The sequence below is a fragment of the Oscillospiraceae bacterium genome (assembly GCA_035380125.1).
GTDB lineage: Bacteria > Bacillota > Clostridia > Oscillospirales > JAKOTC01 > DAOPZJ01.
Genome location: DAOSWV010000023.1, coordinates 1 through 54,238 on the forward strand (window position 1 = coordinate 1; position 54,238 = coordinate 54,238).

A 54,238-nucleotide genomic window follows, 5' to 3' on the forward strand; every position below is an offset into this window, starting at 1 on the left:
CCGTAATCCTTTTTTCTTTATCCTTTTTGTAACACATCATTGACAAACCTACATTTTATGAAGATTCACGGAAGTAAAGACGATTTACATCATGAAGATACGGGCTTCTTCATAAGCAAAATTTATATCATCGAGAGATAAAGGAATAACATATTCAAAACTAGAATTGAGTAAGCCAAATCTTAATTCACCGTTTTCGATTAAAGCCACGACAAGATAACCATCGCCTGAAAATGCAGTCGAAGATTTCGTAAACTGTTCCGGAATTATGATTTTGCCGGATGTGCCCATAAAGCCGTATAATTGAAAGCCTTCGACAACCGCTGTGCCGTCTGAGAATTTGTAAGCGGTATGGTATTGCGGAGCAATGACAAATTCTTCTGCTGCGTTTATATAACCCCAAGCACCGTTGGCAGTCAACTTAACCGCTGCCAATCCATCGGATGAAAATGATTCCGCATCGTAAAATTGCGGGTCTATTACAAATTCCCAATTGCGATTGACATAACCGTATAACCCGTTAAATTTCACTAAAGCGAGCCCATTATCGGCGAAGTCCGTGATATATTCGAGTTTAGGTTCGAGAATGTAGCCCCCTGTTTCATCAATAATCGCCCATTTCTCGTCAATTCTGACATATGCTTGTCCGTTTTCGCTGAAAGTTTTTGCTTGTTCGAATTTTGCTTCGATTACTAATTTTCCGGTTTTATTAATATAACCCCAATTTTCATTTATTCGCACTGCCGCAAGGCCGTTGGAAGCGAATTCTTCCGCATCTGTAAATTGTGAAGCGATGACTATTTTCCCGCTCGAATCCTTATAACCATAACGATAATATCCTTCGCTGTTTATTTCTGAAAAAACCGATAAGTCACTTAGAAAGGTTGAAGTGGTTTCGGACGATGTTGTTTTTTCATATTTTAGTGTGGAATCTTCCTTTAAAATTTCCCCTGTGGTTGAAATCAGAAACCAGCGGCTACCTTGAGAAAAACGAATTAGCGCTCCATCGTATGTATTGATATATTGATAAATCGGTTCAGCGATATAATTCCCGGTCATATCTATATATCCGTATAAGCCATTCACATATACACGAGCCAAACCACTGGGTGTGAAGGAAAAATCAGAATTATATATCGGTTCAATCACAAAATTGCCTTCGGTATTGATGAATCCCCATTTTCCTCCGGATCTTACGGCAGCGAGACCGCAATCGGAAAATAAATTTGCTTCATCAAATTGCGGTTGTATGATCATATGACCTGTAGTGTCGATATAACCCCACTTCCCGCCGACTTCGATGGCCGCAAGACCGATGGCAGAAAAACCGTCATCACTTACATCAGTAAAAAAGGTTTCAGAGATTAAGTTACCGGAGATATCCATGTAGCTATAACGATCGTCTTTTTCCGCTTTGAATAATCCGTCTGGGAAACATGGATCAGGATATTCGTATAATAATTCGTCGTATTCATAAGAGAGAGGGGTGATATCACTGTATATGGGTTGGACAATGACCGTTCCATCAAGCCTGACGATTCCGTAACAGAGCCAGTTTTTAACGATAAAAACATTTTCCACAAGTTTCATTACGCTGTATTGTGGTTGAATCACATATTCACCCGCAGTATTTATAAATCCCCAACTTCTGTTTTCCTTGACCGCTGCATAGTCGCCGAAAAAGGAGTATACATCGTCAAAACGGGGTTTGATCACTTCTTTTCCATCAAGGTTATAAAATCCCCATTTTCCGTTTTCCTGAACAGCCGCAAGGCCGTTTGAAAAAGAATAGATGTCATCAAAACAAGGAGAGATGATTTCATTTCCGGCCTTATCGATGTACCCGTATTTTTCACCGACCTTAACGGCGGTTAAGCCGTCGGCGTTATAAGTATCAATCCAATCACATTTCACATTAATAATTTGGTTTCCGGAGGTATCGAAAACACACCATTTTTCACCTTGCTGTGCAGTTAAATAACCATTACGCCAGAAATACTGACGACTGACATATCCGATTGTATAAAAATCGAATTCATCGTATTCCAAGGGGATGATATATTCACCGGTTACGTCAATGACGCCCCATTTATCGTTTAATTCGACTACTGCGAGGCCGTTATCGTCAAAGCCGTAAACGGTATCATATTTCGGTTCGACAATGTATTCACCTTTCAAATTGATATAACCGTAAAGGTCTCCTATGGCTACGCAGGCATATCCGATAGGGGTAAATTGAAAGGCATTGTCAAACTGCGGCGGAATGACAAAGTTTCCGGTTTTGTCGATATAGCCCCATTTGCCCTGTTTGGCAACGGCGAGCAGGCTGTGCGAAAATAGGTCGTCAGCTTCTTCGTCGGGGGTCGAAGCCACCGAGAGCGGGACAAAGGAATACGGCTCGGAGGATACCGATGTAGAGGATACCGCTGAGGATTGGAAAGAGAGTTGAGAAGATACGGAAACTGATGACGGAGAAGCGGTTTCGGATAAAATCAGCGTGGAAGAGGCCTGCGATGAGGCAGATGAACAGGAGAGAAGAACGCAGCCGCATAGGAGCAGACCTGCGGTCATCAACACCGAAAAGTGCATGGACGGATTTTCTGGATGATTCATGCCCGATTCCTCCGCTTGATTGATATTGAACTGCAATAATTATACCATAAATTGACACGGAATGCAAGATTTGTATATGTAAGGGCGGCGGCGGGGTATACAAAACTGCCCGCGCAAAATGCGCGGGCAGTTTGGATATAAAATATAATCGTTATTACATTGCCGTTATCAGTCCGAGATTCTTCGACTACGCAATTAGAAATTGCTTCGCTCAGAATGACATTATTTCTTAACCCTCAAGCTGGCGGCCCAGAAATGCCGCTGCCACATTGATCATTTTGACGTCGCTGTCCTTGGGGACGGTGTTGTTATCATCCGACATCATCAGCACTGCGCCGCATACGTCCCCCGCTGCCAAAATCGGGATTGCGATTGAGGAGGTGCGCTCGATGCCCTCGATGGCCGTCAGATGTTTCAGACCCGGTTTGGCGACAAACGGCTTGCGCTGCTCCATAACTTCTTCGAGTAACGGCGAAACCCGCCGTTCCAATACCTCTTTTTTTGATACGCCCGACGCTGCAATCACATGGTCGCGGTCACAGATCACGACCGGGTCGGTGCTGTTTTTAAACATGACCTCCGCATAGATGCTGGACACCTCGGTCAGTTCGCCGATGGGTGAATATTTTTTAAAAATGACTTCGCCGTCGGCGTTCGTAAAAATTTCGAGCGGATCGCCTTCCCGGATGCGCATGGTGCGCCGGATTTCCTTGGGGATGACCACTCGACCCAGATCGTCGATACGCCTGACGATTCCCGTTGCCTTCATATGATAAATTGCCTCCGAATTTACAATTTCTCTGCCGCAATATGCGACATTTCCCAATCATTATCTGCAAATCCGGGGGATTTATTCGAGCGGTGATTTATGTTTTATCTGTGTCGTTTTTAAAATCGGTCAAATGTAGCGGCTGCACTTTTTTATCTTTCACTTCGACGGCACGGCTGCAATAGGTCAACATCGATCTTCTGTGAGTGATGATGAAGCAGGTGTGGATCATACCGCTGGATCGCAAATTTTTTAAAACGCGTTCTTCGGTTTCCGCATCCAGCGCCGAGGTCGCTTCATCTAAAATTAAAATAGGGGCATTTTTTAAAATCGCGCGCGCAATTGCGATTCGCTGGGCCTGTCCCACCGACAAACCGGCTCCGTTTTCACCGATGCGTGTTTCCAGTTTTTCTTCCAGCCGTTCGACGAAAGACAGGCAGTCGGCGGTTTTTAACGCCTGCTGTAAATCGGTATCGGATGCGTTCGGGTTACCGGTGCGCAGGTTTTCGGCAATCGTACCGGATAGGAGTGTATTGCCCTGCGGGACATAGGAGATGAATCGGCGTGCGGCTGCAGTCGCCTCTTCTTCGGCGCCTGAATCATTGTAAAAACAAAGATTTCCGCTGTCGGGACGGAGCAGGGAGAGCAGCAAATAGGCCAATGTGGTCTTGCCCGCGCCGCTCTCGCCGACGACGCCGACGATTTCGTTGGGTGCGATGACACAGCTGACGTGTTCAAGCACTGTTTCTTTATTATAACCGAAAGTGAGGTCGTTGATTTTGATCCCGATATTTTTGCTTGCGTCTGGGATTTTTTGTTCTCTGACGATTTCCGGTTCAATTGCGTCGATTTCCATCACGCGGCCCGCGGAGGCCAGTACGGAGATGAACTGCGGGATCAGGTTTCCGAGGTCCAGAATCGGCCCCTGTACCTGCGAGACGAGCGAAAGAAAAACCGTCATCGTGCCGTATGTGATCGAGTTGTTTGACAGACGAAAGATGCCCCAGGCAAACGCAACGACATAACCCAGGTAAAACACCGTGCGAATGGAGACGTTCATTGCGGCGTTCAGTCGGCTGCGTTTTGTGATGATGCCCAATCGTTTTTTGCGCAGGTCTTCGAGTTTTGCGGCGCAGAGATCCTCCTGTTCAAAGGCCTTCTCCACCGAGATATTTTCCACCGTTTCCTGTAAAAAAGACCGGTATTCCGATTCGGTTTTGTTTAACTCGTCCTGATATTTTTTTAGTTTACCACCGAAGGTCAGACTGATTAATACGCCGACCGGGCCGAGCAGCAACGCCGCAACCGCTAAAAAATGATCGTAATAAAACAGCACGCTGAAAGCGACGATCAGCCGTACGGCCAGAAATAAGGCCGTCGGAAAAATCGAGGAGATGCCGCCTGCAACGCTGTTGATATCACCGGTCAGCCGGGTGATGATGTCTCCGCTGTGAAATGAACTGATTTTCGGCCACACGCCCCGGAGGACGCTGTGATAGACCTTTGAGCGGATGTTGAACGCATACCGTTCGTTGATCAGAGAGGATTTTATACCGGTGAAAGCGCCGACACCGATGCTCAGAGCCGAAAGGAGGATGATCAGCGCAATGCCCGGAATTGTGAAGACGGAACCGCTGCCGGTTGCACCGTCGATGACATACTTCGTAACGACGGTTATCCCGATGCCGGCAAGCGCGAGCAGGACATTCAGAAGAAACAAACACACCAAAGGGCGGACGAACGGTTTTGTTTTTGCGATCATCCACCCGAGATATTTTGTTTGATTGTCTTTGTCGCGAAAGAAGACGGCAAGTTTTTTGAGCTTATCTTTCATGATTGCCGCCTCCGTGGTTTTGTTTTCTCTTTGATATACGAGTTAAAGAGAAAACAAGTTGATTTTTGTTTCGATCAGTTATTGACGGAATACTCTACCGGTGTACCCGAAGTGCAGCCGGTGGGTCCGGAATTCAACCAGATGATGGTGCAGTTCGGCACCGCGTCTCCGGATGCTGCGATGTGTTCGGAAAAACGGAACTCCGTGACCTCCAGACAGGGTTTTTCGTAGTGCTTTTTCATGATCGGTTTTCCTTTCTTATAGCAATTAAATGGTAGTAAGTTTATAATGTTCGAAGACCTTCCAAAGATAGTTTTTTAATGGTGGTGCATATCAAGGGATTTACCCGGTCTTTGCCCGAGGCCAGCCAATGAATGGCGGGACAGGGAATACATGCGCGGCGGTATGCACATTTTGTGCACTCTACGGGTGTTCGGTAAGCCGCAGTTTTTGTGTGGATCTCGTCCCATGCGGCTCTGAATCCGTCCTTGAGAGGATGAGATTCGGCGAAATCAAACACATTGCATGGGGTCATAACGCCGCGCCAATTGATTGAAAATTTAATGGTGCCCGCCGTACAGCTGACCTTTCTTGAAAAGGGCGGTTCATCGGCATTCTCTGCGTGAGTTGCGTTGGCAAGCAGTTCTTCTTCGCAGGACCACGGAATCGCGCTGCCGCCTTCGAATCGTTTTCTGGTTTTAAAAATTTCAACAATCTCATCTGTGGAAGGCGTATAATTACCATAAGCGCGTCCCGTTTCGCTTCTGGCGGGAAAGGGAAAAGGATTGATATAATACGGGACGGGTGCTTTGGATTTGCAATAGCGCAATAACGGCTCAAAATCGGAAAGCATTTGCCTGCATACCGTAATTGCGAGATTTAACGGGATATTCGCCGCTTTTAAAAGATCAATGGCGTGATCCACTTTATCAAAAGCGTCCGCGCTGCCGGTGATGGTTTGATATTGTTCGGCAGAGCTGCCGTAGACCGAAATCTGAACCCGCTGAGGCGGGTGCTTGGAAAGCCACAAAACCGTTTTCTCATCAATAAGCGTTGCGTTGGTGAATACGGATATCAGCACGCCCCGGGACTGCAGGTGCTCGTAGAGTTCAAAGAACCCCGGATACATCAGGCATTCGCCGCCGGTCAATACGGCATACAGCATACCCGCATCACAGGCCTGATCCATCAGCGATTTCCATTGCCCGACAGGAAGCTCCGCTTGATTTGACATTTGCACGGGATTCAAATGGACATAACACATGACGCAGTTCAAAGTGCATCTCGGTGTGAGTTCGAAGTATCCGATGAGAGGGACGCCTTTTTCAAATGCCGATTTGCGCAGGTACTGTTCAAAGGCAATTGATTTTTCAAGTTCCTCTTTTGAAGCAAGTGCCTCTAAAAGCTGCGACATTCCTTGTTTGCCTCCGCTCAGTCTTTCTGTAAAAAGCCCTTTTTGTCGAGCAGGGCGAGAAATTCATCCAAATCGGCTGCGGCGGTGGCTTGGTCGATGTCAAATTCGCACAAAACGGCCGAGAGCAGGTCCTCCCGCGAGATCGGTTGAGACAGTTGCTTCCAGATGAATGCCGAGACCTCGTTGAGCACAACGGCGCCTTCGAACGTTTTGATATGATCGCCTGCGGGCATCGCGATCCACTCGCCCGCAACATTTCTCAGGATGAATCCTTTTACAATTTTCATATCTCTCTGCACCCTCTTTGTTAATGAGTTTTCGGCGGAAAAAAGAACTTTGTTCAGCAGTTCGGCCGCGTCTTCGTTCGGAAGGCAAAACATCCTGTAAAACGGGACCGATTCAATCAATGCGCGAATGGTTTTGACCGCAAGGAACTTGGCTTCGTCGTCCCACATCGGGATAAAACACTGCGTCATCAACAGCCGGAACGCCTGGTCTTTGTCCAATTTTCTGATGCGGTTTTCATTGGCCTGCCGGAGTTCGGCAATCGCTTTGACCGGGAAGTCCTTTTGAAGGAAAATCTGTTCTTTTCCGTCCCATGGGACGCCGTAAGCACGAATTTCTTTGTCCGAGACCCCAACAAGCGGTCTATCACCGCTGAGAATTTCCGCCCCGAAACGGGCTTGCCAGAGGGCGGCCTGTGTGCTTTTTCCGGTTCCTGAAGGCCCTGTGAAGAGAATTGCTGCGCCGTTATGACTGACGCAGGAGGCGTGAATTGAGACAAGGCCGCAATAAATCATACGGCATTCCAGCGCGACTCTGAGGAGTTGGAGAAAACTTTCTTCCCACGTCCGGTCGTTTTTACCGGTCGGGAGGTATGCGCGCAGTTCGGAATAATCGGGTGAGGCCGAAACGGTACAGGGCGCTTGGGGATTGCCGCTTTCAAACATCCATCCGCTGTCTGCGGCATATACGATCAGGTTTTGATCTCGGGTGACGGCTTTCAGATCACCTTTTGCCGGAAGCTGTGTGCGGGTAATTTTCAGAGTGACGGTGCTGCGATAGGGTTTTTCGCATAAAAATCGGGAAAACGGGCCGTTGCGGAGCATGGAACCTTGTTCATGAACGCGTAAAAGACAGTCCCCGAAACAGCAGTTGTAATCGATAAATGTTTCAGCCATGTTACTTTCCGCCATTTCGTTTATCGGATACGGTGGTTATTACCGCGGCTGCAAGCCGTCTTTTAAAGCGATATCCCCTCAGCCGCAATAAGCACTCGAAGTGATAAAACGGGCTTACCGAAATAATTTTTTCACGGTGCTGTATTTTTGTCACTCTTCCGACCACATACCTAATTGGCAGAGGACCTTCTTGGGTATTGAGCGCGTCACCCTGATAATAAAGCGAATCCCCTTTGCGGCGGATCAGACGGTGGAGAATACAACCACCGTTTTGGGTTCGGGTGAGCAGAATGTCGCCCTTTTTTATCTGCCCGTCAAGAGGTGAGATATAGACCTTGTCTTCGAGATGAGTGAGGGTGGGGTACATGCTGTTGCCGGTGACGGTGAGCCAGAAACCCTCACCCCGGGCTAAGAGTTCCCGCATTTTGGGAAGCAGTTCGTATGCGGGGCCGAAACATTCCATAGGTTTTTCTCCCGAAGCTGCTGTTAAAAAGTATGGGGGTTGCCGAGAACGAATAAACCCAAATATGAGAAACGAAAGGCATAATGATTCGATATCCGCTCTGATTTACGGTTTGCTTTTCGCAACTGCAAACAACTCCACATCCATATATGCTATCACGGATTATTCCCTTTGTCAAGCACTTTTTGGGGATTTCGGATAATGGACAGACGGTGAATCCAGGGACACTTTCAATAAAAAGGGTGCGATTTAAAATCGCACCCTTTATCTCATAAATAAGATATTTTAATTTTTTCGCCACACCATCTTATTGACGATTCCGGTGTAGGATTGGATGATTTTGACGACCTTATCGCTGACGTTTTGATCGATATAATCGGGGACCGGGATACCGTTATCGCCGTTTTGATTCATTGCGACCGCTGTGTCAACAGCCTGCAAAACCCGCTCGGCGGTGATTCCGGCGATGACGAAATCGCCTTTGTCAAGCGCTTCGGGCCGTTCGGTGGAGGTGCGGATACAGACGGCGGGGAACGGTGAACCGACCGAGAGGAAGAAGCTGCTCTCCTCGGGCAGGGTTCCGGAATCCGAGACGACTGCAAAGGCGTTCATCTGCAGGTTGTTATAATCGTGAAAGCCGAGGGGTTTGTTCTGCCTGACCCGTTGATCGAATTTGAAATCACGCTGCTCGATGAATTTGGCGCTTCTGGGGTGGCAGGAATACAAGATCGGCAGATCGTATTTTTCCGCCAGTGCGTTCACCGCGTTCATCAGATTGATGAAGTTGGCCTCCGTATCGATGTTTTCTTCGCGGTGGGCCGAGAGCAGAATATATTTTTTCGGTTCAAGTTCGAGGCGAGAGAGTACCTCGGAGGCCTTGATTTTGTCGAGATTGGCCTGCAGTACTTCAGCCATCGGCGAACCGGTGACGAAAGTGCGCTCTTTGGCGGTGCCCTCGGCGTTCAGATACCGGCGTGCATGTTCGCTGTAACACAGGTTGACGTCGGAAATGTGGTCGACGATGCGGCGGTTGGTCTCCTCCGGCAGGCACTCGTCGAAACAGCGGTTGCCCGCTTCCATATGAAAAATCGGAATGTGCAGGCGCTTTGCCGAAATGGCCGACAGGCAGGAGTTGGTGTCACCGAGAATCAGCAGAGCATCCGGTTTTTGCTCGGTCATCAGCGCATAGGATTTGGCGATGATATTGCCGACGGTCTCGCCCAGGTTTTGACCGACCGAGTCCAGATAGAAGTCGGGCGCACGCAGGCCGAGGTCCTCGAAAAAAATTTGATTGAGCTCGTAATCGTAATTCTGTCCGGTGTGTACGAGAATTTGATCGAAATAGACGTCGCATTTTTTGATTGTCGCCGAAAGCCGGATGATTTCGGGCCTTGTGCCGACGATGGTCATCAATTTTAATTTACTCATGTTATACTTCCTCATAAAAAGTGTCCGGTTTTTCGGGGTCAAAACACTCGCTGGCCCACATGAAGGTGACCATATCGGTGTCGCCGAGGTTTTCGATGTTATGGGTGTATCCGGTGGGGATATCGATTATTTCCAACTGCTCGCCGCATACATAATACTCATAAACCTCGGCGGTGTCAATTTTCCGGAAGCGGATTACGCCTTTTCCGCTCACAACCAGGAACTTCTCGTTTTTGGTGTTGTGCCAATGATTGCCCTTGGTGATGCCGGGCTTGGAGACATTGACCGAGAACTGGCCGCGGTCGGCGGTGCGCAGAATTTCGGTGAAGCTGCCGCGGTTGTCGACGTTCATTCTCAGGGGATAGCTGAGTTTATTCGGCGGCAGATAGGAAAGATAAGCCGCATAGAGTTTTTTGGTGAATTCGTCGGACAGGTCGGGGACGCTGCGGTCCGTTCGGCTGTGCTTAAAACTGTAAATCAGGTCGGCGATCTCGCCGAGAGTGATTTTATGCTCAACAGGGACTTTGCAATATTCGCCGACGCGGTTTTCACTGCCGCTCAGGGCACGGATGAGTTCTGCAACAACGTCGTCAATGTAAACCAGCGTCATCATAACGCTGCGGTCGTTGACGGTGATCGGCAGGCCGTGGGCGATATTGTGGCAAAAAGTCGCCACGGCGCTGTTATAATTGGGGCGGCACCATTTCCCGAAGACGTTGGGGAAGCGGTAGACAAGCACTTTGGCGCCGGTCTCTTCGGAATAGGTAAACATCAGCGCTTCACCGGCCTTTTTGCTCTGCCCGTAAGGGTTGTCGAGTTGGGCCTGAATGGAGGAGGAGATCATCACCGGGCAGGTGTTATGATGCTTTTTCAGCGTTTCCAGCAAAACGGAGGTGAAACCGAAATTGCCCTCCATGAATTCAGAGAGTTCTTTCGGACGGTTGACACCGGCGAGGTGAAAGACGAAATCGGCTTTTCTGCAGTAATCATCCAACAGCGACGGGTCGGTTTCGAGATCGTATTCAAATAAAGTGATGTCGGCGCTGAGACCGGTGGTTTTGTCTTTGCCGTCCCTGATGTTTTTCAACGCCGCGCAGAGGTTTTTTCCGATAAAACCTCCGGCACCCGTGATTAAAATGTTCATCAAATCACTCCTCAAAATTAAAATTCAATCCGACATCATGCAGTTCCCGCCGGTATTGATCGATATTGACTGGGGTGAGAGCATTCAGCCGCTTTTTTTGTTTCGCGATTTTATCGCGGTGGAACAAAACCGTATCGACGCCCCGGATCATCCAGAAGACCGGAAGTAAAAAGGGGAATTTGTTCAGCACGGGATAACGGACTGCCATCTGACGGCAGGGTAAAAACAGGAGCCGGGTAATGGCTTTTCGTCTTTTCTTTTTGGCGGAGTCGCCTGTTTTTCCCGACTTGAGCAAGATGGCAAGCGCTTTGAATTCATTCGTGCCGTATGCGCCGCTTTCGAAGATGTGTTTGGTGATCAGATTTGATTTGCTGCCGGGGGTGTGGCCATTGAACCAGACGTCGAGAACATCGGTGATGTTGTCATAAAACGCGGTGAGCTGAAGTTTGGTCAGTTCGGAACGGAGATAGGAGGGCTTCATGGCGGGATTGGCGTTTTTGTATACCCAAAGGTCGACGAGATGCCGAATGCCGATTCCGCCGTCGCGGTAGTGCTTTGCAAAATGGGTGAGAAGGTAGATGAACTGATCCTCTTTGCTCAGTTGATATTGAGGACTTTTCGGTTTCACCGGATGCGCAAGCTGCCATCCGTCGCCGTAATATGAACAATAGTCCTTATTATACGACGGGATCAGGCGTTTGTGCAATTCGACCGTCAGTGCGTCGGATTTTCGCCATACATATTCGTGGTTGCTTTCGACGGTTTGGGTATAGCCGAGAGACTGCATCACGGGAACGATTTCGGCGTATTGTCCGGTGCGGATTAAGAGGTCCGTATCGCTCATGATGCGTATAGAACGATCGGGATACAGCGGCTTTAAATTGATGCCTTTGAGCGGCATATAGTCGATGCCGTTTGTTTCGAAAGCGCGGGAGATGCGCTCAAATTCGGCCGTTTGCATTTGATCCAATACCGCACCGGTGATAACACTCTGTTTGAAAAGCCGCAGTTGGTCTTGGGGCACGGTGCAGTTTGAATTAAGGATTCCATAGTAAAGAAGCGGGAGAATCTGATGCGCGTCTGCGAGTTGATAGGCCGCAGGCCAGTTAAAATTCTCCGGCAGCGCTGCGGGTACTGCGGTTAATGCGCTTCTGATGAGCGCCATCATACCGGATGTAAAATCGTCCGTCATTTTTGAAAAGCTTCCAGCTCGTCCCGTATGTACTGAAGGGAGAGCAGTTTTTCTTTTACTTGCTCAACATTTAAAAGCCGGGTGTTGTTGGAATTGAATTCGCTGAGGGTGTTGCGTTTGACATCGCCGTCTTTAAAGTATTTGTCGTAGTTCAAATCGCGCTTGTCGCACGGGACGCGGTAGAAACTGCCCAAATCGACCGCATGGGCACATTCTTCGTTGGTCAGAAGGGTCTCATACATCTTTTCGCCGTGACGGATGCCGATCACTTTGATCTCGTCTTCGGAGCAGAACAATTCTTTCACAGCTTGTGCAAGTATTTCAATGGTACAGGCCGGAGCCTTTTGCACGAGAATATCGCCGGAGACGCCGTTTTCGAAGGCGAATAAAACAAGATCAACCGCCTCGTCGAGCGACATGATAAAACGCGTCATCTTAGGTTCGGTAACTGTGATTGGCTTGCCTGATTTGATCTGTTCGATCCAGAGCGGAATGACCGAACCGCGGCTGCACATGACGTTGCCGTAACGGGTACAGCAGATTTTGGTCCGGTCGGGCGAAACCGTGCGCGATTTTGCGACAATAACCTTTTCCATCATAGCCTTGCTGGTTCCCATCGCATTGACGGGGTAGGCAGCTTTGTCGGTCGACAGGCAGATGACGGTTTTGACCCCCTCGCCGATGGCTGCCGTCAAAACATTATCGGTACCGAGGACGTTGGTCTTGACGGCTTCAAGCGGAAAAAATTCGCAGGACGGCACCTGCTTGAGCGCCGCCGCGTGAAAGATATAGTCCACCCCGTGCATGGCGTTTTTCACACCGGAGAGGTCCCGGACGTCACCGATGAAAAATTTGATTTTATCCGACACTTCGGGCATTTTGGTTTGGAAGTCGTGCCGCATATCGTCCTGCTTTTTTTCGTCGCGGGATAAAATGCGGATTTCGCCGATATCGGTTTCGAGAAACCGGTTTAAAACGGCGTTGCCGAACGAGCCGGTACCTCCGGTGATTAAGAGCGTTTTGTTTTTTAATTGTAACATTTTTTCATCCTTATGTGTTTTTCAGTTTATTTTGATTCAAGAAGCATCTTCTTTGTCAAATCAAGAATATAAAGCAGTAGTTTCATCGAAAATCATTTTTTATCTTTATCTCTTATTGCATTTGACGCTTTTATTATTTGCGTAGATGACACCCCTTTTGTGTAGGGGAAATAGATGATTTTAATATTTTCTGCTTGGAACTTTTTTTCATATTCAATCCATTTCTCCGTTTCAAACCAATCGTCACCCACAAATAAAAGCGAAGCGCCAAGCTTTTTACACATCAACAGCTTGTCCATGTCATACTGCGGAACTGCCGCATCAACATATTTGATGCTCCGCACGATTTCAATGCGGTCTTCAAACGGGATAATGGCCCGTTTGCCTTTGTATGTAACGAGCTCGTCCACCGTCACGCCGACAATCAACTTGTCACACATGCCTTTGGCATTTTTAAAAAGATTCAAATGTCCGATATGAAATAAATCATATACGCCGGCAGTATATCCGATTACCATGATTCATCCATCCTTTCTTTTAGATAGCATAGTCCGTGAAACGGGGGTCTTTTATTTTCCGGCGGGAGCTTCATATAGTCCCCGTATTTTTTCTTCAGACTCTCGATATAGTCTCCTTGACACCAGAACATAGAATCTCTAAAAGGAACAGCGACTCTTTTTTCCAATGCCGATTTTTTACTGATATCTTTTTCGGCCCACCCCCATATGCTTACAGACACGTATTCTGATTGGGAATAGGCATATCTTTGCGCCTGATTGTTAACGGCATCTCTGAGTTTTTGATAACTCAATATGGAAAACAATGAATAGATGATTTTACGATAAAATTTATGATTTTGGTCTTCTTTCAGGAGTTTATTAATATCCACGATGTTATATACAAGGAATCTTTTTTTGATTTTTACCCTTTTAAAATGTTCTTTTTGCTTTTTTTCTGACGTCGGTAAACCGTCAATGGGAAATATGTCTATAAAAATACTCTCAGTATCCAATGAATCCTTTACTAAGCGCTCTTTCATCACGGTTCTTGTATCCACCATTTTGATAAATGGTTGGGTGTATTGTGTTACCGCGTAATTTTCCCATGGAGAATTCTTCGTCAATTCAATGAATTTTTCGTAATCGGGCCTCGGCATTGAAACATCAACATCATCGTCCCACGGTATAAAATTCTGATGACGCACCGCACCAAGCAGAGTGCCTCCAAAAAGGAAATAGTTCAAATGATTATCGTCGCAAAACGCGGCAAACGCTTTCAGGATCTCATACAAAATGTCCTGAAGTTCTGCTAACGTTAATAATTTGTGTTCATTCATTATGATGGCTCCTTCTTTTATATTTTTACCCATTCGTATTAGCGGCAAGAGTATACAGATTCCGGTGTGTTGTATTAAGGATTTGACCGATTCTTAGATAGTATCCCTCTTAATGCAATCCCCTTAAAGATTAAAATGGAATTTCGTCTGAGGTCTTTCATAAATAACGGAAGGATGATGCTTGTGAAAATCTGTGTCAGTAAAGAAGCGACTGCGGCTCCCGAAGCACCCCAGAAGGGAATAAAGATCAGATTCATGGCAACGTTCATGACCGCAGCGCAGATATAGATGTATTTTAAATATCGCTGCTTGTTCTCACAGACAATCCAGGCGTTTCTGGCAACGCCGAGGTAAGAAAATGCAGTATACCAGGTCACGATTCTGAGAGGCATGATCGACGGCAAATATTCGGCGCCGTATAATATCGATATAATCGGGGATGCAAAAACGGTAAAGAACAGAGAGACAAATATGGATACATAAAACACAATGGCATACAGCTGTACGTTTTTTCGCTCGAATATATTTTTATCTTTGCTGTAAGATTCCATGATGCCGGGAACCATTGATTGGATGATTGCAGAGAGGACAAACGTCCAAACCGCGCAAAGAGCAGTTGCGATCGAATAATAACCGACCGTTGATTCATCGAGCATTTGCTTCAGCATAAATTTATCGGTGTAACCGTAAATTGCAACCATCAAGCCCGAAATGATGAAGTGATAACTGCTTTTGAGCAGCTTCATGCCTTTTTTAAAGGAGAAAGTTAATTTCGGGCCACCGTTCTTTTTATAAGAGATGTAGATAAAAACTACAATGCAGATGTGATCGATCGAGGTCGAGAAGGCGAACCAGGTGACATCTTTTTTCAGAATTAACAGAATAATTTTGTATGCCGACACGATGATATAACCGAATAATACTGCCAAAGAGGTGATTTTCGATTGGAGGCGATTTTGAAACCAGTAATTAATGGTATCGACGGTTTGAAAAATCAATCCCAAACTGCACAGTGCCGTGACCAATATGGTGGTCGTTTCTCCGCGGTCGACAATACTGACGATTCCGATAATCATCAGGGCAGAAAGAGCGCTGGAAATCAGACGGAGACCGATGGCCGAGCCGATGGTTTCACCTTGTTCATCGGGATGATCTACAAAATCCTTGATGATGATCGAGTTGATACCCAAGGTACACAGCGAGGTGAAAAACGCCGTATAGGCGCCCGCATAATTGATCAGTCCGTAATTACCCGGTCCCAAATATCGTGCCGTCAGGATGCCGACAAAAAACGAGATGAGCATCTGGACGATTCGGCAGCCGATAATCCAGGAGGCGTTTTTTGCCACATTGGAACGGAATAGGTTTTTTACGGCTTTTATCATGGCAGCACATCCTTGATTTGATACAAATTGTACTTACTCATGAGTTTTGTACCATCCGTTTTTTAAGATTCCGGCCTTGCTGCACACATCGTATTCAAATAGATCGGGGCGTTTGTTTCCGTTCAGGATTGCCTCCGCGAGTTGAATGAATCGTGCTGCTGCGTTTTCGGCGTTCCATTGCTCGGTGATGCTTTGATAAGCCCGAAGCCCCATTTCCTGTCGTTCCCGGTCGTGATCGAGCATGTACTTAACCTTTTGAAAGAGGTCGTCTGTATTGCCGTTTTCGTAAATCAGCCCGTTATCACGGTCTTTGATCAGCAACGGCACCGAACCCATGGCATGGCTTGCCACGACTGCACAAGCACTATTCAGGGATTCGTTGAGTACGGCACCCCAACCTTCTCTGAAATCGGAGGTCGCGATGAAAATTTCCGATTCTTCCATGTGTTTTCGCACTTGATCGGGCGACATGGGACCCATCAGTTCGACACAGTCGCACAGGTTGTTTTCGGCGATTGCGGAGTCAACAGCGTTTTTCAGCGGGCCTGTTCCGATCATTCGGAGTTTGAACGAATATCCGCTTTTTTTAAGGTGTTTAGCAGTATCTATCGCGGCTTCCGGGTGCTTCCAGTCAATTAGTCGTGCGGCCCACAGGATGGAGACGGGTTCTTTTTGACGGATTAAGTTTTCAATATTGTTATATTGTTTCGCTTCAGGGAAATAACCCCATTTATAGGCTTTATTGATAAAAGCTCCCGTTTTGGCAAAATCCGCGGCGGTATAAGCGCTTGCGCAAAGCAAATATTGATTTTTATAACGGGTGAATTTTAAATAAAAACCGATCATACGCTTTGGGAGCTTATACCACTGAAACCCGTTTTTATAAATACGCTCGGAATATCTGAATATTAATTTTCCGATTTTCAAACGATTTTTGATCAGTTCCTCCGGTGCGTTTCCGATAATTACGACATCTGCGGCATCGATCAGTTCCCGGCAGAGCAGTCGATTTTGTTCATTCTCAAAATATTTTTTGACATATGCGGGATAATGTTGAACAGCCCATCCAAAATTGATGCGTTCTTGGCTCATAACACCGGTTTCGATAAAGGAATATTGGCCGTTTGTCAGGGCGTTCATGGCCTCCGAAAACGGTTTTTGATGGTGATTGAAGAAGTTTGAGACAAAAACAATGTTCATAACGCTTCCTCGCGGCACAGGCGCACATATTCCATGAACTTGTTGTTCATGTCAAAACTGCGCGCTCTTTTCAGACAAGCCTCTTCCGAAAACGGTTTTGTCTCACAGACACGGACAATTTCATCGTATAACGTGTCGATATCATTGCAGGAAACTACCAAACCGCATGTTTCATCGGGGATTTCGGGGCTGCCTCCGGAATTAAAAGTGATAACCGGTGTGCCGCAGGCAAGGGATTCTATATTAACAGTAGGAAAATTATCTTCTCTTGTCGGATTTGCAAATACATCAGCAGCAGTGTAAATTTCGGCGAGTTCTTTTTGATTTTGCGTACGGTGGATAGAAATAATTTCGGGAGGCAGGAGCTTGTCCGTTTTATCGTTTGTACCGACGAGAATGATTTGATATTTCTCTGGATCAAGGCGTTTTGAAAGATCGATGAATATATCCAGCCCTTTTCGCGGCCCCCAACCGTATGCCACCCCGAGAATAAGACGCTTTCCGGTCAATCCGTATCTTTCTCGAAAATCACTCGGTGTCGGTTTGAAGACATGCAGATCAATCCCGTTGTTGATCACACGAACGGGATACTCCCCGAGAAACGATTGTTTCACCAAATCCGCCAACCATTGCGAGGGTGTTACAAGGGTCATATTCGGAATACTGCAAAACCATTTCTTCTTCAATTTATACATCCGCTTGGTTTGATCCATGTAGGACTTTGGGTATTCACGGAACTGCGGGCAATGATGGCATCCCGTTTTCCATTTGTTGCACCCGGCCATTAAAAAATGAGGGCACTGGCCCGTAAAAGTCCAGCAATCATGGAGTGTCCAGACGACGGGTGTGCCGCTGGATTTGAGATAACGGAACAACGACGGGAGATGAAAACAGAATTGATGAAGGTTATGTAGATGGATGGCATCCGGCTTATATTCTTTCAGCTCATCGATCAAGCGTTGGGTCCCGAAGTAGGAAAAACACCCGTTGCAGCCGGTGATTCTTGTGAGTATAAAATGTAAACCGTTTTCGAAATAAGTACCGAAGTATTTGTGTCCGGTGGGGGCGGGAGGGCATTTGGTGTATTTTTTAGAAAACACGTGCGTGGAATAGGTGCGTGCGTCAATTCCGACGCCGCGCGCACATTTTGCGATATTCAGCATGATGTTTCCCGTACTTCCGCTTGAAAGCATATTAATTTCAGCGATACGCATAAGCTTTCCCCCATTCTCCGTTTTTTTCTGAGACGGCAACGGTTTTTCTGCGGTTCAAATAATAGGATAGAGCGCCGTCTATCAGACAAAAAGAGGCAAAAATCCAAGGCATGCCCAGCAAGATGGGCTCGATCAAAAATTCCGCATACAGGACAGTATAGGTGCAGAAGATCAACTGGCGAAGCGAAAAATTGATCGATCGGTCTTTCAGGCATCTCCACAGGTGTTTTAAGGATATAAGCATGTATGAGATAACCGCAAAGAATGCGATGAAACCGGCTTCGTCATAAGTGTCGAGATAGAGGTCGTGGGCATAGGAACCCACTTCATGCCGGATATGTGCGCCCCCGAACGGGTAATCGAACAGCTTGCTTAAAAAGTAACGTTTGTACTGCAACCGCCCGTCACTGGCGACGTTCTGTCCCCACTGGCCGAAAAAGCGTTGATACAGGTTTGAGTTTTTAATCAGGTCTTGAATATTGAAGACATTCCCCTGATAAAGGATAAAAGCGGCTGCAATCAAAAACAGGACGAAAAAAACGGCAGTTGTTTTTTGCTTTCGGTTTTCATCTGTAATCAACAGATGTGCAAATGATAATAAGAGCATCAACACAACCATGATGATGATTGTCCGGCCGGCAAGGATCAGATTGTACAGCAGGATCAATGTCAGCGTTGCCAAAGATAACAATTTGTGAATGAATTTTGTATCGGAAAACAACAAAGCACAGGCCACACCGATTGCCAGACAGCTCAATGCGGTTTGACCCGTTGCACTTAAAACCTCTTTTGACCAAAAGTCAATCGAATTGCGGGAGCTGATATTGATATTGATCACCATGTTTAACAACAGGTGGATAAGCAATCCGATTCCCAGAATACAAATGATGGCTTTCAGGCGAGTCTCGATCTTTTCATCGTTCGGTACATCGTTGGCCGTTTTCAATAAATTATACCCGATAATATAACACAGGGGATAGGTAAACGGTTTTATCATATAAGTTAATTGATTTAAGGAACTCGGTGCGAATAAAAGAATACAGACCGATAAGATGAACAGCGGCACAGCTGCGGCGTCCATTTTAAATTTCCCCCGATAAAAAATACAGAACAACACAAAGGCGAGATAAATAAAATAATAGTATCTCCCCAGAAAATTCATGGCTGCCAAAAACACGCCTGCCAAAATGATCATTTGATTTAATGTAAAGAAATTTTTTGTTTTGTGCATTTTCCCACCGTTTCTCAGAGTGAATTGATAAAATCCAAAATTCGCTGCGATTGAATTACATTGTTTTTGTTTTCCGTAATATATTTTCTTGCCGTCAATCCTTTGTTGCGCATAAAATTACTTGGCTGATTGAAAATTTCTTTTAATTTATTACAAACACCTTCTCCGTTTTCTTCATCTATTGTGTAAACATAATTAAAATATTCTGTGGGGATTCCGGGCAGTTTTGTCATTAAAACCGGCACTCCGCTTGCCATGTATTCAAATGTTTTTGACGGAAATGAATATTTGCAAAAATATTCGTCAGACGGCCTTGGATTTATCAACAAAGCTGCGTAGCTAAGTCTTTGTATCATTTCGGCATTTGTGACACACCCCATATATTTGATTTTGGGATGTTTTTCACTGATTTCCATAATCTTTTCTGTCAGCTCCCCGTTGCCGTAAAAATGTAATTCACAATTCGGAATATTGGCTAATAAAAAACCTTCTATTAAGTATTCGAGGCCGGCGTTTTTCTTCCATAATGACCCGCTGTATATGCAGACGGCAGGGCCATTTTCATTTCTTTGCGGGATGGGCATATTCGTTATACAGGAACCTTCCATAACTATATAAGGTCGCTTTTTCTGATTTACGATTTCGTTCATTTGAGCGGTTAGCAGAATGAAAGCCGAAAATTGTTTCATACATATGGCGTCAAGTCTCATAAATAGGTTCATTTTGCCGCTGCACATAACTTCGGGCACATCCGTAACGATGGCAATAGAGGGAATGCGGTATTTGCGTGAAAGATACAGGGCTGCAAATGCGTGTGAAAAAGATATTGCATCGCAGATTATAACGGCGGGACGTTTGTCTTTTATTATTTTTTCCCCTTCCTGAATTAAGAATTTCGTTTTATTTATTTTATGGAGTTTGCCTTTACAATTCTTTATGCAAATAAACCTTATATTCTTTTCGTTATCCTCTATTCGTTGCGTATCCACATCGAAATAGGGGAGAGCGGACAAAGAGACGACTTCAACTTTTTGAGATAAACCGACGATGATATTATTGTTGAATTTTTGTGCCTGATAACCTACGTCGATCAGCCCGGCATCAAACTGCCTGTTATAAATGTCATATGAGGTTCCGGCACTTATATAGAGGAACATTGATATCACCGCTTTCGTTGGTTTTTCATTTTTATAAATGAATCGTCATTGAAATGCTTGCTGTTTTTCAAGAATATCTGCGATTCTTAAGCACGCTTTGCCGTCTCCATAGGGATTGCTTGCCTTGCTCATTTTCTTGTATAAATCTTCGTTTTCCAAGAGCGCTTTCATATTGTCAAAAATGGTATTTTCCTGTGTTCCAACCAGTTTTAGAGTGCCTGCCGAAATACCTTCGGGCCGCTCGGTGGTGTTGCGCACGACAAGTACAGGCTTTCCGAGAGAAGGCGCTTCTTCTTGAATTCCGCCGCTGTCAGTCAGAACAAAACAACAATTGTTCAGAAAATTATGAAAGTCGATTACGTCAAGCGGTTCAATTATATGAATATTGTCGCAGTCGCCTAATTCTTCTTGAGCGATTTGTCTGACGACCGGATTCATGTGGATGGGGTATATCGCTTTAACATTTGGAAATTCGTTGAGAATCCGATGAATGGCTTTAAAAACATGACGTAAAGGCTCACCGATGTTTTCGCGCCTGTGAGCAGTGATGAGGATGAGTTTACTGTCGGAAGCCCAAGTTAATTCTTGGTGTGTATAATTTTGGTTTACCGTTGTTTTAAGTGCATCAATAGCGGTATTTCCCGTCACAAAAATGCTATCGGGGTTTTTACCTTCTTTTATCAAATTTTCACGGGAAATTTCTGTGGGCGCAAAATTGAAGCGTGAGATAATACTGACTGCTTGACGGTTGAATTCTTCGGGATAAGGTGAATAAATATCATAGGTTCTTAATCCCGCTTCAATATGTCCTACCGGTATTTGCAAATAATAGCATGACAGCGCCGTCAAAAATGTTGTCGATGTATCGCCGTGCACTAAAACCAAATCAGGGCGCTCATCTTCAAGGATTTTTCGTATCATTGATAAAATATTAATCGTTATATCAAAGAGGGTCTGTTTATCCTTCATGATAGAAAGATCATAATCGGGAACAATCTGAAACGTTTTAAGAACTTGGTCCAGCATTTGGCGATGCTGTCCGGTAACGCAAACAACAATATTGAAGACGTTTCTTTTTTTTAGTTCATTTACAAGCGGGCACATTTTTATGGCTTCAGGCCTTGTCCCAAAAACCAACATGATTTTTTTCTTCACAAGAACACTCCTTTAGCCGTTTTTTACCCATTGGGTTAACATCGAATGAAATATTTCGTATTCATCTTTGATATGATCGATGAAATTTTTCCTTCCCGACATATAGTTTTTGGCATCGTAAGAATTGAGCTTTTCTAAAAGATAGGATTTAAATTCTTTGGGCGGTTTGTCTTCAATTACAATGCCTAAATTAAAATCATTTACATATTTGACAATACCGGTATTATGTTCGAATACTAACACCGGAACTCCCGCAAGGACGGCATCATATAATTTGTTCGGTATCGCGTTTTTATTGATTGGGGTATTTGCCCGTAAAATATTGATAAAATCTGCGTTATTTCGATATATCGAATATATTTCTTCTTTTTTATACACACCGTTAAATGTGACGTTTTGAATCTTTGAATTTAAAACATGTTGTTCAAGGGCTATTTTATCTTGTGTCTGAGTACCGGTGTAATTGAGCGTGATGTCGCTGCAATTCGCCAACGTATCAATTAAATTTTTATTTATAGCCCCTTCAATTAAACTCCCTGCGAACATAATTTTATATGGTTTCGTCGAAACCTTTGAGTTATCAATTTGCTCATTTTCACGAATGGAGTTTGTGTCAACATTATGTCCGATTATAAAATCATGCTTTATCCAGCTTTTAAACTCATATGATGAAGAAACGACATAGGAAGCACAGTTTAATAACTTTTTAAATTTCGCCGGAAAGATGGTGATGAGCGGGGAATAATCGCGAATGTCAAGGATATATTTGCCGTTATAGCGTTTTACCAAAAAGTTTAAGAGATACAGCCCGGGGACAATTGTGAATACAATGATTTTATCGTATTTTCGGTTTTTACAGGTTTTCTTTATATAGTCAGCGAATAGGAGATAACCGATAATTTTATCAGATATTTTTCTTGTGGAACTTTTTCTGTGAAACACATAACCAACTTCATCGGATTGCCCGGTTTTATCCCAAATAATGCAATCATATTCAATACCCAGAGACTTAAAATGCTCGGAATAATAGTTTACGTAAGGGGAATATTTTAAATTGCATGGTATAATTAAACCTACCCGCATTACATAACCTCCTGATTTATTATTTACATGGCAGCCTAGGTTACCATGGCCGCCCGGGCGGCGGATTCCAGTGTTTGCACATATCGCATGCTGTTTTTCGAGGGGGAGAATGTTTCGTGAAATATTCTTGCGGCATCTTCGGAAGGCCGATGTCCCGAATGCTTGATTTCGAGAATCGCTTGAGCAAGTCCGTCGGCATCATCGCTGTCCGTGATCTTCCAGCCGAAATGTTCACGGTAAAAATTGGCGTAGTGAGAATCAAAGCCCACCGCCGCAATTGCCGGTTTCATACAGGCGGCACAGTTGGCCGTTTTACTTGGCGTCGCGGTGTGAATCACACCTTTTGCCAACGGAATGAGATTGATGTCTGAAAAAGCATACAGGTGGATGGCATACTGCGCGGGAACCGGATCCAAGAAAACGAGGTTTTCGAGAGACAGTGTTTGCGCATAGCGCCTCAGTTTTTCCCTGTAAACACCGTTTCCGACAATCCAAAACCGGATATCGGAATGGTCTCGCAGTTTCTGGGCGGCTTTCAAAACGATATCCACGTTTTGCATGCGGCCGATGTTTCCGGCATAGACGACGTGAAAACCGCTGGTGTCGCGAAAGCGCAGATAATGTCTGATAAATTCATTTTCATCACGTGGGATTTGTAATGTGCGTTCGGTGTCGCCCCAGTTGGGGATGACAGCGATTTTTTGTTCCGGGACGCCCGAAGAGGCCAGCGTTTTTTTCATATCCTCTGAGATCGTGATGATCTTTGCACATTTTGCATATGCTTTTCGCTGCAGCCGTGAAAAAATGCGGAACAGGGGGGCGTTTTTGCTGAAAATTCCGATGCGTGCTGCGTTTTCGGGGAAAATATCCTGCACATTGAACACGACGGGTTTTTTCAGGCGGCGACAGAGCAGACAGACCGGGAAAATTGCGTTTGCGCATGACTGCAGAAAAACAACGTCGGTATCTTCTTGGCTTTTATAGATTTTACAGCAGCGGAACGCGTATCGGATTTCGATGAGATACCGGATGACGAAGTTGTTTTTTAGGGGTTCTTTTTCGGAAATAACATGATAGGTCAGATTCGGATGGCATTTTAAAACGTCAGGCATTTCGGGGCTTACACCGCCCGTGGTTTTGAGGATGATTCGTACTTTATGCCCTTTTCTCAGCGCTTGTATGAATATGTCTTCGAACAGATGGACAGAGGGACCCGGTCGGTCGAATCCGATATTTAAAACAAACAACATATTCATAAAATCACTCCCTTTGCAAAAACGATGATGGTTTACTTAATCCATACATCATTTTTGGAATTCAACAATGCTTTGAAAATTTCGATGTCCTCGGCCGTTGTAATCTTGATATTTTTCTCCGAACCCTCAGAGAACTGTACGGGTTCGCCAAAATGGATCAGCAAGGCCGAAGTGCTTAAAGCGTCCAACTCTTGATCGTTGGCTTTTTGATATAACTCAACGGCTTTTTGGTATTGGATCGACTCGGGCGTCTGGCCTTTGAATAATCTGCTGCGTTCGAGATTTTGGATGCCCGAATCGCCGTTTTCGGAAAAATACATCGAGTCGACACAGGGCGCAACCGGTAAGGCAAATTGATGGAGTTTGCATTTCTCGATGCTATCATCAATGACGCGGTCTTCCACAAGAGGTCTGTTGGCGTCCATAACGAGAATAATGTCATCTTGGGATGCGATATCCGCCAGAGAACACAGCCCTTTATAGATGGATTCATGTCTGGTGCCGCCGCCCTCGATCACGCGGTTCAGTTTATTGATGCCGAATTGCCGGGCGTACGCTTTAATAAAATCATGCCAGCCGTCGATACAAACGACCGCTATCAAATCAATATTAGCGTTATTTTGGAATTTTTCCATCGTATAGACAACGATGGGCTTATTGTAGACGCACATAAATTGCTTCGGTACATCCTGCCCCGTGCGTTTTCCGCTGCCGCCCGCGATGATTAAGGCGATGTTCATGATTTCACTCCCCGGATTTTTGTCTTTGACTCAATTCCAACAGACGTCTGACGCATTGCTGCGTTGCATTGTCTTGCCGACGGATGAAATGATTTCTGTATTTTTCGGCGATTTCCCGCTCCCGACCGGAATCGAGATTTTTAATTTTTTGCAACAGCTCGTCTTCAGTGAAAAGAACGTCGAAATGGTCTCGCAGATCAAAATATAAACCGCGCTCCCGATCAAATGAAGCATAGTCATAGGCAAAACAAAGCATCGGTTTCGAAAGAATGGAATAATCCGTGAATGCGCTGGAGTAATCGGAAATCAACAGATCTGATGCGAGGTAAAGGTCGTTGATGTCCGGATGGGCGGAGACGTTTCGGATGAAACTGGTATAATTAATTTTCATCAGGTCGGTGACAAGGGAATGCGCCCGGATTAAAACAATATAGTCGTCTTTCAGCTCTTTTTCCCAAAGCTCGGGATGGATCGGAAGATCCAACGGATAACTTTTTCCGCCGTTTTTACTGTCCCGCCAGGTCGGCGCATAGAGAATGACTTTTTTATCCGGAGGGAGGTTCAGTTTTTCCCGGCAAGACCTGACTTTTTCTGGCGTGGCATGATAGAGTTCGTCTTCCCGCGGTCTGCCGCACATCAGGATATTTTCTTCCGAGGCGCCGAAATCTCGGATCATGATCTCCTTGAGATATTCACCGTCACAGCAGAGAATGTCGATATCGGAAAAATTGTAGTCTTTCCGGCCGTTGACCGCGTTACCGCCTTTTTTGGGGCCGGTTCCGTGCCAGGTATTGAGATAGACGGTGGCCTTCTTTTTAAAGTGAAGACCACGCCCGATATTGACGTTGGTGACCCAATATTTCGCCTTTAACGCCGTGATGAAATACTTCCAGGTGTCGGTTTTTACTTTTTCGCAGTCCGGCTTCGGAAATTGATTCGGGTGCTCAAAAGCCCATACAAAACGAAATGAAGCGCACTCCGGCAGCATTTTCATATACTCATAAACGGCCTTGGGGCTGTCGTTGTAATTCTTTCCGTTAAATGCGGAAAATAGGATCAACCGGTCATCGGTGCGAATAAATATACCAATCAGACGGAAGAAAGCGCTGAGCACTGTCTGATAGGCTTTTTGAAGGAAAATATTGTGTTTGAGCAGGTATTCGATCGTATTCCTCATCATCTGGCACCGTTATGATTGAAAACAATCATGATCGTCTTGAGAATGATCTTGAAATCCAGATAAGGCGATCTGATCTTGATGTATTCGATGTCATAGATGATCTTTTCCTCCGGCTCCAACTCATATCCGCCGTTTATCTGTGCCAATCCCGTCAGTCCGGGTTTGACCAGAAGCCGCTGACGGAAGCCTTCGATGTATTTGTCGAATTCATCGTAGAAAACCGCTCGTTCCGGCCTTGGACCCACAATGCTCATTTTGCCGGCAAGGATGCAAAACAACTGCGGAAGTTCGTCCAAGCGGGTGCTACGGAGGATTTTTCCGATTTTTGTGACTCTGGTGTCATGCAGGCAGGCCCACTGCGCCCCGTTTTTTTCGGCATCGATGCGCATGGAGCGGAATTTGATGATATGAAACGGTTTTCCGTCTTTACCGAGCCGTTCCTGAATAAAAAATGCGGGACCGGGGGAATCCAGTTTAATGAGTATGGCAATGAAAATCATCGGTAATAATGCGATGAGAGTACCGAACAGAGAGAGGATGATGTCAAATACTCTTTTGATGGCATCACAGACGGGTTTGGCGCACGGACGGGTTAATCTTTCGACAATGGTATACTTTTTATATTTAATATCGCTGCCGAAGTGAATTGTTATCACTTCTTCTGTGTCATATTGCACCGCGTTAGAATAATTCGCCATGTTTTTACCCCCTCGTTAAAAGTCCCGGCAGTTTTTTTGTTAAGCAGATTTATGAAGCCGTTTTTTTAAAGAAAATACTCATTGTGAACTGAAACAATAAATCCTTATCCGGATAAAATTCGATGTATTGATCCCCTTTTTCGGATATGCCGGCGGGGGTTTTTATTTGGATATCGTCTGTGCATAGTAAGTGATCAGCAATTTCCGAAAAGGTCTGAACTGTGCAGTTTGTAACGATATAATCGGAAACAGATTGATAAATTTCCATAATAAAATCATCATTTTCCGAATTCATTTTTGCTTTTAACTGTTTTAAAAACGAACTGATATATTGTCTTTGCCGCGCCATTCGGGCCAGATTTGTTGCGTCTGTCATGCCCTGTCGGGCGCGGACATAATTCAACGCGTGCTGGCCGGTGAGTGTCACGGTTTCTCCTTCCTTTAATTGTGGGTCGACGTTTGAAAAATCGTCCGAAATAGTGACGGTAACGCCACCTATGAGGTCATTTAATAGGGCAACCGCATCCATATTGATCGAAACGAAATAATCAATCGAGATGCCGAACAGCAGGTTTGAAACGGTTTGAACCGTATTTTGACAGCTGTCCTGCAGACCGGTTCCGTATGTATGTGCCAAAGCGAGTTGGCCGTAGGTGGTTCCGGCGGCTTGTCCGGTGACACCCAGTACATTGATGTCGGTCATCGTATCGCGGTTGAGATGCAGCAGCGTGCAGTCGTTTGCGGCGGGATCTATAATGAGTAACGCGAGGAAGTCCGCTTGCTGCTTATTGTTATAAGAACCGGAGGAGATCACTTCTCCGGAGGTGTCGATGCCCAGAAAAAGGATTGTGATCAACTCTTTGTTTTCAATGTAGGTCTGTTCGCCGTTGACAATTTGAGAGACAGCAGGGTAGATGTCGGAATAGAATCCGCTGGTATTTTGATCAACGACGACTTGTTTCTGTTCCCAGGCGGCCAGTTTTTGAACCGCGAAGATCATCATGACGCAAATTAAAACGAAAGCGACGATGATTTGAGTCGCTTTTCGGCTGATATGAATGCGCTTCATCGCGCTGCTCCGTCAGGTGTTCGTTTCGGTTTGAAAATGACGATAGCGGCGATGAATGTGAGCATGCAGCCGGCTGTGATTATAGCGGCGGTTTTGAGATTAAAACCGTCGGACATGGCCGGAACGGAAGCGGCGCCTTCGACAATGACGAGCACGGTTCCCGTCTTTGAAAAAGTGACCGTAACGGTGCCGTCTGCGTTGTTGACGACATCTTTTGCATCGATTACCGGCCAGTCGGTTTCTCCTTCGCACATCGCGACAATGACGATGTCGGCAGGGGAAACACCCAATCGGAATCGGACGCGGAGACGGTTGGTTTCGGTGATGGGCGGAATATTGCCTCTGGTCGTGACATTGAAGAGATCCCGGGCCACCAGATCGTCTGCGGAGGTTTTAGGATCAAGCTTTTTAATAATTTCCTCGAGATCCGAAACAATATCCGTCAGAAAACGGACACTGCCGACTTTCTTATAGGCGTTTTCCAGGGATTGTTTGATATCTTCGGCGGAGGACTCGGCTTCCGACATGGGTGTGACGATAATTTCGCCGCTGTCGGTGACTTTTTGTATAACTTCGTTGTTTTTATTGATGATTTCCGCATAGATGATTTCGGTTTCAATTACCTGCGGTACAATTTCCGGAGCGTCTTTTGCCTGAACACTCGGTGTGAAATTGGATGAACCGAAAGCGGTAAAAGACAGAGAAGGGATCAGTAAAAACACGATGAGGACGGGGAGAAGCTTGTTTTTCATGCGAAACCTCCTTGTAATTGTGTGGACGCCTATGGCGGCGCTGTGAATCATTTTAGGCTTTGCTTTTTTTGCTCTGTTGTTTCAGATAGCTGTTAATATAACGCTTGGAGTATTTGTTCTCCGATCTCGGGTTACAATTGTAGACAAAGCCGAAGATCCGTGCTCCGACCAGAGAGAGTCGATTCATGGAATCCCGCAGCCGGAGGCTGTCGGTCACATTGTGGCGGACGACAAAAATGATGCCGTTGGTGTATTTTGAGACGATCGGCGCATCGGTCACTGCCAGGGTGGGCGGAAGATCGAGGATGATGTATTCAAAAACCGAAGAATAGAATTTAATCAGTTCGCTCATGGCGTTGCTGGACAGCAGTTCGGCGGGATTCGGCGGCGTATCGCCGGCCGGAAGAAAAAACAGATCCGTGCCGTTGTAATTAATGAGCGCGTTCAGCCGATTTTTGCCGGGGTTAATCAAAATGTTCGACAGACCCGGCGATGAGGGGATTTTCAACACGCCCGAAAACGACGGGAGACGGAGATCACATTCCATGAGCAACACTTTTTTGCCCGATTCCATCAGCGAATAGGCGAGATTGATCGCCGTGGTGGTTTTTCCCTCAAACCGTTCGGTGCTGGTGATGCCGATCACACGGCAGCCGATATAATCGGCAAATGAATACATCAGATTGGTCCGCAGGGATTTATAGGCCTCCGAGGCGGAAAAACTGAGATTCTTGCCGATGGAATACTCGGACAACTGCGCTGCCGGGTGTTCATTTTTGACGTCATTTTGAGGGGGGGTTTGATTTGTTTTCAATGCTGATACCTCTATTTCAGGGATTGGAAGCAGTGGATGAATTTTCGTCTGATCGGTAATAATAATTAAAGATATCGTTGGTGCCGGTATCTTTGATATCGGGTATAATTCCGATGACCGGTATACCGTAAACCTGGGTGAGATATTCTTTTGAAGTGATTCGGGTATCCGACTGATTTCGGATGATGATGTATGCGACGCTCAGCACAAAACCCGCTACGGCACCCATTGAGATGTTCTTGGTGTAGCTGGGTGAAACCCGCCACAGAGGAGTTACCGCATAATCGACGATTTTAACGGAACTGCCTTCTACAATTTCCGAGATCCGCTGCGGGAGGACCTGGGCGATGGTATTGGCAAGAAGAGCCGCTTCCGAAGGGGAACGCGAGGTGACGCTGATCTTAAAGATTTCGGTTGAATCAACCGAATATCCCTCAATCATGCTATAAAGCTGTTCATAGGAATAATTCACCTTGGATAGGGAGATGACTTCTTCGAGTGTGGAACGAGCTTTGAGGATGACGATGTAGGTGTCGACAAGTTTATATGCGGCGGATAACTGTGCATCCGATATACTGATGGACGCACCTCCCACCGAGATAGAGCTGTTGTTGACGTAGATCATAACACCGGCTTGATAAGACGGTACGACAAACAAGAGGGTATACTCGTAAGCGATACCGGAGCAAATTAGCACAGCGGCGATAATAATCCAGATTTTTTTCTTTAAAATTCGGAAAATCTGAAGCAGGTCGATTTCAGTTTCCCGGTTTTGTCGAGATTCCGAAACATTCATAAATTCATTCAGTCCGTATTACCCGTCTGGGTGCCGCAAGGTTCAGCAGCCCATATGGTCTTTTCCTTTCAACTTTTTTGTGTCGCAAAATTGAGATGGCCACGGGCATAAAAAGATTTCACATTTTTCAAGCGGATCGTTGATTTTTAAGATACTGCAAATATCTTCAACCTGCTCGAGCGTGAAACTGCTGCACCCGTTGAGTTTTGTGGAAAACGTACTCCTATTCATCCCGATAACAGCAGCAAAAGAACTTTGATTGTATCCGTTCCGGGTGATAATTTGGAGCAATTTATTTTTGTTGATCAAACAAATGCCTCCGATGTCTCATATATGAGATATGATAACCGATATTATGGAAATTGTCAACTCTAAATTGAGATATATAGCAAGAATATCCACAAATTCATCATTATTTTTAACAATTGGTTGCATTTTTGAAATAGGTATGTTACAATATTTGTAACCACTATGGGAGATGATTAATGTGGAGCTTTCGGAAAAAATTCTTCGTTTGATGAACGAACAGGGTTATTCTTACGAATCTCTTGAAAAAGCGACCGGTATCTCTCGTTCTACGTTACAAAGGAAGATCAGCGCCTCACCTAATAAACTGAAGCTCAGCGAGATTGAGCGTATTGCCGCAGCGTTCGGAGAAAGCGCCCAGGAATTGCTTGAGTGGAGGAAAAAGGAAGATGAGACATGCTGCCAGGGACTTAGCAAAGAAATCAATTCTCTGTCCATTGCAGAGGTTGCAAAAGTCAGGGAATATATCCGATTTTTAAAGTGGAACAGAGAGTTCTGACAGCAAAATTTGAAACGCTAAAGTCCCAAAAATCAAACGGCTCCGTTTATTAAACGGGGCCGTTGATGTTGCAAAGCGTTTAATTAACTAAAGTTTGAATTCATCTTCCGAATAATCGGGAATGACGCGCGGGGGTTTCGGAACGCGGAGCAGAGGATCGTATTTGAAACGGAAGCAGGCGTTTTTCCCCCGTGCTTCCACGCGCTTTCTGCATTCCGATTTTCCCGTTCCGTATATACAATAGATACAACTCGGAATGATTTTCTTTTCTTCGGGCGTTTTCATGAATAAGCCATCCTTATATATAAAGCTTGGAGCGAATATGCTCGGTCGATAAACGGTCTTTTATAAACCTTCACGATTATATCGCTTTTTCATCAAATTTGCAAGCGAAAGCGCAAACCCGCAAAACACCAAAAGCAGGGCTGCGGGCACTTGATTTTCACGAACCGCAGCAAAGGTTTGAGCTGCGTTTTCCTGCAGTTTGACGGGGAAAAACGCGGACAATGCCGCCGTAAAGCCGGCAGAGAGCAGGGCGTGGATGATACGGGATAAAAGCAATTTTTTTGCGCTGAAAAACTTGGCACCGAAGGCGGCGATTTGAATCATCACGGAAATGCCGCCGAAACCGAGTGCCGCCGCACAGAGCGGCAACGAGCCGGTTTTGCTGAGTGTGCTGACGCCGCCTGTGACTTCGAACAGCGGAGATAAGATCATTTCCCCGCCGTGAAAAAATGTCGCGAGTACCGAGACTGCCGCGCAGGAAAGGGCAATGGCCGCACAGGCCACCAGTGAGGCGTTTGCGGCATTGGAAATCGAATCGCAAAAAGCGACAGTCAAGGGGCTGTAGAGCCGTTGTTTGCGCTTTGCCAAATTCACCTTGCCTTTAATACGGCAGAAAATAGATACCAGGAGGGAGGCCGACCAACCTGCAGCCAGCAGTAAAAAACCCGCTTTGACGCTTCCCAATAAGGTGCCGCCGACTGCACCGACGACAAAAACAGGGCCGGGATTAATACAGAAAAATAACAGCCGACCGGCCTCTTCTTCGCTCAGTGCACCTCGTTCGACCTGCTTCTTTGCTGCGATTGCCCCCGACGGATATCCTCCCAAAAAGCCGGACACCAGAACGATCGATGCACCGTCGCCAACCCACAAAAAACGGCAAAGCGGCGATAAAATGCAGCGGAAAACCGCTTCAACCCGGGTTTCGGCAATGAAAAAGACAAGGAAGTACATCGGCAGCATCGCCGGGATAAACAGCCCCGCAGCCAACATAAGCCCTTGCGTGATTCCCGAAGCTGCTTGCTTGGGGAAAACGGCCAACACAGCAACGCAGGCAACGCAGAACAGGAATAATATAATTGTTTTGCTTTGATATTTCATCCAATCACCGCTGCAAGTATACTGGGCAAGAGATGCAAAGTTGACAACCTTTTTCCGTTGACACCTAAATTCGTTTATGTTAAAATGACGACAGAACCTTGGAAGGGATGAGTCGATGGGATTTAAAGGACAAATCGCCGCTCTTTTCGGCCTGGAAAAAGGCGTGCATCCGCCGCACTATAAGAATACGGCAAAGTGCGCCACCGTCGAGATGCCCGCGCCTGAGAGAGTGGTTGTGTCCATGCTTCAACATGTCGGAGCGCCCTGTGTTCCGACGGTGGCTAAGGGCGACAGTGTCGCCATCGGACAGGTGATCGGCGACAGCACCGCGTATGTAAGCGCACCGATCCATTCGGGTGTGAGCGGAAAAGTGCTCGGGATCGGCGAAATTATACTCCCCAACGGAACCAGAACGGCTACCGTCGAGATCGAAAACGACGGGGAAGGCCGTATTTTTGAGGGTGTTAAGCCCCCGCATATCCACAGCAAAGAGGATTTAGTGACGGCGGTGCGCGCTTCGGGTCTGGTGGGTTTGGGCGGCGCGGGTTTTCCGACCCACGTCAAGTTTGCATTATATAAAGAGGACTGCATTGACACGCTGGTGATCAACGGCGCCGAGTGCGAGCCCTACATTACCGCCGACAACCGCGAATGCTTGGAGAACACCTGGGATATCATGAACGGTATTATGATTATGGCGGAACATTTTAACGCCAAACAAACCGTGATCGCTGTTGAAAACAACAAACCCATGGCCATTGCCGAACTGACAAAGGTTGCAAAAACCTGCAGCACCGAAGGCCACCGGATCTGCGTCAAGTCCATTCCTGCCCAATATCCGCAGGGTGCGGAAAAAATGATTATATACAGCACCACCGGACGCAAGGTTCCCCCGGGAAAACTGCCGTCCGACGTCGGCTGCGTCGTAATGAATATCACCTCGACGGCGTTTGTGAGCCGTTATCTCAAAGACGGCATGCCGCTCGTCGCCCGCCGTATGACCGTGGACGGGAACGGCGTTAAGAATCCCGGCAATCTGCGGGTGACCATCGGAACGCCCATTAAGGATATCGTGGCGTTTTGCGGCGGTTATACATCGGATGCGAACCGCATTATGATGGGCGGCCCGATGATGGGTTTGACGGTTTATACCGATGAACAGCCGGTGCTGAAACAAAATAATGCGATTCTGGTTTTTGCCGGAGCCGGCGGAGAAAAAGAACCCGAACAACCCTGTATCCGCTGCGGCCGCTGTGTCGGCGCCTGTCCGATGCACCTCGCGCCGTTTGAATTGTATAAGGCGTATCTGCGCGGCGATGCTGCTGATTTGACGAAAAAAGGCGTGATGAACTGCGTCGAGTGCGGATGCTGTTCCTACATCTGCCCGGCCAAGCGGCAGCTGACTCAAATGATGCGGCTCGGCAAGGCCTATGTGAAAAAGCAGGGGGGAAAAAGATGATGGAAAAACGCTTTATCGTCACCTCCTCGCCGCACCTTTCCTCAACTTCCACCACGCGGCATATCATGCTCGACGTGATCATTGCACTGCTTCCTGCGGGAATCGCCGCCTGCGTGATGTTCGGCTGGTACAGTGCGGTGCTGATTGCGGTGACGGTGGTCTCGGCGGTTTTATTTGAGTATTTATTCCGGATTATTACCAAACGTGAAAATTCAATCGGCGATCTCTCGGCGGTTGTGACAGGGCTTTTGCTGGCCTATAACCTGCCGCCCAAATTTCCGATTTGGATGGCCGTGATCGGCTCTTTTATTGCGATTGTAATTGTCAAACAATTCTTCGGCGGAATCGGGCAGAATTTCGCCAATCCCGCCATTACGGCGCGCATCGTGCTGATGACTTCATTCCCGACCGCGATGACAGCATGGCTGACGGCCTATGACGGAGTCTCCTCGGCGACGCCGCTTGCCATGATGAAAGCCGGAACGGTTTTGACGCCGGACGGTCCGACGATTCTCGGCGCCTTGATCGGGAACGTCGATACAATCGGCTGCATTGGTGAGGTCAGCCGGCTGTTATTGATTGCGGGAGGTATCTATCTGATGATCCGCAAGGTCATCGTACCGATCATTCCGCTGTGCTACATCGGCACGGTCGGACTTCTCACCTGGATAGCCGGTGCGGATCCGGTGATGCAGATGCTCTCCGGCGGCCTGATTCTGGGTGCGTTCTTTATGGCCACCGATTATGCCACCAGCCCGACGAATGCGCTGGGGAGAGTGATCTTCGGTGTGGGCTGCGGTATTCTTACGGTGGTGATTCGGCTGTGGTCCAATCTCCCCGAGGGTGTATCCTATTCGATTTTATTTATGAACATCCTGACCCCGCTGATTGAACGGGCAACCTTCCCGCGTCCGTTCGGCGTTCCCCGCAAAGGGAAGGAGGTAGCGAAGTCATGATCAGACAGATTATCAGGCCGATATTGGTCTTATTGGCGTTATGTATTGTGATTTCGGGCGCGGTTTCGGTGACCTACTTTTTTACCGCGGACAAGATTGCAGCACAAGCTGAAGAAAAAATCAACGAAAATCTCACCCTTTTACTGCCCGGAACGGTTGACAAGACCGAGACCGAATGCGACGCGTTTGTCTATTATGACTGCGCGGATGCAGCCGGTGCGGCGCTCGGCAGAGCCTATCTGATCGACGCGAAGGGTTATGGCGGTCCGATCTCGCTGATGGTCGGCATCAAAGCCGACGGCACTGTTGCCGGTATTTCGATTCTGTCGTCGACGGAGACTCCGGGATTGGGTAAAAAGGCCGAAAACAGCGAATTTTACGGACAGTTTTCCGATAAAGACGTGGATGTGTTTACAGTCGTCAAGGGTGCAGCTGCTTCCGATGACCAGATCAGCGCCATCTCGGGCGCCACGATTTCATCAAAGGCAATCACAAACGCGGTCAACACGGTGCTGACCCATTTTAACGGAGGTGAGCAGTGATGTGGAAGACGCTGACCAACGGAATATTAAAAGAAAATCCGGTTCTGCGGCTGGTGTTGGGTACCTGTCCGACACTCGCGGTCACCACGATGGCCAGCAATGCCATCGGTATGGGGGCGGCGGCGACTTTTGTGCTGATCGGGTCAAATTTAGTGATATCTCTGTTGCGTAAAGTCATTCCCGATAAAATCCGAATCCCGGCCTACATCACGGTCATCGCGGGATTTGTGACGGTCGTTCAAATGATCATCAAAGCGTATGCCCCCGACCTCGACGCGCAGCTCGGTATTTTTTTGCCGTTGATTACGGTTAACTGCATCATTTTGGCCCGCGCCGAAATGTTCGCCAGCAAAAACACTGTATTGGCCTCGGTGCTGGACGCCGTCGGTATGGGCATCGGTTTTACCGCGGCGCTGCTCGCGATGGGCTGCATCCGTGAGCTGGTCGGCAACGGCACCCTCTTCGGCATGGCCGTCACACAAGGACATATCGAGCCGATGCTGATTATGATCCTGCCCCCGGGCGGTTTCTTCGTGTTCGGAATTTTGATCGCGCTGGCAAATAAGATCACCGGCAAACCGGTGGCAAACACCGGCTGCGCCGCCTGCGCCGCACGTGAATTCTGCGGACAAGCCGGAAAAGACGAGGCCTGCGCCTCCGAGAAGGAGGAAACGAAATGACGAAGATTCTCGCCATTATTGTCGCGGCGGTTTTGACCAACAACTTCGTTTTGTCGAAATTCCTCGGCATCTGCCCGTTTTTAGGCGTCTCGAAAAAACTCAACACCTCGGTCGGCATGAGCGCCGCCGTTACCTTTGTCATGGTGCTGGCCACCGCTGTCACCTGGCCGATTCAAACCTATTTGCTCGATCCCAACGGTTTAGGGTATATGCAGACTATTGTATTCATTCTGGTTATCGCCGTGTTGGTGCAGTTGGTTGAAATGGTATTGAAAAGGTACATTCCGCCGCTGTATTCTGCGCTGGGTATTTATCTGCCGCTGATTACCACAAACTGCGCGGTACTGGGCGTCACGATTTTGAATATTGATCAGGGCTATTCGTATATTGAAGCGCTGTTTAACGCCTTTGCAGCCGGCGTGGGATTTTTGCTGGCGATGGTGATGTTCACCGGCGTGCGTTCCAAAATCGCCGATTCCGATATCCCGAAATCGCTTCAGGGTTTGCCGATCACACTGGTTGCGGCCTCGATTACGGCACTGACTATGCTCGGATTTGCCGGGCTTGCCGAAGGGCTGTTCGGAGGGATGTGAGATGGGAATGGAAATCTGGCTTCCGATTTTGATTGTGGGCGCTTTAGCGCTGTTGGGCGGCATCATTCTCGCCGTGTCTTCGGTGTTTATGGCCGTACCGGTCAATGAAAATGAAAAGAAGATCCGCGAGGTTCTGCCCGGTGCAAACTGCGGCGGCTGCGGATATGCGGGTTGTGACGAATATGCCGCCGCAATTGCAAAAGGCAATGCGCCTGCGCATTTGTGCGGTCCGGGCGGTGCTTCGGTCGCCGAGAAGATCGGTAAGATCACCGGTCTGGGTGTTATCGAAGTGAACCCGAAAACCGCAGTCGTCTATTGCTGCGGTTCTAAAGACAAAGTGGATATTAAAATGAACTACCGGGGTATTCAGACCTGCGCGGCCGCTTCGACTTTTTACGGCGGCATCAGCGCCTGCACCTACGGCTGCATGGGGCTCGGTGATTGTGTCAGAGCCTGCGTGTATGATGCAATTTCGATTCAAAAGGGTGTGGCTGTCGTGAATCAGGGCAAGTGTACGGGATGTTCGTCCTGTGCCAAGGCCTGCCCCAAAGGGCTGATTAAGATGGTTAAGACCGACGTGACCCACATTGTGTTGTGCTCCAGTCACGATAAGGGTGCAACTACCGTAAAAACCTGTAAAGCCGGATGCATCGGCTGCGGCAAATGCGTCCGTACCTGCCCGAGCGGAGCAATTACACTCGACAATAATCTCGCTGTCATCGATCCCGCCAAATGTACGAGCTGCGGCGCTTGTGTACCCGTTTGTCCGACCGGTGCAATCAAAGCCCGGAGCAAATCATCTTGACACACATGACCTTTCGGTGTTATCATGCAGCGTGTTTTCCCCGAGGAACGGGAGACCTTATAACATGATTTGCATTGAAAATACATAAAGACTTGTAACAAACATGGCGATTAAAACGTCTTAGTGAAGAGGAGGTACCCGAATGAGACGATTTCTCTGCGCGGCTTTAATGGTGCTTTTGCTTTTAACGGCCGGCTGCGGAACAGTGCAGGAATACAGCGGCATGGAGACTTCCGACCCTTGGGTGAGCGTCTCTTCCGAAGCGACCTCTTCACAGCCCGTCGAATCGAGCGTGCCTTACAGCACAGGAGCTGACTATGTTTCGACCGGTACGATCAATCCGCTGACCGGACAGAGCAATCTGCCGACCTATATGGCGCGTACGCGTCCGGTTTCGGTGGTAATCAACAATTATGTCAAGGCGCTGCCCCAAAACGGCATTACCGATGCCGATCTGGTGATTGAAGCCGAGGCCGAGGGCGGCATTACCCGGCTGTTGGCATTTTACGCCGACTGGCGTTCGGCGCCTGTGATCGGTTCGATTCGCGAAGCAAGACTGCATTTTTTCGAATTGGCTCAATCGTTTGATTCGATTATGGTTCATATCGGTGCAAGTCAGGAGACCTACGATGCCATCAAGGCCACCGGATACAAGACGCTTGACGCCGTGAACTACGCCGACAAAGAGCTGACCTACCGTGATGAGACCTTGAAATTAACCCGCGCCACAGAACATACGGTTATGACCAGCGGTGAAATGCTCACCAAGGTGATCTCCTCCTCCAAACTGCGTACAACGCTGGATGAGAGTTATCCCTCAACCTATTTTAAATTCGCTGCCGACAACGAATTGATCACACCGACGGCATTCCGCGCAAGAGCAATTTATCTGCCGGTCGGACTGAATGCCGAATATCATTTTGACGACGATACCGGCCTTTATATGCGTTCGCTCGCCGGTGCTGCGCAGACCGATCTGAACAACGGCGAACAAGTCGGCGTGACCAATGTCCTCGTACTTTTTGCAAAACAATACACAAATCCGAACGACGAGACTTTGGTAACTATTGACATTAACGCCGGAGAGGGGTATTATTTTTCCATGTGCGGCGGCCAAAAGATCTTTTGGCAGAAGGGCCTCGGAGAGACCGACCGAATTATGCTCTACGATGAAAAAGGCAATGAGCTGACACTCAACCAGGGCAAAACCTGGATCAATATTATTTCGACTACACTTGCCGACCAAGTCACCTGGACGCAAATCGGCTGAAAACAGGAGATGCAAGACGTCCTATGGAAAAACAAACGAAAAAGAAAAAGCCCTTGAACAAACAGCAAAAATTGATGATGAACGTGTTGTTGGTTGTCTGCTGCGCCGCGCTGATCTTTTCGGGCGCGATGATCGCAAACAACTATATCCGCGAACATCAGGACCGCAACCGCGTCGCGTCGGATTTAAGCATGTTCGAAAATCCCTCCGTGGTATCTGATCCCGAAGAGGATCCCTACAAGGACATTGTGTTCCCGGCGGGTATTCTTGAGCAGCTCAAGCCCTTTTACGCACGTAATTCCGAATTGGTGGGCTTTTTGACCATCGAAGGAATTGACGATTTCGGTTATCCGATCGTTCAGACCGGCGATAACGAAAAGTATTATCGTAAAAACCTCGATTTGAAATATTCCAAAGAGGGCACTGCGTTTGTTGATTACACAGTCAATCTGAACGCCGACAGTCAGAACATACTCATCCACGGTCACAACAATAAAAACGGCCTGATGTTCGGTCCGCTTGAGCATTATAACGCCCTGCTGTACGGATTGGATCTGTATCAGAAAGCCCCGGTGATCAAGTTTTATACGCTCACCGAGGTGAAAGAATTTAAGATCGTCGGCTTCGTCGTTGCCAACATCAAATGGGAGGACGGTCCTACGTTCGATTTTACCCAGACCGATCTCACCGACCCCGAGGTGTTTGCCGCATTCAAGGAGGAAGTCGAAGCCAGAACCGTCGTTGATACCGGATATTACATGGAATACGGCGATACGGTTATGACACTACATTCCTGCTGCTATTATTTCAGCAATGTGCGTTTCCTTGTGATTGCACGTGAACTGCGTCCGGGTGAAGACCCGGAGGTCGATACCAGTTTGGCCAAAATCCGCTACGATGCGGTCATGCCTGACACCTTTGTTGACATCTATAACCTCGGTACCCGCGCCAGCACCTATTATCAATAAGCACAACAAAGTCCGTTTTATCGTACTCCTCTCCTTGTATACTGGATGTATACCACGGAGAGGGGTCGATTTTTTTGAAGGAACAACGTGAAGACAGATATAATGAAGAGATGCTGGACAGGGTGTTTTTGTTCGGTTTAAGCGGTTTGAAAAAACATCTGAAAACCACCGGAAGCGCAGTCGGGTTTATCGCATTCTGCACTTTTGCGATCGTCACGGCATTGTTGATCACCAGCGATTTGGGCAATACCGGGGTCGGTGTGGTGCTGTCGGTTTTGATCGGTGGTGTTGTCGGAGGCGGGATTGCCTGCCTTGCGATTCCCGTGAAAAAGCGGGATCACGCGGTTCGGGCGAAATTTAGTGCGGTTGAGGCAAAGCACGGAAGGGAAGAGAAAAAGGGAAGCGCGGCATAAATCAGATGAGATTTACTTCGGGGAAGCGGTCTTGACCGTTTCGGGTTATGTAAATGCTATCTGAAAACCGAACGGCGTTGACTCCTCACCCAACGCTTTTCAGGTCTTGCGGACGGTATCATACACGGAACGGTTAAGAGCGTTTCCCGGCATTCATAATTAAGAATTAGAATGCAAGATCAAGTTATCGTCGTAGGGATTGTCAGGAGTATCGATTGTTACACGGCGGGCGATCGCAGATCGCCCCTACATTTGTCCTTTATAAATTTTCCGTTCGCTTGACATTTATATCGAAAAACCGCTATAATAATTCCCAATAGGAATGGGGGTTCGGCGAAGGATGAGCGGCTTGGGTGCATTCGATGTCAGCGGCGACGAAATTGCGGCACAGCGTCGTTTTATGTCTTTGATCAAAAGGCAAAACGACGCATTTTTTGTTGAAACCGGCGTCCGGCATACGGCTTTTGTGCACTCCTACGGCTGCCAACAGAATGCGGTTGACGGCGAACGGATTGCCGGAATACTGGCTGAATGCGGTTACGAATTGATCGGAGACCCCAAAGCCGCAGATTTAGCGATTTATAACACCTGCGCGGTACGCGAAAACGCTGAAGACCGCGTTTTCGGCAACACCGGCGCGCTGCTGGCTTCCAAAAGGAAAAACCCGAATAAAATTATCTGTTTATGCGGCTGTATGATTCAACAGCCGACATCAGCGGAAAAAATCAAAAAACATTTCCCTTATGTCGATATGCTGGTTGGGACGCATGCGGTGCACAAATTCCCGCAGCTGCTGTTTGAAAAACTGCAAAACGGCGGGCATGTGTTCGAGACGCCTGACTGCGACGGCGTGATTGCCGAGGATTTGCCGTTGCTGCGCTCGGATTCGGTTTTCGCGGGTGTTTCAATTATGTACGGGTGCAATAATTTTTGCACCTACTGCGTCGTGCCGAATGTGCGGGGTAGGGAACGCAGCCGCAAGCCGGAGGCGATTCTCGCGGAGGTTGAACAACTGGTAAACGGCGGATGGAAGGATATCACGCTGCTCGGGCAGAATGTCAACTCCTACGGAACCCACGACACCGGAAAGCCGAATTTTCCCGAACTCTTAAAAAAATGCTGCTCTTTTGAGGGCGATTACTGGGTGCGGTTTATGACCAGCCACCCGAAAGATGCGGACGAGGCGTTGTTTGAGGTGATTGCCGCGGAAAAACATGCCGCCAAGCATCTGCATCTGCCGGTGCAGTCGGGTTCTGACGAGATTTTACGGCGTATGAACCGCCGATATGACACGCAGACCTATCTGAAAAAACTTGAAATCATGCGGCGGCTTTATCCCGACATCGCGCTGACCAGCGACATCATCGTGGGTTTTCCGGGCGAGACCGAGGATGATTTTCAAAAGACGCTTAATTTGGTCGAGACGGTGAAATACGACTCGCTGTTTATGTTTATCTATTCGCCACGGCAAAATACCGCAGCGGCCGGGTTTGAAAACCAGATTTCGGCGGAGGTCAAGACAGAGCGGTTTGAACGGCTGTTGGCATTACAGGAAAAAATCGCGGAGCAGAAGCACAAGGCACTCGTCGGGAACAAAGCACGTGTTTTAGTTGAACAATTCGAACAAAAGCACAAAAAGTGGAGCGGAAAGGACTGGGGCGTGACGCGGGTGCTGTTTGCAGGTGAAGAAAGCGAAAATCTGCGCGGGCAATTTGTCGATGTCGAGATTATTTCGGCCGGGAGGCACTGGGTTACCGGCCGCCGGATATAAACAAATTCAAATCATTTTGAACGGAGGAATTGTTATGTCGGAAAAACGCTCACCCTATGCGCAGAAAATGACGAAACGTGATTATGAGGCCGAAGTGGCCAGAACCCGGGACGCACGCATGAAATGGTTTACCGACGCCAAGTTCGGTATGTTCGTGCATTACGGGCCGTATGCGGTCTCGGGGCTGCACGAGTGGTATATGGCCATCAGCGCCAGCGAAATTGACGAGTATGAACGTGAGGTCACGAAGCAATTTCATCCCAAAAAGGGCTGCGCCTATGAGTGGGCGAAGCTGGCTGTTGAAGCGGGCTGCAAATATATGGTGATGGTCACCCGCCATCACGACGGTTATTCGATGTGGGACTCCGACTGCAATCCCTACAATGTCGTCAAATACGGCGGCGATTATGATGTGGTCGCCGAATTTATCGACGCCTGCCGCCAAAACGGATTGAAAATCGGGCTTTATCACTCAATTATCGACTGGCACAATCCCGACTGCGGTGACAGCCGGTTCGACTTCGACGCGCGGGTGAGGTTTATCAAATACCAGCGCGATCTGCTGAATGAACTGCTGACGCGTTACGGGAAAATTGATATTTTATGGTATGATATGAGCCATCCGTACAGCGGAGAGAATTTTGATTTTGTCGAGACCGACCGGATTGTCAGAAATCTGCAGCCCGACATTATCATCAACCCGCGTTCGGGCCTCAAAGAGGATTTGGAGACGCCGGAGGAACGCTTGAACCGCAGAGACGAGACGCGTTACTGGGAGGCCTGCATGACCTTCAACAGCCTGTCGTGGGGGTATGTTGACAGCGAAGAGGTCTCGGGATTTTCCTATTCTCCGCAGCAAATTATCAAACTGCTCGCCCAAACCGCAGGCGGTAACGGAAATCTGCTGCTGAACATCGGACCCGCTCCGGACGGAAGCGTTCCGCAGGACGCCGTGAAGCCGCTGCAGACCGTCGGGAATTGGCTGAAACAAAACGGCGCGGCGATCTACGGCAAAAGCGATTATCAGAGAACCTGGATTCCGAGCGGACGGGGCATTTTAAAGGGCAATAAATTCTATGTGATTCAGTTTATCACGCCTGTGTTGGGATATCTGCCGGTCAACGGCGTCGGTGCAAAAGTGAAAAAGGTGCGCTGCCTTGCCGATGGGAAAGAGTACAACTTCACTCAGAATGGAAAGAAAGTAAAAATACTGGACGTCGCGCATGGGCATGTCGACAAAATCATGGGTGTGACGGTGTTTGAGCTTGAATGCGAAGGGCCGATCGGCGACTTTGAACTGATCAACCCGCCGGCACTGGATTACGACCGGTAAACAATAAAAATGGCGGAGGAGAATCATGATGTTCGAGAAACCGATGACACTTGCCGAGTACAACGCGGCGGTTGCGGCCACACGGGAAAAAAGAATGGCCTGGTGGAATGCGGCGCGTTTCGGAATGTTCGTGCATTTCGGGCCGTATTCGGTCGCGGGACGCCATGAGTGGATTATGGCGCTCGATGGCTACACTGTGCCGGAATATGAGGAGAAAATCGCAAGCAAGTTCCATCCCAAAAAGGGGTGTGCGCGCGAGTGGGCCAAGTTGGCCTATGAAGCCGGATGCAAATACATGGTGCTGACCACCCGCCATCATGACGGCTACTCGCTGTGGGACTCGGACGTCAATCCCTATAACGTGGTCAAATTCGGGCATAATCACGACGTGGTGGCCGAATACGTCGCCGCCTGCCGTGAATTCGGTCTGGGGATCGGGTTTTATCATTCGGTCATGGACTGGCACAATCCCGACGGTTCCGCCGCAGCTTATGACATGGCTGCACGCATGCGGTTTATTGAATATCACCGCGGAATGCTGAACGAGCTGCTCACCCGCTACGGCAAGATCGACATCTTGTGGTATGATGTCCACGAGCCGTTCGGCGGCACCGACATGGATTTTGTCGAGACCAACCGGGTTGTACGAAATCTTCAGCCCGATATCATCATCAACCCGCGTTCCGGTTTGGCCGAGGATATGGATACGCCCGAGGATAAGATTGAAGAGAGCGAAAAGTATTGGGAATCGTGCATGACTTTTAACGGGCTGTCGTGGGGCTATGTCGATTCCGAACAAGCGGCACCCTATTCCTATAATGCCAACCGGATTATCCGTATGCTGAACGACGCCTGCTCCGGCAGGGGGAATTTACTGTTGAACATCGGCCCCGCGCCCGACGGCTCTATCCCGACCGAGACCATCGAACCGATGCGTACCGTCGGAAAATGGCTGAAACAAAACGGCGATGCGGTCTACGGTGCGCAGACGAGAGCCACCGCGATCAATCTCCAGTGTGCAAGCACCTACTGGGTCAGCGGCGGAAGATCGAGCGTGCGCGACAAATCCCTGTTTTTGTGGTATTATATATGGACCGTCACCGGTGAACTCCGGGTGGCGGGTATTCTCACAAAAGTGAAAAAGGTACGCTGCCTGGCGGACGGGAAAGAATATCCGTTTGTGCAGGACGGCGTGAAGCTGACAATTTCCGGTCTTCCGACGAATCCGCCGGATCAGATTTTAGGCGTGAACGTTCTTGAGGTTGTGTGTGAAAAACCGCCCAAGCTGATGATTGCGCCGATGCTGACGCCGATGTCACGGCTGAGCAAGCCCCCGGAGATTGAATGACCGCGTTTGAAAACGCAAAAAGAAAGGATAATAATCATGGACAAAGTAATTGCGAAAACACTCGAATTGGCTCACACAATGATGGAGGACGACCGCTTTTTGGCGTACCGTCTTGCAGCACAGGCCAATGATGAGGATGAGGCGCTTCAGAAGCTGATCGGCGACTTCAACCTTGCCCGCATGAATCTGAACAACGCCGCCAACGGCGGTAAGGACACCGATCAAATTCAAGGCGAAATGAAGCTGCTCTACGGCCAGATCATGGCCAACGAGACCATGCAGAAATATAGTACTGCTCAGACCGAGATGAATGCAATGATTCAACAGGTTAACGCCATCATTTCCGGTACCATCGACGGCCAGATCCCCGAGGAGATCGACATCAACGCCTCCTGCGGCGGAGACTGCGACAGCTGTGGCGGAAGCTGTAGTCACTGAGTGTTTTCAATTATTTTTCAGTTGATTACAGGGGCGGCAGCATGCTGCCGCCCCTGATGATTTGACGATTCTGGGAAAGGAGGCGGGGGTACGGCAATCTCTCCGATGATGCAGCAGTATTTCGATATTAAAGCGAAATACGATAAATACATCCTGTTTTACCGCATCGGCGACTTTTACGAGATGTTCTACGACGACGCGAAAACCGCGTCGAAGGAACTTGATCTCGTACTTACCGGCCGCGACTGCGGTCAGGAGGAGCGTGCGCCGATGTGCGGCGTGCCGTTTCACAGCTGCGACGGGTATATTTCGCGGCTGATTTCACGCGGGTATAAGGTTGCGATCTGCGAGCAAACCGAAGATCCCGCCAAGGCTAAGGGACTTGTCAAGCGCGACGTCATCCGGTTAGTTACCCCCGGCACCGTCACCGAGACCGACATGCTCGAAGAGGGTAGGAATAACTATTTATGCTCGGTGTTCGACCGGGGCGGACATACGGGGCTGGCGTTTGCCGATGTTTCGACAGGCGCTGTCTATGCAACTGCAACCGACGGCGGAATCAGTGCGGTTTCGTGTGAACTGACCCGGTTCTCACCGCGGGAAATCATCTTTAACCCCGATATCCCCGAAAAGCGCAAGGCGGCGATTCTGGCTGAATGCGGGCTTGTGGGTGAATTCGGTTTTGACGACGACTACAAACCCGCACAAGTCGCGCGCAGCCTCTCGGAAAATTTCGGTTACATAGTCTTGGGCGGCGATTTTGCCGAAGCCGAAGCAGCGCTTTCGGCGGCGGTCGGATACATACAAGACGTCTATAAAAATTCCATTAAGTTTGCCGGGAAGATTGAATGGTATACAGCCGACCGGTATATGGCGCTCGACGCGATCGCCCGACGCAACCTCGAACTCGACCGCAATATGCGCACCAGCGACAAAAAAGGCAGTTTGCTCTCGGTGATAGACAGCACTCGCACTGCAATGGGAAGGCGGCTGCTGGCCGACTGGCTGCAAAAACCGCTGGTAGACTGCGTGATGATTCAAAAGCGGCAAAACGCTGTGGCGCAGCTGCTCGACGAGGACATCGGCGCGGCAAAGATCGGCGATCTGCTGGCGGGCATTTATGACATTGAACGCATTGCGACGAGGATTGTCTACGGCACGGCGAATGCACGCGAACTCAAATCGCTGGCCGACGCGCTGTCACGGCTTCCGGCGTTGAAAATAACCTGCGAGGGTTTTTCGGCGGCGCTGCTCCGCGAAATTTTTGACGGGATTGACCCGCTTGAGGATATCTGCGGGCTGATCTCTGACGCATTAAAAGATGATCTGCCGCTGGCGATTACCGAGGGAGGGCTGATTCGGGACGGATATGACGCGGAGGTAGACCGGCTGCGGGCTTTACTTGGCGATTCGCATGCGGCGCTGGCTAAGATCGAGGCCGACGAACGTGAAAAGAGCGGTATTTCAAAAATGAAGGTCGGATATAACCGCGTGTTCGGGTATTATCTGGAGGTTACAAAAGGCAATACGCTGCCGGTGCCCGACTATTTTATCCGAAAACAGACGTTGACGACCGGAGAGCGGTACATAACCCCCGAACTGAAAGAACTCGAAAATGACATTTTGCAGGGCAGGGAAAAGCTGACCGGCCTTGAATATGAATTATTCTGCGAATTGCGCGAACAGGTTGCGGCGGCGGGTGTGAGAATCAAACAGACCGCACGAAACGTGGCGATGCTGGATGTGTTTTTATCATTCGCAGAGACCGCACGCAAAAATGACTATTGCCGTCCCGAGGTGGATAACAGCGATGCGCTGATCGTCAAAGACGGACGGCATCCGGTCGTGGAACGGTTGGCCGCCGGAAGCGGATTTGTACCGAATGACACGCTGATGGACTGCGGTGAAAACAAGATACTGGTGATTACAGGTCCTAATATGGCCGGTAAATCAACCTATATGAGGCAAAACGCGCTGATTGTGATTTTAGCGCAGATCGGTTCGTTCGTACCGGCATCGAGTGCAAAAATCGGCGTCTGTGATGCGGTTTTTACGCGTGTAGGTGCAAGTGACGACCTCTCGTCGGGGCAGTCCACCTTTATGGTCGAGATGAGTGAACTGGCATATATTTTGAAAAACGCGACGGCAAAATCTTTAATTATTTTGGATGAGATCGGCCGCGGCACTTCGACTTTCGACGGTATGAGTATTGCGCGGGCGGTGGTCGAATATATTGCCGATGCCAAGAAAATCGGCGCAAAGACCATGTTCGCGACCCATTATCACGAACTTTGCGAGATGGAAGACCGATTGGACTGCGTGAAAAATTACAACATCCTCGTAAAAAAGCGCGGCGACGAAATCACGTTTTTGCGTAAAATCGCCCGAGGCGGCGCGGATGACAGTTATGGTATTGAGGTCAGCAAGCTGGCGGGAGTGCCTGATGCGGTGGTCAAAAAGGCTAAAGTGATTTTGGCGGAACTTGAAAAGAACCGCGACGAGCGGGTCTGGGCCGATAAAAAACAACAAGGCGGCATCGTTGACGGAGAACAGGGTGCTTTTGCCGATATGCAGACCCAGAAACTTTTACAGGACTTGCGCAATCTTGACGTCAATACCGTCAGCCCGCTCGAGGCGCTGACCATGCTTGACGAATTTTCGAAAAAGGCCAAAACGATTTAACCCCTCGCAATGACGGGGCAGGGGGATTCCAACGGGCCGCGCCCGATATTGCCCGTGAAACGGTACAAGACTTGCGGGCGATTAAGAATCGCCCCTACAATAAACACAAGCGTCCGGTTGCCGTCAGGTCTGGATTGCCACGGGCTAAAGCCCTCGCAAAGACGGTTTAAATAATGTAGGGGCGGATATCATCCGCCCGTAAAAACAAATGTGTCAAAAGAAAGGAGGTAAATGCGTGGCGGAGATCAGGCTTCTTGATAAAACGGTCGCTGAGCTTGTTGCGGCAGGAGAGGTCGTGGAACGGCCCGCTTCGGTGATCAAAGAACTGTTGGAAAATTCCATTGACGCGGGTGCGGGGCAGGTCACCGTCGAAATTCAAAACGGCGGGATGACCTTTATGCGCGTGACCGACAACGGCTGCGGAATCCCAGAGAAACAGGTTCCGACGGCTTTTTTACGCCATGCGACCTCCAAAATCAGCACTGCCGACGATCTTACGGCCATCGGCACTTTGGGCTTTCGCGGTGAGGCACTGGCTTCGATCGGGGCGGTTGCCAAGGTCGAGATGATCACCAAAACCGCCGACAGTGAGCTGGGCTGCAGGGCGGTAATGGCGGGCGGTGAGATGGTCGAGTGTTATTCGACCGGCTGTCCCAACGGGACGACGATTTTAGTCAGAGACTTATTTTATAATATTCCGGCGCGGCTCAAGTTTATGAAAAAGGACGTCAGCGAGGGCAACGCCGTCACGGCGGTGGTGCAGCGGCTTGCGCTTTCGCACCCCGAGACGTCGGTGCGGTTTTTACGCGACGGAAAAGAGATTTTATTTACACCGGGCAACAACAAGCTCTATTCGGCGATTTATTCGGTGATGGGAAAAGAGTTCGCCGCCGATCTGACCCGTGTCGAGTACAGTATGAACAACGTCTCCGTCAGCGGTTTTGTGACCAAGCCGTATGCCGCGCAGGGCACCCGGAACAATCAGGTCTTTTTTATCAACGGGCGATATGTGCGCAGCAGAACTTGCCAGGTGGCTATCGAGCAGGCCTTTAAAAATACAATTTCGACCGGGCGGTTTCCCGCAGGCGTTTTAAACGTGAAGCTTCCGGTTGAACTCGTCGACGTCAACATTCATCCGGCCAAGACCGAGGTGCGGTTTGTCAACGAACAGCCGGTTTTCGACGCGGTTTATTACGGAATCAAGAGCGTTTTGGGCGGGGACAATATCCCCAAGTTCACCGGTGAGTCGTTTGCAAGAATCTCGGAAAAACCGGTCAAGACCGAAAACATAAAAATCGAGGTCGCTCCGCCGCCGGTCATTTCGAAAAACCACTCGGTTGAGGTGACAAAAACTCCTGTTGAAATCAGAGATGGAATTTTTGAAGAAAAATCGCAGCCGCAGCGCGTTCAACCCCCTGAGCGGATCGTATCTTCTGTGTCGGCTGTACCTCCGGTTCAGGAGCCGGTGCGGGAGCAATATCTGGAGACCGACAATGGTGAGGAGACCGAGGGCCTTCGCCTGCTCGGAGAGGTGTTTTCGTGTTATATTCTCACTGAGAGCAAAGACGGCGAAAAGCTGTTTTTGGTGGACAAACACGCTGCGCATGAGCGAATTTTATTTGAGCGATTGAAAGAGAATTTCGGGAAAACCGACAGCCAGGCGTTATTGATCGCACAGCCGGTGACGATGAGCGCCGAGGAACAAAACGCTGTACTGCAAAACGCCGAGACGCTGCGAAACCTCGGGTTTGAAATTGAGGATTTCGGCGGGAGCATTCTGCTGCGGCAGGTGCCGACCTATATCGGTGCGGCCGACGGGCCCGAGCTGCTGCGGGAACTGGCAAATCAACTGGCTTCAGGCGGTAAGACCGCCGGGAATTCGGATATGCTCGACGATTTGCTGCACACAACCGCTTGTAAAGCTGCGATAAAAGCCGGAAAAGAGAGCGCGCCCGAAGAACTCCTTGAGATTGTGAAAACCGTTCTGACCGATCCGCGCATCCGGTATTGCCCGCACGGACGGCCTGTTTTGATTGTGATGACCAAACGTGAATTTGACCGCCGGTTCGGCAGAATTTGAGGCAGAGATGAGACAGCGATTGATCCGCAATTCCGGTCTGATGACCGAGGGTCCCATTGCCAAGCAACTCTTAATTTATGCGATACCGATTTTGCTGAGCAGCTTTTTACAGCAATTATATAATATCGTAGACACAATGGTGGCCGGAAAACTCATCAATTACAACGCCCTTGCCGCCGTCGGTGCAAACGGCGTCATTGTCAGTTTGTTGGTGGGTTTCTTTTTGGGTTTTACGACCGGCGGAAGCGTGATCATCTCGCAGGCATTCGGCGCGCGGGACACCAAAGGGGTCTTTGACGGTGTCCATACCGCGGTCGGCGTATCAATTGCGGCCGGGGTTTTGCTGACCGGACTCGGGCTGGTTTTTACTCCTGCGCTGCTTAAGCTGATCAACACGCCGGAGGAAGTCCGGGGGATGGCGATACAGTATTTGACTATCTATTTTTGCGGCACGGTTCCGGTGATGCTTTATAACATGGGTTCGGCGATTCTGCGTGCGGTAGGTAATTCGACGCTGCCGCTCGTCTTTTTGGCCGTCGCAGCCGGAATGAATACGGTCTTGGATTTTGTATTCGTGGGCGGATTGAAAATGGGCATCGCGGGAACGGCATGGGCGACCGTGATTTCGCAGACGCTGGCGGCGGCATTGACTGTTGCGGCACTGATGCGAACCGAGGGCATTTATAAGCTTTTCATCCGAAAAATCCGCATCAAAAAGGATGTTTTATTTCAAATTTTAAAACTCGGCGTTCCGGCGGGACTGCAGACCTCCGTGATTTCACTGTCCAACATTCTGATTCAACGTGCCATTAACGGATTCGGCGCGGTCGTGATGGCTGGTGCGGCGGTCGCGGGCAAGGTAGACGGGATTGTCGGCGGGACGATCGCCTCATTCGGACTTGCAACAACAGGTTTTTCCGGGCAAAATTACGGCGCGGGACGAATTGACCGGGTTAAAAAAGGTGCAAGAATCGGATTTTTGATGTCTTTCTCCGCTTGCATTATCATGAGCGGAATTTTATTGATTTTCAGAAATCAGGTGGCCTCACTGTTCAACGAGGATCCGCAGGTCATTAAAAGTGCGGTGCAAATGATGGTAATGATGCTGCCGCTTTATTGGGTGTACGGAATTGTGGATATTTTCGGCGGCACGATGCGGGGCGCCGGTTCGACTTTTGTGCCGATGGTCGTGATCCTGGTTGGGATGTGTTTAATGCGGATGGTATGGATTGCCGTCGCCGCTCCTGTTTTCAGCGATGTACGAGCGGTATTTGCCGTATATCCGATTTCTTGGATCTGGACTGCCATACCGATGTGGCTGATCTATCTGCGCGGGAAATGGAATAAGAAAGGTGAGGGGGTCATTTCATGCGAAACGTCATCGTCCTGACGGGACCAACCGCCTCGGGCAAGACTTCACTTGCGATTAAACTGGCCAAAGCATACGGCGGCGAGATCGTGGGGGCCGATTCGATGCAGATTTATTCCGGTATGGATATCGCCACCGCCAAACCGACGGAACAAGAACGGACGGAAATACCGCACCATTTGATTGACGTCGTCGAACCCGGCGAGGATTTTTCGGTCTTTCGCTGGTATGAAGAGGCCAAAAAAGCGATTACAGGGACTCATAAGCGGGGACATCTGCCCATTGTCGTCGGGGGTACAGGGCAATATATTTCGACATTACTGCACAACATCAATTATACCGGGGAAAAGTCCGATCCCGAACTGAGAATGCGATTGGAAAAGGAATATGATCAATCGGGTGGTGCAACAATGCTTGCAAAACTGCGGAAAATCGACCCAGAAGCCGCTGTTAAATTGCATGAAAACGACCGTTCTCGCATTTTGCGGGGGTTGGAATTAGCCGAAACCGGACTGACCAAGAGCCGGCAAAATGAGCTTTCTCACGGCGAAAAAATCTATGATATCTGCGCTGTTCAGCTGAACTTTTTATCGCGGGAAACGCTTTATACCCGCATTGACGCACGGGTTGATGAGATGTTTGCGCTGGGTTTAGAACAGGAAGCGCAAAAAATTCGCCCGATGCTGGGGCCGACTTCGGCACAGGCGATCGGATATAAAGAATTGTTCGCTTATTTCGACGGAAAACAGTCACTTGATGAGGCAAAGAGCCGCATCAAACAGGCCACGCGTAATTATGCCAAACGGCAGCTCACTTGGATGCGGGCAGAAATCGGTTTAAATCGCATTTTCGCCGACTCCGGTGCCGATTTATTTGGCCTTTCTACAAAAATCTTGCAATTATGCGGCATAATATGTTAAAATGAAAATACCGATAAAAAGGTCGGCAGAAATTCACATAGAAAAGAGAGAGAAGAATGAATAAGACGCTGAATTTGCAGGATGTTTTCCTGAATTGTGCCCGAAAAGAAAAAATCGGTGTGACGATCTTTTTAAAAAACGGTTTCCAGTTTAAGGGCATCGTGAAGGGCTTTGATGCGTTCACGATCATCCTTGAGACCGACGGAAAACAAAGTCTCGTCTATAAACACGCCGTCTCGACGATCGTCCCGGCACGCCCGATTTCGCTGCTCGACAACGAAGAAGAGTCCGAGTAAGTTGTTTTCGAAATGAAAAAACGTACCGTCATCACGGCTGCGGCAATTGCGGTTGCGGCGGTTTTCGTGACGATGCTTTTGATTGTGCGGGCCGGTGACATGAAATATACCACCTATACCGCAAACCTGTACGACGCCGAGATGTCGGTGCCCGTGACGGGTGTTTTTGTTCGAAGCGAAACCCGTCTGCAAATCAATGCGGGCGGTTCGGTGGTTTATTCGCTGGATGACGGCGAGCGAACTGCCAAGAAAGAGGAGATTGCACGCATTTATTCATCCGCAAAAAGTGTTGAGGCAGCTGCGCAAATTGCGCTCCTCTCGGACGAGCTTGAGGATTTGGAAGCGCTCACCGCCAACGCAGACAGTGAGGCAGTGATGACACCGGATACCGTTTTGGCCGGTACGAAGGACATCCTCGACAGTATTGACGAAATCACCAAAAACGGCGGGGCGCGGGGAATTTATGAACAGCGTCGGACGCTGACCAAGCTTTTAAACCGCTACGGCAGCTATTTTACCGACAGCGATTACAGCGGGCGTATCGCCCAACTGAAACAGGAGATCGCATCTTTAAAAAACACCATGGGGAGTTATTCCTCACAATATGCGCCGGATTCGGGGTATTTCTTTTATTACAGTGACGGGCTGGAGGGGCTTTCACCGTCACAGTTGACCGAACTTTCCTGCGATAAGGTCGATGCATTGATTGCTCAGTGTCAGAATTCGGCGCTTGCCGCACAGCCCAAACTCGTGACCGATTATACCTGGTATTTTGTATTTAACATACCGACGCCCAAAGCGATTCAAATTTCGAGCTCCAAACTCTATATTCGGTTTCCCGCCGTTTCGGATGAAAAGGTACAAACCGTGATTGAGACTGCACAGAAAGACGGGAGCACGACCGGAAATACGGCCGTAAAAGTTTCTTCACGCAATGCGATTTCACAACTCGGAGAGTGTCGGGTAGAACAGGCCGAAATTATTATCGATTCGGTGAAAGGGCTGCGCGTTCCGGTCAGTGCAATTCGAACCGTGACCGATGAAAACGGTGTCGAGCAGGCGGGAGTGTATGCAATTATCGGGCCGGAGATGGTGTTTCGCAAGATCAATGTGCTGATCTCGGACGGTGAATATGCGATCTGCGAATACACCGGAAGCAGCGGCTGGTTGCAGCTTTATGACGAAGTTATTGTGACGGGGAAGGACCTCGCCGACGGAAAGACATTATAGGTTTGGGAAATAAAATTCAAACTCAAAGTGCTTGTTTTATTTTTTACGCAAAACCACAAAATCTTAAATATTCGAAAGGACAGCCTCGGGGATGGAATACAGCAAAGTGGAAAGAGAACAATTCTTAATGAACTATGCTTCGGTACGCGAAAACATAGAGAGAGCGGCGATCGAAGCGGGACGCAAACCGGAAGAGATCGAACTGTGCGCCGTCACGAAAACCTTCGGGCGGGAGGCTTATGAATTCGCACGCGACGCCGGATTGAAGTACATCGGCGAAAACCGGGTGCAGGAGGCCGAGAACAAATACCGCACAGGCCATCAGGGCGTTGCATTACGGTTGATCGGCCATTTGCAGACCAACAAGGCCGCAAAAACCGTCGGGTTGTTTGACACGGTGGATTCATTGGATTCGCTGCGGCTCGGAGCGTTGTTGAATGATCTTGCGCAAAAAAGCAATCTTGTTTTACCGGTGTTGGCGGAAATTAACGTGGGGGACGATCCCAACAAGAACGGAATACGGCTCGAGGACACCGAAAACTTCTGCGAAAACCTACTGACGATGACCTCGCTGCGGCTCGATGGTTTTATGACAATTTTACCGCTTGGGTGCAGTGAGTCAAAAAAAATGGAATATTTCACAAAAATATCCGAAAAATCCCTTGACATTTCGAACAAATTATTTCATAATAAGGATATGTTACTGTCCATGGGAATGTCGGGCGATTATATAGAAGCCATCAAATGCGG

The 54,238-nt window shown here is 48.3% G+C and carries 52 protein-coding genes; 21 read left to right on the top strand and 31 right to left on the bottom strand.

All coding sequences use genetic code 11. The annotated features are described in order from the left end of the window. Positions 1-84: 84 nt before the first annotated feature. From PK629_09750 to PK629_09890, 29 genes are all read right to left on the bottom strand, one after another. On the bottom strand, positions 85-2,373 hold the full coding sequence (locus PK629_09750) for a WG repeat-containing protein (GenBank protein ID HOP11759.1): 2,289 nt from the start codon (positions 2,371-2,373) through the stop codon (positions 85-87). 469 nt (positions 2,374-2,842) lie between these two features. Further along, complete coding sequence (locus tag PK629_09755; protein ID HOP11760.1) at positions 2,843-3,382, bottom strand: stage V sporulation T C-terminal domain-containing protein; 540 nt, start codon at positions 3,380-3,382, stop codon at positions 2,843-2,845. 97 nt (positions 3,383-3,479) lie between these two features. Continuing rightward, complete coding sequence (locus PK629_09760; GenBank protein HOP11761.1) at positions 3,480-5,216, bottom strand: ABC transporter ATP-binding protein; 1,737 nt, start codon at positions 5,214-5,216, stop codon at positions 3,480-3,482. 74 nt (positions 5,217-5,290) lie between these two features. Beyond that, positions 5,291-5,458: a hypothetical protein gene (locus PK629_09765; protein HOP11762.1), complete on the bottom strand. Its 168-nt coding sequence runs from the start codon at positions 5,456-5,458 to the stop codon at positions 5,291-5,293. Positions 5,459-5,499: 41 nt separating this feature from the next. Beyond that, the gene (locus tag PK629_09770) at positions 5,500-6,630 is read right to left on the bottom strand and encodes a radical SAM protein (GenBank protein HOP11763.1); all 1,131 of its coding nucleotides are present in this window, start codon (positions 6,628-6,630) and stop codon (positions 5,500-5,502) included. Positions 6,631-6,647: 17 nt separating this feature from the next. Continuing rightward, positions 6,648-7,811 carry a PqqD family peptide modification chaperone gene (locus PK629_09775; protein ID HOP11764.1) on the bottom strand — a complete coding sequence of 388 codons (1,164 nt, stop codon included), beginning with the start codon at positions 7,809-7,811 and terminating at the stop codon, positions 6,648-6,650. Between the two features lies 1 nt (position 7,812). Further along, positions 7,813-8,274 (bottom strand): S24/S26 family peptidase, encoded by a 462-nt coding sequence (locus tag PK629_09780; GenBank protein ID HOP11765.1) that lies wholly within the window; start codon positions 8,272-8,274, stop codon positions 7,813-7,815. A 285-nt stretch (positions 8,275-8,559) separates the two neighbouring features. Then, a complete protein-coding gene (wecB, locus tag PK629_09785) occupies positions 8,560-9,702 on the bottom strand; it encodes a UDP-N-acetylglucosamine 2-epimerase (non-hydrolyzing) (GenBank protein HOP11766.1) in 1,143 nt (380 codons plus the stop codon). Position 9,703: 1 nt separating this feature from the next. After that, on the bottom strand, positions 9,704-10,846 hold the full coding sequence (locus PK629_09790) for a capsular polysaccharide biosynthesis protein CapF (protein HOP11767.1): 1,143 nt from the start codon (positions 10,844-10,846) through the stop codon (positions 9,704-9,706). A gap of 4 nt (positions 10,847-10,850) precedes the next feature. Then, positions 10,851-12,038 carry a nucleotidyltransferase family protein gene (locus PK629_09795; GenBank protein ID HOP11768.1) on the bottom strand — a complete coding sequence of 396 codons (1,188 nt, stop codon included), beginning with the start codon at positions 12,036-12,038 and terminating at the stop codon, positions 10,851-10,853. Next, on the bottom strand, positions 12,035-13,078 hold the full coding sequence (locus PK629_09800; protein HOP11769.1) for a polysaccharide biosynthesis protein: 1,044 nt from the start codon (positions 13,076-13,078) through the stop codon (positions 12,035-12,037). The genes PK629_09795 and PK629_09800 overlap by 4 nt, the downstream gene beginning before the upstream one ends. A gap of 92 nt (positions 13,079-13,170) precedes the next feature. Then, entirely contained in the window at positions 13,171-13,596 is a 426-nt protein-coding gene (locus PK629_09805) for an adenylyltransferase/cytidyltransferase family protein (protein ID HOP11770.1), read from the bottom strand. Continuing rightward, complete coding sequence (locus PK629_09810) at positions 13,590-14,414, bottom strand: LicD family protein (protein HOP11771.1); 825 nt, start codon at positions 14,412-14,414, stop codon at positions 13,590-13,592. The genes PK629_09805 and PK629_09810 overlap by 7 nt, the downstream gene beginning before the upstream one ends. A gap of 74 nt (positions 14,415-14,488) precedes the next feature. Then, the gene (locus PK629_09815; protein ID HOP11772.1) at positions 14,489-15,799 is read right to left on the bottom strand and encodes a flippase; all 1,311 of its coding nucleotides are present in this window, start codon (positions 15,797-15,799) and stop codon (positions 14,489-14,491) included. A 33-nt stretch (positions 15,800-15,832) separates the two neighbouring features. Then, on the bottom strand, positions 15,833-16,999 hold the full coding sequence (locus PK629_09820; GenBank protein ID HOP11773.1) for a glycosyltransferase: 1,167 nt from the start codon (positions 16,997-16,999) through the stop codon (positions 15,833-15,835). After that, positions 16,996-18,213, bottom strand: a complete 1,218-nt coding sequence (locus PK629_09825; protein ID HOP11774.1) for a glycosyltransferase — start codon at positions 18,211-18,213, stop codon at positions 16,996-16,998. The genes PK629_09820 and PK629_09825 overlap by 4 nt, the downstream gene beginning before the upstream one ends. Next, positions 18,200-19,444: a hypothetical protein gene (locus tag PK629_09830; protein ID HOP11775.1), complete on the bottom strand. Its 1,245-nt coding sequence runs from the start codon at positions 19,442-19,444 to the stop codon at positions 18,200-18,202. The genes PK629_09825 and PK629_09830 overlap by 14 nt, the downstream gene beginning before the upstream one ends. Before the next feature lie 14 nt (positions 19,445-19,458). After that, positions 19,459-20,601, bottom strand: a complete 1,143-nt coding sequence (locus PK629_09835; GenBank protein HOP11776.1) for a glycosyltransferase — start codon at positions 20,599-20,601, stop codon at positions 19,459-19,461. 45 nt (positions 20,602-20,646) lie between these two features. Continuing rightward, entirely contained in the window at positions 20,647-21,741 is a 1,095-nt protein-coding gene (wecB, locus tag PK629_09840) for a UDP-N-acetylglucosamine 2-epimerase (non-hydrolyzing) (protein HOP11777.1), read from the bottom strand. Positions 21,742-21,768: 27 nt separating this feature from the next. After that, positions 21,769-22,839, bottom strand: coding sequence for a hypothetical protein (locus PK629_09845; protein HOP11778.1), 1,071 nt, complete (start codon positions 22,837-22,839; stop codon positions 21,769-21,771). 35 nt (positions 22,840-22,874) lie between these two features. Continuing rightward, complete coding sequence (locus tag PK629_09850) at positions 22,875-24,095, bottom strand: glycosyltransferase family 4 protein (GenBank protein HOP11779.1); 1,221 nt, start codon at positions 24,093-24,095, stop codon at positions 22,875-22,877. A gap of 32 nt (positions 24,096-24,127) precedes the next feature. Then, entirely contained in the window at positions 24,128-24,835 is a 708-nt protein-coding gene (locus PK629_09855) for an IspD/TarI family cytidylyltransferase (GenBank protein HOP11780.1), read from the bottom strand. A gap of 4 nt (positions 24,836-24,839) precedes the next feature. Next, complete coding sequence (locus PK629_09860; protein HOP11781.1) at positions 24,840-26,012, bottom strand: CDP-glycerol glycerophosphotransferase family protein; 1,173 nt, start codon at positions 26,010-26,012, stop codon at positions 24,840-24,842. Further along, the gene (locus tag PK629_09865) at positions 26,012-26,713 is read right to left on the bottom strand and encodes a sugar transferase (protein HOP11782.1); all 702 of its coding nucleotides are present in this window, start codon (positions 26,711-26,713) and stop codon (positions 26,012-26,014) included. The genes PK629_09860 and PK629_09865 overlap by 1 nt, the downstream gene beginning before the upstream one ends. Before the next feature lie 49 nt (positions 26,714-26,762). Beyond that, positions 26,763-27,782: an LCP family protein gene (locus PK629_09870; protein HOP11783.1), complete on the bottom strand. Its 1,020-nt coding sequence runs from the start codon at positions 27,780-27,782 to the stop codon at positions 26,763-26,765. Continuing rightward, positions 27,779-28,534, bottom strand: coding sequence for a hypothetical protein (locus PK629_09875; GenBank protein HOP11784.1), 756 nt, complete (start codon positions 28,532-28,534; stop codon positions 27,779-27,781). Before PK629_09875 ends, PK629_09870 begins: the two co-directional genes overlap by 4 nt. A 52-nt stretch (positions 28,535-28,586) precedes the next feature. Next, positions 28,587-29,348: a CpsD/CapB family tyrosine-protein kinase gene (locus PK629_09880; protein HOP11785.1), complete on the bottom strand. Its 762-nt coding sequence runs from the start codon at positions 29,346-29,348 to the stop codon at positions 28,587-28,589. Positions 29,349-29,364: 16 nt separating this feature from the next. Continuing rightward, complete coding sequence (locus PK629_09885; protein HOP11786.1) at positions 29,365-30,144, bottom strand: Wzz/FepE/Etk N-terminal domain-containing protein; 780 nt, start codon at positions 30,142-30,144, stop codon at positions 29,365-29,367. 42 nt (positions 30,145-30,186) lie between these two features. Further along, positions 30,187-30,453, bottom strand: a complete 267-nt coding sequence (locus PK629_09890; GenBank protein HOP11787.1) for a hypothetical protein — start codon at positions 30,451-30,453, stop codon at positions 30,187-30,189. Positions 30,454-30,631: 178 nt separating this feature from the next. On the opposite strand from PK629_09890, the gene PK629_09895 reads away from it, so the two are divergent. Continuing rightward, positions 30,632-30,949: a helix-turn-helix transcriptional regulator gene (locus tag PK629_09895; protein HOP11788.1), complete on the top strand. Its 318-nt coding sequence runs from the start codon at positions 30,632-30,634 to the stop codon at positions 30,947-30,949. An 87-nt stretch (positions 30,950-31,036) separates the two neighbouring features. Here PK629_09895 and PK629_09900 read toward each other — a convergent pair whose 3' ends face one another. After that, positions 31,037-31,234 carry a hypothetical protein gene (locus PK629_09900; GenBank protein HOP11789.1) on the bottom strand — a complete coding sequence of 66 codons (198 nt, stop codon included), beginning with the start codon at positions 31,232-31,234 and terminating at the stop codon, positions 31,037-31,039. Positions 31,235-31,294: 60 nt separating this feature from the next. Next, positions 31,295-32,335 (bottom strand): hypothetical protein, encoded by a 1,041-nt coding sequence (locus PK629_09905; GenBank protein ID HOP11790.1) that lies wholly within the window; start codon positions 32,333-32,335, stop codon positions 31,295-31,297. A 115-nt stretch (positions 32,336-32,450) separates the two neighbouring features. Between PK629_09905 and rsxC the strand changes: the two genes are divergently transcribed. From rsxC to PK629_10005, 20 genes are all read left to right on the top strand, one after another. Beyond that, complete coding sequence (gene rsxC, locus PK629_09910) at positions 32,451-33,794, top strand: electron transport complex subunit RsxC (GenBank protein HOP11791.1); 1,344 nt, start codon at positions 32,451-32,453, stop codon at positions 33,792-33,794. After that, positions 33,794-34,750 carry an RnfABCDGE type electron transport complex subunit D gene (locus tag PK629_09915; protein HOP11792.1) on the top strand — a complete coding sequence of 319 codons (957 nt, stop codon included), beginning with the start codon at positions 33,794-33,796 and terminating at the stop codon, positions 34,748-34,750. Before rsxC ends, PK629_09915 begins: the two co-directional genes overlap by 1 nt. Next, complete coding sequence (locus tag PK629_09920) at positions 34,747-35,292, top strand: FMN-binding protein (protein HOP11793.1); 546 nt, start codon at positions 34,747-34,749, stop codon at positions 35,290-35,292. Before PK629_09915 ends, PK629_09920 begins: the two co-directional genes overlap by 4 nt. Continuing rightward, positions 35,292-35,972, top strand: coding sequence for an electron transport complex subunit E (locus PK629_09925; protein ID HOP11794.1), 681 nt, complete (start codon positions 35,292-35,294; stop codon positions 35,970-35,972). Before PK629_09920 ends, PK629_09925 begins: the two co-directional genes overlap by 1 nt. Then, positions 35,969-36,565 carry an RnfABCDGE type electron transport complex subunit A gene (locus PK629_09930; GenBank protein ID HOP11795.1) on the top strand — a complete coding sequence of 199 codons (597 nt, stop codon included), beginning with the start codon at positions 35,969-35,971 and terminating at the stop codon, positions 36,563-36,565. Before PK629_09925 ends, PK629_09930 begins: the two co-directional genes overlap by 4 nt. A 1-nt stretch (position 36,566) precedes the next feature. Continuing rightward, entirely contained in the window at positions 36,567-37,370 is an 804-nt protein-coding gene (locus PK629_09935) for an RnfABCDGE type electron transport complex subunit B (protein HOP11796.1), read from the top strand. A gap of 142 nt (positions 37,371-37,512) precedes the next feature. Continuing rightward, a complete protein-coding gene (locus tag PK629_09940) occupies positions 37,513-38,640 on the top strand; it encodes a DUF3048 domain-containing protein (GenBank protein ID HOP11797.1) in 1,128 nt (375 codons plus the stop codon). 23 nt (positions 38,641-38,663) lie between these two features. Continuing rightward, complete coding sequence (locus PK629_09945; GenBank protein HOP11798.1) at positions 38,664-39,608, top strand: class B sortase; 945 nt, start codon at positions 38,664-38,666, stop codon at positions 39,606-39,608. A gap of 74 nt (positions 39,609-39,682) precedes the next feature. Further along, entirely contained in the window at positions 39,683-40,021 is a 339-nt protein-coding gene (locus PK629_09950) for a hypothetical protein (protein ID HOP11799.1), read from the top strand. A 340-nt stretch (positions 40,022-40,361) separates the two neighbouring features. Beyond that, the gene (gene miaB, locus PK629_09955; GenBank protein ID HOP11800.1) at positions 40,362-41,792 is read left to right on the top strand and encodes a tRNA (N6-isopentenyl adenosine(37)-C2)-methylthiotransferase MiaB; all 1,431 of its coding nucleotides are present in this window, start codon (positions 40,362-40,364) and stop codon (positions 41,790-41,792) included. Positions 41,793-41,826: 34 nt separating this feature from the next. Further along, entirely contained in the window at positions 41,827-43,125 is a 1,299-nt protein-coding gene (locus PK629_09960) for an alpha-L-fucosidase (GenBank protein ID HOP11801.1), read from the top strand. A gap of 25 nt (positions 43,126-43,150) precedes the next feature. After that, positions 43,151-44,473: an alpha-L-fucosidase gene (locus PK629_09965; GenBank protein ID HOP11802.1), complete on the top strand. Its 1,323-nt coding sequence runs from the start codon at positions 43,151-43,153 to the stop codon at positions 44,471-44,473. A 36-nt stretch (positions 44,474-44,509) separates the two neighbouring features. Next, on the top strand, positions 44,510-44,911 hold the full coding sequence (locus PK629_09970) for a YlbF family regulator (protein HOP11803.1): 402 nt from the start codon (positions 44,510-44,512) through the stop codon (positions 44,909-44,911). A gap of 105 nt (positions 44,912-45,016) precedes the next feature. Further along, positions 45,017-47,593, top strand: coding sequence for a DNA mismatch repair protein MutS (mutS, locus tag PK629_09975; GenBank protein ID HOP11804.1), 2,577 nt, complete (start codon positions 45,017-45,019; stop codon positions 47,591-47,593). A gap of 235 nt (positions 47,594-47,828) precedes the next feature. After that, positions 47,829-49,673, top strand: a complete 1,845-nt coding sequence (gene mutL / locus PK629_09980) for a DNA mismatch repair endonuclease MutL (protein HOP11805.1) — start codon at positions 47,829-47,831, stop codon at positions 49,671-49,673. Beyond that, entirely contained in the window at positions 49,642-51,063 is a 1,422-nt protein-coding gene (locus PK629_09985; protein HOP11806.1) for an MATE family efflux transporter, read from the top strand. The genes mutL and PK629_09985 overlap by 32 nt, the downstream gene beginning before the upstream one ends. Next, positions 51,042-51,962 (top strand): tRNA (adenosine(37)-N6)-dimethylallyltransferase MiaA, encoded by a 921-nt coding sequence (gene miaA / locus PK629_09990; GenBank protein ID HOP11807.1) that lies wholly within the window; start codon positions 51,042-51,044, stop codon positions 51,960-51,962. The genes PK629_09985 and miaA overlap by 22 nt, the downstream gene beginning before the upstream one ends. Positions 51,963-52,018: 56 nt before the next feature. Continuing rightward, a complete protein-coding gene (gene hfq, locus PK629_09995; protein ID HOP11808.1) occupies positions 52,019-52,258 on the top strand; it encodes an RNA chaperone Hfq in 240 nt (79 codons plus the stop codon). Positions 52,259-52,270: 12 nt separating this feature from the next. Beyond that, on the top strand, positions 52,271-53,488 hold the full coding sequence (locus tag PK629_10000) for an HlyD family efflux transporter periplasmic adaptor subunit (GenBank protein HOP11809.1): 1,218 nt from the start codon (positions 52,271-52,273) through the stop codon (positions 53,486-53,488). Positions 53,489-53,579: 91 nt separating this feature from the next. Then, positions 53,580-54,238: YggS family pyridoxal phosphate-dependent enzyme (locus tag PK629_10005; GenBank protein ID HOP11810.1), on the top strand; the 659-nt coding region annotated here is incomplete at its 3' end.

What these genes read in the sequence shown, in the direction of transcription:
- PK629_09810 (HOP11771.1), bottom strand. Translation starts at nt 14,414, where the DNA reads ATGAATGAACACAAATTATTAACGTTAGCAGAACTTCAGGACATTTTG.
- mutS (HOP11804.1), top strand. Translation starts at nt 45,017, where the DNA reads ATGATGCAGCAGTATTTCGATATTAAAGCGAAATACGATAAATACATC.
- PK629_09900 (HOP11789.1), bottom strand. Translation starts at nt 31,234, where the DNA reads ATGAAAACGCCCGAAGAAAAGAAAATCATTCCGAGTTGTATCTATTGT.
- PK629_09755 (HOP11760.1), bottom strand. Translation starts at nt 3,382, where the DNA reads ATGAAGGCAACGGGAATCGTCAGGCGTATCGACGATCTGGGTCGAGTG.
- PK629_09940 (HOP11797.1), top strand. Translation starts at nt 37,513, where the DNA reads ATGAGACGATTTCTCTGCGCGGCTTTAATGGTGCTTTTGCTTTTAACG.
- PK629_09875 (HOP11784.1), bottom strand. Translation starts at nt 28,534, where the DNA reads ATGAAAAACAAGCTTCTCCCCGTCCTCATCGTGTTTTTACTGATCCCT.
- PK629_09800 (HOP11769.1), bottom strand. Translation starts at nt 13,078, where the DNA reads ATGTTACAATTAAAAAACAAAACGCTCTTAATCACCGGAGGTACCGGC.
- PK629_09970 (HOP11803.1), top strand. Translation starts at nt 44,510, where the DNA reads ATGGACAAAGTAATTGCGAAAACACTCGAATTGGCTCACACAATGATG.
- PK629_09925 (HOP11794.1), top strand. Translation starts at nt 35,292, where the DNA reads ATGTGGAAGACGCTGACCAACGGAATATTAAAAGAAAATCCGGTTCTG.
- wecB (HOP11766.1), bottom strand. Translation starts at nt 9,702, where the DNA reads ATGAGTAAATTAAAATTGATGACCATCGTCGGCACAAGGCCCGAAATC.
- PK629_09835 (HOP11776.1), bottom strand. Translation starts at nt 20,601, where the DNA reads ATGTTCCTCTATATAAGTGCCGGAACCTCATATGACATTTATAACAGG.
- PK629_09820 (HOP11773.1), bottom strand. Translation starts at nt 16,999, where the DNA reads ATGAACATTGTTTTTGTCTCAAACTTCTTCAATCACCATCAAAAACCG.
- PK629_09790 (HOP11767.1), bottom strand. Translation starts at nt 10,846, where the DNA reads ATGAACATTTTAATCACGGGTGCCGGAGGTTTTATCGGAAAAAACCTC.
- hfq (HOP11808.1), top strand. Translation starts at nt 52,019, where the DNA reads ATGAATAAGACGCTGAATTTGCAGGATGTTTTCCTGAATTGTGCCCGA.
- miaA (HOP11807.1), top strand. Translation starts at nt 51,042, where the DNA reads ATGCGAAACGTCATCGTCCTGACGGGACCAACCGCCTCGGGCAAGACT.
- PK629_09805 (HOP11770.1), bottom strand. Translation starts at nt 13,596, where the DNA reads ATGGTAATCGGATATACTGCCGGCGTATATGATTTATTTCATATCGGA.
- PK629_09915 (HOP11792.1), top strand. Translation starts at nt 33,794, where the DNA reads ATGGAAAAACGCTTTATCGTCACCTCCTCGCCGCACCTTTCCTCAACT.
- PK629_09905 (HOP11790.1), bottom strand. Translation starts at nt 32,335, where the DNA reads ATGAAATATCAAAGCAAAACAATTATATTATTCCTGTTCTGCGTTGCC.
- PK629_09765 (HOP11762.1), bottom strand. Translation starts at nt 5,458, where the DNA reads ATGAAAAAGCACTACGAAAAACCCTGTCTGGAGGTCACGGAGTTCCGT.
- PK629_09870 (HOP11783.1), bottom strand. Translation starts at nt 27,782, where the DNA reads ATGAAGCGCATTCATATCAGCCGAAAAGCGACTCAAATCATCGTCGCT.
- PK629_09845 (HOP11778.1), bottom strand. Translation starts at nt 22,839, where the DNA reads ATGCGGGTAGGTTTAATTATACCATGCAATTTAAAATATTCCCCTTAC.
- PK629_09830 (HOP11775.1), bottom strand. Translation starts at nt 19,444, where the DNA reads ATGCACAAAACAAAAAATTTCTTTACATTAAATCAAATGATCATTTTG.
- PK629_09930 (HOP11795.1), top strand. Translation starts at nt 35,969, where the DNA reads ATGACGAAGATTCTCGCCATTATTGTCGCGGCGGTTTTGACCAACAAC.
- PK629_09760 (HOP11761.1), bottom strand. Translation starts at nt 5,216, where the DNA reads ATGAAAGATAAGCTCAAAAAACTTGCCGTCTTCTTTCGCGACAAAGAC.
- PK629_09885 (HOP11786.1), bottom strand. Translation starts at nt 30,144, where the DNA reads ATGAATGTTTCGGAATCTCGACAAAACCGGGAAACTGAAATCGACCTG.
- PK629_09795 (HOP11768.1), bottom strand. Translation starts at nt 12,038, where the DNA reads ATGACGGACGATTTTACATCCGGTATGATGGCGCTCATCAGAAGCGCA.
- PK629_09850 (HOP11779.1), bottom strand. Translation starts at nt 24,095, where the DNA reads ATGAATATGTTGTTTGTTTTAAATATCGGATTCGACCGACCGGGTCCC.
- PK629_09920 (HOP11793.1), top strand. Translation starts at nt 34,747, where the DNA reads ATGATCAGACAGATTATCAGGCCGATATTGGTCTTATTGGCGTTATGT.
- PK629_09775 (HOP11764.1), bottom strand. Translation starts at nt 7,811, where the DNA reads ATGGCTGAAACATTTATCGATTACAACTGCTGTTTCGGGGACTGTCTT.
- rsxC (HOP11791.1), top strand. Translation starts at nt 32,451, where the DNA reads ATGGGATTTAAAGGACAAATCGCCGCTCTTTTCGGCCTGGAAAAAGGC.
- PK629_09865 (HOP11782.1), bottom strand. Translation starts at nt 26,713, where the DNA reads ATGGCGAATTATTCTAACGCGGTGCAATATGACACAGAAGAAGTGATA.
- PK629_09855 (HOP11780.1), bottom strand. Translation starts at nt 24,835, where the DNA reads ATGAACATCGCCTTAATCATCGCGGGCGGCAGCGGAAAACGCACGGGG.
- miaB (HOP11800.1), top strand. Translation starts at nt 40,362, where the DNA reads ATGAGCGGCTTGGGTGCATTCGATGTCAGCGGCGACGAAATTGCGGCA.
- wecB (HOP11777.1), bottom strand. Translation starts at nt 21,741, where the DNA reads ATGTTGGTTTTTGGGACAAGGCCTGAAGCCATAAAAATGTGCCCGCTT.
- PK629_09965 (HOP11802.1), top strand. Translation starts at nt 43,151, where the DNA reads ATGATGTTCGAGAAACCGATGACACTTGCCGAGTACAACGCGGCGGTT.
- PK629_09945 (HOP11798.1), top strand. Translation starts at nt 38,664, where the DNA reads ATGGAAAAACAAACGAAAAAGAAAAAGCCCTTGAACAAACAGCAAAAA.
- PK629_10000 (HOP11809.1), top strand. Translation starts at nt 52,271, where the DNA reads ATGAAAAAACGTACCGTCATCACGGCTGCGGCAATTGCGGTTGCGGCG.
- PK629_09860 (HOP11781.1), bottom strand. Translation starts at nt 26,012, where the DNA reads ATGAGGAATACGATCGAATACCTGCTCAAACACAATATTTTCCTTCAA.
- PK629_09780 (HOP11765.1), bottom strand. Translation starts at nt 8,274, where the DNA reads ATGGAATGTTTCGGCCCCGCATACGAACTGCTTCCCAAAATGCGGGAA.
- PK629_09960 (HOP11801.1), top strand. Translation starts at nt 41,827, where the DNA reads ATGTCGGAAAAACGCTCACCCTATGCGCAGAAAATGACGAAACGTGAT.
- PK629_09825 (HOP11774.1), bottom strand. Translation starts at nt 18,213, where the DNA reads ATGCGTATCGCTGAAATTAATATGCTTTCAAGCGGAAGTACGGGAAAC.
- PK629_09815 (HOP11772.1), bottom strand. Translation starts at nt 15,799, where the DNA reads ATGATAAAAGCCGTAAAAAACCTATTCCGTTCCAATGTGGCAAAAAAC.
- PK629_09770 (HOP11763.1), bottom strand. Translation starts at nt 6,630, where the DNA reads ATGTCGCAGCTTTTAGAGGCACTTGCTTCAAAAGAGGAACTTGAAAAA.
- PK629_09935 (HOP11796.1), top strand. Translation starts at nt 36,567, where the DNA reads ATGGGAATGGAAATCTGGCTTCCGATTTTGATTGTGGGCGCTTTAGCG.